A 57,671-nucleotide genomic window follows, 5' to 3' on the forward strand; every position below is an offset into this window, starting at 1 on the left:
TGTTCTTTTACTTTTTTCGCTGTGCCGTAGAGATTCTTTTTAAATAGACTGTGTGCCATCATTGGAACAATTGTAATGGCGACAAGCAGTGAAGCAAGTAACGCAAACACAATCGTTAGGGCAAATGGGATGAATAGTTCACCAATCATTCCACCTACTAATGCTAACGGTAAGAATACTGCAATAGTCACAATGGTCGAAGACATAATCGGGATAAACATTTCTTTTGTGGCTTCTCTGACGAGTGCCTTGCCTTTTAATGGTTCATCCTTTAATGCCATTCGTCGATAGATGTTTTCTATGACCACTATCGAGTCATCGACAACACGCCCAATGGCGACGGTCATGGCACCAAGTGTCATGATATTTAATGTAATATCCAGCTGATTTAATAATAAAACAGCAATCAACAGAGATAACGGAATGGAAATGACCGAAATTAATGTTGATTTGATATCTCGAAGGAACAACATAATGATAATGATCGCAAAGATTGCTCCGATGATCGCCTTGTTCAGCATTGTGCTGACAGACTCTTTAATCGGTCCTGCTTGATCATATGTGGTGCTTACTTTGATGCCTTTGTTGTCTTTTTTAAATTTCTCAAGCTCTTTTGTCACTTCTTCTGCTACACTCACTGTGTTGGCATCAGAACCTTTAACAATTTGCAGACCGATACTGTCTTTTCCGTTCGTTCTAGAGATCGATTCTGCATCTTTTACGACTTTAATATCTGCTATCTCAGATAGCTTGATCGTCGGCAGCTCTACAGATTGACTGCTTGCTGCACCTGCTTGCTGCTGACTTGCACTTCCAGCCTGCTGCTCCGCACCTTGCGCACCTGGGTTTTCTGAGCCGTTAGAAGGTGCTCCAGCTCCAGCGCTTCCCGCACCGCCGCCTGCACTTGGTGTGACTGGAATACGCATGTTTTTCAAATCTTTGACGCTTAAAATATTGCCGTCCACGACAACTGATTTTTGTTTGTTGCCAAATGTGTATAGACCTAATGGTACATTCACATCAGAGCCTTTGATCATGTTTTGGACGGTATCTTCATCTAGACCGTATTCTTTCAATTTCTTTTGTTTAAACGAAAATTCTACTTCTTTGATTTGCTGTCCTGAAGTTTCGACAGAAGAGACACCGTCTAATCCTTGAAGTGAAGGAACGAGATCATTTTCTACTTTTTGTGTAAGGTCTTGTAATGATTCTTTATCACCAGAGACACTAAGAGCTAGGATTGGAATCGCATTAATACTAAAGCGTGCGATTTTAGGTTTTTCTGCATTTTCAGGGAAATCGATATTGCTAATCGCATCTTCAATTTCCTTTTTTGCTTCATCCATGTCTTTGTTGTAATCGTACTCGATTTGAATGGATGATGCATTTTCAAATGAATTAGAAGTGACCACGCTGACCCCATTGAGGTTTTGAATCGATTTTTCAATTGGATCTGTCACCTTATCTGATACTTCGTCCGGCGTTGCGCCAGGGTACGTTGTAGAAACCGTAATGACTGGCGTGTTGATATTAGGGATTGATTCTTGTTTCATATTCAATCCGGCATATAGACCAGCAACTGTTACGATAATCGTCATGAGCCATACAGCGAACTTATTCTTTAATACAAAATTGATGATCGAATTCATTATATCCTCCATTTTCCTTTATGTATTGACTGACTGGTCATTCTATATCATAATAAACGGTGATATACAATGCCGTCAACCATTTCACTTGCGTTTGACGTAACATTCTAAAGCTGAAGGGGCCTTATTTCATGAACGAAAAAAAAGAAAAAATCATTAAAGCAAGCATCCAATTGTTTGCGAAAAAGGGTTTTTCTTCTACGACCATTCAGGAAATTGCAGATGAATGCGGAATATCAAAAGGCGCATTTTATTTACATTTCAAATCAAAAGAACAGCTTTTCAACCGAGCGTTTGAATATTATATCGACACTTCGATGCAAACTATCGAAATGATTCGAAAAGAGAATCAGCATCTCGCGCCGAGAGAGATCTTTCAGAAACAAATCGCTGAACAGTTTCAGCATTTTGCTGAGAACAAGGATTTTATCATTCTGATCCTCAGCGAGAACATTATTCCGGAAAACCAGCAGATTAAAAAGTATTCAAAAACTGTGAAAAAGCAAATGAACGATGAAATTCAAATTTCCATCTTGACCACTTATGGACAGGAAATCGAACCATATATAACTGACCTGTCAGTCATGATTCAAGGAATTATCCAATCATATGTGCAGGTTCTGCTTTTACAGGATCAAATGAAATTATCATTTGATGAGCTCTCATCCTTTATACTCGAACGGTTTGATGATCTGGTTCACGGCTTGCTTCGTTCTCAGACGAAGCCGATTTTGAAGCAAAGCATTTGGGATGATGAAGCGCCGAGTGCTGCTTCCCTTCAAGAGGAGCTTCGCTTGTTAAAGCTTGAGCATCTGCTTTCAGATGATACCGTTGTATCCATTGAAGTGATTGAAGAAGAGCTGGCAAAAGCTGAACCTCGTAAGCCAGTCATCCAAGGAATGCTGACGAATTTAGAAAAGTGTGAGGAGCCTGCTGTTCTAAGAGCAGTGGAGCAATTGAAGCTGTTTCTTCAGTAACATGACGTTCTGTTTTTCGATTTAGCTCACCTTTCCCCCTTCGAATGTGCACTTTCGCTTATGCTTCATTATAAGAAAAGATTCTCTAAATTGATATACGGCGGTGGTCTGAATCTATGTTAAGACCCTGTCATTTCAAGCAAAAAAACCGCCTGTTTCATCAGGCGGTTTTTTGCGATTTAGCGTTTTTTGATTTCTTCAAGGAGAATCTTGTTCACCATCGGCGGGTTAGCTTGGCCCTTCGATGCTTTCATGATTTGTCCGACTAAGAAACCAATCGCGCGGTCTTTACCATTTTTAAAGTCTTCAATGGATTGCGGGTTGTTATCAAGTGCTTCTGTGACAAGTTTGAGCAGTGCACCTTCGTCAGAAATTTGGACAAGTCCTTTTTCTTTGACGATTGTTTCTGCATCTCCTCCATTTTCAATGAGCTCTTTGAATACCTTTTTCGCAATCTTAGAGGAAATTGTTCCTTTTTCAATAAGCTTGATCATGCCAGCAAGTCCTTGCGGCGTTAGCTTTGTATCGTCCAGCTCTTTTTGAGCAGAGTTTAAGTAAGCAGATACTTCACCCATGAGCCAGTTCGATGCTTGCTTCGCTTCTGCACCTTCTGAAATGGTCGCTTCAAAGAAATCAGACATTTCTTTCGTCAGCGTGAGTACCATTGCATCGTATGCAGGGAGTCCAAGCTCATCGATATAGCGTTTGCGGCGCTCGTCTGGAAGCTCTGGGATCGATGCTCTTACGCGTTCTTTCCACTCGTCATCAATGTACAGTTCCACCAAATCTGGTTCTGGGAAGTAGCGGTAATCATCAGATCCCTCTTTGACACGCATCAGGATCGTCTTTTTAGACGCTTCGTCATAACGGCGGGTTTCCTGTTCGATCAATCCGCCAGAAAGCAATACTTGCTCTTGACGCTTCTCTTCGAATTCAAGGCCTTTTTGTACGAAAGCGAATGAGTTCAAGTTTTTGAGCTCTGTCTTTGTACCAAACTCTTCACGGCCGATTGGGCGAAGAGAAATATTGGCATCACAGCGAAGTGAGCCTTCTTCCATCTTACAGTCAGAAACGCCTGTATATTGAATAATGGATTTTAATTTCTCTAAGTAAGCATACGCTTCTTCTGGCGTGCGAATGTCTGGCTCAGATACGATTTCAACAAGCGGTGTGCCTTGACGGTTGAAATCGACGAGTGAGTAACCGTCGCCTGTGTGCGTCAGTTTCCCAGCATCCTCTTCCAAATGGAGACGCGTAATACCGATTCGTTTTGTTTTGCCTTCTACTTCAATTTCAATCCAGCCGTTTTCACCGATCGGTTTATCAAATTGAGAAATTTGATACGCCTTTGGGTTATCAGGATAGAAGTAGTTTTTACGGTCAAATTTTGTATCTGTTGCGATTTCACAGTTCAGCGCCATGGCCGCTTTCATCGCAAAGTTCACCGCTTCTTTGTTCAGTACAGGCAGTACGCCAGGATATCCAAGGTCGATGACACTTGTTTGCGTGTTGGCAGCTGCACCAAAAGGTGTCGGCGAGCTTGAGAAAATTTTCGATTGTGTTTTTAGCTCTACGTGGACTTCAAGTCCAATTACCGTTTCAAAGTTCATTCTGATTCACCCCTTACAGTTCAGGTTTTGCTTTATGATGATCTGTTGCTTGCTCAAAAGCGTGAGCCACGCGGTACACTGTTCCTTCGTCAAAGTGCTTGCCGATGATTTGCAGTCCTAACGGAAGGCCATTTGCAAACCCACAAGGCACACTGATTCCTGGAACGCCTGCAAGGTTAACAGGGATCGTTAAAATATCGTTTGCATACATGGTTAGCGGGTCGCTTGTCTTTTCACCAATGTTAAATGCAGGAGTCGGCGTTGTTGGTCCTACAATGACATCATACTTTTCGAAAACATCTTCAAAGTCTTTTTTGATCAATGTACGGACTTTTTGCGCTTTTTTATAGTACGCATCGTAATATCCTGAGCTTAGCGCGAATGTACCAAGCATGATGCGGCGCTTCACTTCGTCTCCGAAGCCTTCAGAACGAGTATTTTTGTATAAATCAATCAGGTTGTCTGCATTATCTGTACGGTAGCCATAGCGGATGCCGTCAAAACGTGCAAGGTTTGCAGATGCTTCTGAAGAAGACAGTAAGTAGTAAGTCGCAAGCGCGTATTTAGAATGCGGAAGAGACACTTCTTCCCACGAAGCACCAAGTCCTTCTAATACTTTTAACGCTTGAAGAACAGATTCTTTTGCTTCCTCGCCAACACCTTCGCCAAGGTATTCTTTCGGCACAGCAATTTTCAAGCCTTTGATGTCGCCAGTTAATGAAGAAAGAAAATCTGGGACATCGACATTTGCGCTTGTTGCGTCCATTTGATCGACACCAGCAATTGCTTGAAGAACATATGCGTTGTCCTCTACATTACGTGTAATCGGACCAATTTGGTCTAATGATGAAGCAAATGCGATTAATCCGTATCTGGATACACGGCCATATGTCGGCTTAAGACCGACAACCCCGCAGAAAGATGCCGGCTGACGAATAGAACCGCCAGTATCTGAACCAAGTGAGAACGGTACTTCACCTGCTGCAACAGAAGCTGCTGATCCACCGCTCGATCCGCCTGGAACGGTGTTTAAATTCCATGGGTTTTTCGTCGCTTTGTAGCCTGAGTTCTCCGTAGAAGATCCCATTGCGAATTCGTCCATATTTAATTTACCGATTGTGACTGCTTCAGCCTCTCTTAGACGGTTCACAACGGTTGCATCATAAATCGGATCAAAGTTTTGCAGGATTTTACTTGAAGCTGTTGTACGCAAATCCTTTGTAACAATGTTATCTTTCACACCGATCGGCATACCGAACAATAGGCCAAGCTCGTCCTTTTCACCAACTGCCTCGTCCAATTCCTTTGCATACGCACGTGCTTTTTCTTCGTCCAGTGCAAGGAATGCTTGTACTTTCCCGTCTACTTCATTGATTCGTTTATAAGACTCGTCCACTAAATCAGAAACAGACAGTTCCTTTTTATGTAAAAGCTCTTTTAATTCAGAAATTTTGTGATCAAACAGTGACATGTCTCGGGCCTCCTTTAGTCCAAAATTGATGGCACACGAATATAACCGTCTTTATGATCAGGCGCGTTTTTGACGACTGCCTCAATGGAAAGACCTTTATTCGGAACATCTTCTCTCATGACGTTTTTCATTTTTAATACGTGTGTAGTAGGTTCAACGTTTTCCGTATCTACCTCGTTTAACTGCTCTGCAAATGAAATGATGCTATCAAGCTGTTCTGTAAACATCTCAGCTTCTTCTTCTGTAATCGCAAGCCTTGCTAAATGGGCAACGTGCTTGACTTCTTCTAATGAAATTCTTGACATGCAGGTTCACCTCCAAAAATGATGCGTACTCGTGGTCATGATCATAAGTCATATACACTTTATCATATCAAATTTTACTGTTCTAAAGCAACTTTACGAAGGTGCGGTGAAAGGTTCGTTTTCTTGAAAACGTCTTCTTATCAAACCAATAAATGAAATATTCATCAAGTGACTTTTTATTTTTCAGAAAATTTTTACTTTTGTTTATTTTTGTAACCGCTTACATACTGGTTCTTATCACCGATCTGTCCATTTTTTCTTCAAAATGAAGAGGTTTAGGCAGGTTGATCACTTGGGAATACTCTGTTAGGTTAAGTAACCATAGCAGTGAGCGGGACAGTCAAGCAAAAAAGCTGCCATCGCTCTTCTGTATATTTTGATTGAGGTGATGTCAAATTAATACGAAAAAGGTGAGAACACAAAATGAGTATTGAAGTTACAATTTCCTTATCTATTTATTTTATCGGGATGCTTGCCATTGGCTGGTATGCATTCAGGAAAACACATGATTTAAATGATTATATGCTTGGCGGACGCGGGCTTGGCCCATTCGTTACAGCCCTTTCAGCAGGTGCTGCGGACATGAGCGGATGGATGCTGATGGGTGTGCCAGGTGAGATGTATAAAACAGGTTTATCGACAGCCTGGCTTGCGATTGGTTTAATCGTTGGTGCTTACTTGAACTACCTCATTCTTGCACCTCGTTTACGTTCTTATACAGAGATTGCGGATGATGCGATTACGATTCCTGATTTCTTTGATAAACGATTCAAAGGATCATCTGCTTTATTAAAAGCTGTTTCAGCCGTCATCATTTTAATTTTCTTTACGCTGTATACATCGTCTGGGATGGTATCAGGCGGACGTTTATTTGAGTCAGCATTCGGTGCTCACTACATGTTTGGACTGATTTTGACGTCAAGTATTGTCATTTTGTATACATTGTTCGGCGGATTTTTGGCAGTGAGCTTAACGGACTTTGTCCAAGGAGCTATCATGTTTTTAGCATTAGTGCTCGTGCCGATCGTTGCCTTTACACAATTAGGCGGACCTGTTGCTACATTCCAAGATATTCAACAGATTGACCCTAAATTGCTTGATATTTTTAGAGGAACGAGCGTCATTGGCATTATTTCCTTCCTTGCTTGGGGACTAGGTTACTTTGGACAGCCGCATATTATCGTGCGCTTTATGGCCATTACGTCTGTTAAAGATTTAAAACCAGCACGCCGAATTGGAATGAGCTGGATGATTATTTCAGTGATTGGATCACTGTCTGTCGGTTTAGTGGGTGTTGCCTATGTTCATGAAACGGGTATGAATCTTGCTGATCCTGAAACCATCTTTATCGTTTTTTCTAAAGTATTGTTCCATCCATATATCACTGGATTTTTACTTTCTGCCATTTTAGCTGCGATTATGAGTTCAATTTCGTCTCAGCTGCTTGTCACAGCAAGTGCCATGACAGAGGATCTATACAGAACGTTCTTTAGAAAAACAGCATCAGACAAAGAGCTCGTCATGATTGGCCGGATGTCTGTACTCGTTGTCGCTGTGATTGCTCTCTGCCTTTCACTTAACCCAAGTGACACCATTCTTGACCTTGTCGGTTATGCGTGGGCAGGATTTGGTTCTTCATTTGGTCCAGTCATCTTGCTTTGCCTATACTGGAAACGAATGAATCATCACGGTGCCCTAGTTGGAATGATCGTTGGTGCAGTTGTGGTTCTGACATGGATTACAACAGGCCTCAACCATGCCACAGGTATTTATGAAATGATTCCAGGCTTTACCCTTAGTGGATTAGCTGCCATTATTGTGAGCTTATTGACAAGTAAGCCGTCAAAAGCATCAAAACAGCTATTTCACAAAATGGAAGATCATCTTGAAGAAGAAACAAAATAAAGAATTGAAGAGTCATCTGCCCTATGCGGATGACTCTCTTTTTAAATAAAATAAAAAGCTTTTCTTTCTTCAGAAACTGAATAAAATAAGAGTTGTGCAGCCATATGGGCTGTGAGAAGATCATATACATGTTGTGAAACGTACATGAAGTGAAAGGAGCGATACGCATGTTTTGGACAATTGAATGGGATACAGTCTTAAAATTAGCCGTGGCCACCTTAATCGGTCTGATTATCGGGCTTGAACGAGAGCTGAAGAAAAAGCCCCTCGGCTTAAAAACGTGTATTGTCATTGCTGTCAGCTCCTGCGTCCTAACCATCATCAGCATTGATGCAGCCTACAATTTCCCTCGAGTCTCTAAGCTTCAAATGGACCCACTCAGGTTACCGGCGCAAATTATATCTGGTGTTGGTTTTATTGGAGCAGGTGTGATTCTTCGAAAAAGCAATGATGTCATCTCAGGACTCACGACTTCTGCGATGATATGGGGAGCAGCAGGACTTGGGGTTGCAACAGGTGCAGGATTTTATAAAGAAGCCTTCCTCAGTCTTTTCTTTATTCTCATTAGTGTCGAATTCCTGCCATGGCTCTTCCAGCGGATCGGACCGATTCGCCTGCAGGAAAAAGAAATCCGCATCAGAATGTCTCTTTCTGACCGAAACCGCATGACCGATATTTTAAAAGAAATGAAAGCCCTCAATATCCGCATTCATTCTGTACGAATTGATGATTTAAAAGAAAAGGACTATCCGATCATGGAAGTACGCGTACGTGTGCATAAAGACCGCTATACAACCGATGTGTACTTTGATATTAAAGATCTAGAAGGCGTCGTTGGCGTGAAGTGTGATACGGTGTAGTCATAAAAAACCCCTTGCTGTTTGACACAGCAAGGGGTTTCTTTTATCGGGCCAGCTGTTGAAAGTCAAAAGGAGTAATTGGTGTTTTTTGCTCAATTTCCTTTCGAAAACATGACAGCATGGCTTTTTGGTCAGAAGTCATTGTTTGGAGATCAAATGCTTGATGTAAAAGCCCATAAATAAGCATATGACGCAGCATGAGAAAATCAGGGATTGTTGCCAGCCACGCGTCATCAAGCTCATTCTCCTGTCGATAGCCTTTTAAAAAATGACTCATAAATTCTGCCGTAAATTCAGCTTTATCATCATATGGAATCACTGGATACCAAAGAACATTGTATAGCAAAATACTAATATCATTGATAAACCAGTGATATCCAATATCATCAAAATCAAATGCGATAATCTCTCCTTGATGATAATGAAAGTTCCCGTGATGCAAATCGGCATGCACCAGCCCATACACATCCTTCGAAATTCGGAGCTGGTGAAGCTTTTGCATCAGTTCATCTTTTCTTCGCAAAACAACCGTTTGATCAGACGGAATATATTGATCAAGCTTTAATTGCTCCTCTTCATACCACTCTTGACGCTTATAAAGAGGATCTTTTACTTGATATCGTTTTGTTATTTGATGCATTCGTCCTGTATAGGACCCTAACGCTTCAAACAGCTCCCCATTCCAATCTCCTTCATTCACTTTTCTCCCCGGTGCTTTTTCATACACACGGAGTAAAAATGCGCCTCCGGCTTGATCAGGAATGGTTTCAACGTCTTTTCCTCTTGCTGATGAAATCGGCTTTGCTACGGAAATTCCATGATGAGACAGGAATCGAATCCAGTCCATTTCTCCTAAAATATATGTGGGTGAACGACGAATGGTATGGGTGATTTTTAATATATAATTCTCCCCATTCATTGCCTTATATTCATACACATAATTTTCTGCATCGGCTAGAAATGTGACTTGGTCAAGCTGAAATTTATACAAGTGAGCCGCTTTCTTTAAGACTTTCTGTTCATCGTATCGTGCTTTTACTTCTTTATGCATGCTGATTCTCCTTTATCGTCTTTTTAAATGTTCTTGACGGTAATCAGCATTATACGAGCATCAACATACCTGCCTTTCTTCTTGGTTTCTACTAATATTTTGACAAGAGTTTGGAAATCCCTCTTATTTAGTCATATATATGAACAGTCGGTTCTTTGTCTTCAGCATTTTTCGTGATCAGGGCTTCTTGTTGATCAGAAGATGTAATGTTGATTTCAATATTGGTACTCTTGTAATAATCCATGACTTCACCCGTTAAATATTGTGTGAAGGCTACAACTTCCGTTTTTCCATAGAACTGCATTGGAATTTCGATTTTCATTTTTTGCAGGTTGCCGTTTTTGTAAAAGCCTTTTCCTACAACACCAGTGTAATTCGGGAAGTAGTCTTCGACCTTTGTCTTGAAGCGGTCAAATCGCTCTGAATCATCTTTGTAGCTGCTTTTCGCATTATCTGAAGGGAAGAATACATTCTCCTCATTGAGCGTATCCCAATTTCCGATATCAGCAGAGCCTGCTTTCACATCCGTTTTGGCGATAAAGTTGCCTGGAACGATAGATGATTTTGGTGCTTGCTTATAAAGGGCAATCATGACAGGCACTTTTTGCAGTCCGTCCATTTGACGAATGCGCTTAACCACTTGTTCAGCGATTTTTTCACCCTCTGCCAAAAGTTTCTTTGAATTTTTCGATGAATCGATGGTCACCTCTTGCTGCGGGTCACCGATCTTTTCACGGTAATAATAAACAGAGTTCAGTGCAAGACCAATGACAACTCCGCCAAGCTGTAAGCTGTTTTTGTCTTTTCGAATTAAGTAATTATGCTCTAGCATCGAAGCTAAGTAGATAGGACTATTTTCATTTTTAGACTTTGTTGAACCTGAGTTTGGAAGAGCAGGATTTAAGCCTAGATTCTTAAAGTCTTTATCTTCTTTTTCTGCCTTTTTCAGATCACTGCCTGTTTTTTTGCGTGCCAGCCAGTTGAGAACGGTGTCCTCATCTAAATGCTGTCCTTCTTGGAAAAGATAGTCGTTTGTATTAAATGACTCTGTTGCGAGGCGCATGAGTCCTGTTTCAAATTCATCAATGTCCAAGCGTGTGTTGAGACGCTCCGCTGTTAAACCTCTCGCAGCTCCTTGTTTAAACGGCAGCACCATTTTGTAATAGGAGTCTGAGATATTGTACATCGGGATGATGGCTGTTTCCTTTGTTTCCTTCGTTTCATCCGTTTTTTGTGTGACCTCTTCCTCTTCCTTTCCCCCAAAAGGTGCACACGCTGACAATACCAGTGTGAGCATTGTCAGCAGCAATAACAACTTTTTCAATAGAAAACACTCCTCTTATTTCTTTAGCTCCTCGAGCATTTTAGCTTCGTCCCAAATTTCAATATTGAGTTCTTCTGCCTTTGTCAGCTTACTCCCCGCTGCTTCTCCGGCAATGACTAGATCTGTTTTTTTACTCACACTGCCTGCCAGCTTGCCGCCTAATGCTTCGATCGCTGCTTTTGCATCGTTTCTAGCCATTTCTTCTAACTTTCCTGTCAGCACAATGGTTTTTCCTGCAAAATAGGAATCACTTTCTTCTGCTTTTACCGGCTTTGGCCCTGTATAGGTCATATTGACTCCAAGCTCTTTTAGTTCGTTCAGCAGATCGAGTATTTCTTCTTTCTCAAAGTACGTGACGACGGCATCAGCCATTTTTTCACCAATTTCGTCGACTTCAAGTAATTGTTCTTTCGTTGCTTGCTTTAATTGATCGATGTTTTCGAAATGCATCGCCAAGGTCTTTGCCGCCTTTGAACCAATAAATCGAATGCCGAGTCCAAATAGTAAACGCTCAAGAGAGTTTTCTTTCGACTGCTCAATCGAACGCAGTAAATTGTCGACAGATTTTTCGCCCATTCGTTCAAGCTGAATCAGCTCTTCTTTTGTTAATCGGTAAAGGTCTGACACACGAGAAACGAGCTGTTCCTTGAAGAGCTGTGTAATGACCCGCTCGCCAAGCCCATCAATATTCATTGCATTACGGGAAACGAAGTGAATGAGACCCTCACGTATTTGGGCAGGACATTCTGGATTGATGCATCGCAAGGCCACTTCGCCTTCGATTCGCACCAGCTCACTATGACACTCTGGACATTCAGTTGGCATGTGAAACGGCTTTTCTTCGCCTGTACGCTGATCGACAAGGACACCTGCCACTTCAGGAATAATATCGCCGGCTTTTTTCACAATCACCTGATCAAACAAGCGAATATCCTTTTCTTTGATCAAATCTTCATTATGAAGCGATGCACGCTGCACTGTCGTCCCTGCTACTTTGACAGGCTCAAGAATTGCTGTTGGTGTAATCACGCCTGTACGTCCGACACTTAGTTCAATATCAAGCAGCTTCGTTACGACCTCTTCAGCCGGAAACTTGTACGCAACCGCCCAGCGCGGGCTTTTTGCTGTAAAGCCGAGTTCTTCCTGCTGAGCCAGTGAATCGACTTTAATGACAATTCCATCGATTTCATATGAAAAATCGGCACGCTTTACTTTTAATGTTTCAATAAGGTCGATGACTTCTTCGATCGTTTGGCACATCCGTCTTTCTTTGTTTGTTTTAAAGCCAAGTTCGTCGAGAAGATCAAGTCCTGCGCTTTGCGTTTCAACACCAATTTCATCAAGCTCCGCTATACTGTAGACGAATATATCAAGGTTTCGTTTCGCTGCAATTTTCGTATCAAGCTGACGAAGTGAACCTGCAGCCGCATTACGCGGGTTTGCAAACGGCTCTTCTTCGTTTTGTATTCTTTTTTCATTTAATGCTTCAAAAGAAGGTTTTGGCATAAATGCCTCGCCTCTCACTTCAATCGACAGAGGGCGTTTGATTTTAAGCGGGATGGAACGAATCGTTTTGAGGTTTTCAGTAATATCCTCCCCCGTTGTTCCATCTCCGCGTGTCGCTCCTCGGACAAACACGCCATTTTCATAACGGAGAGAAACAGCGAGTCCATCAATTTTCAGCTCGACATTGTATGCGATATCGTCACCGACTGCTTGACGAACCCGGCGGTCAAAATCAAGAAGGTCCTGTTCATTAAACGCATTCCCAAGGCTGAGCATCGGTGTGCCATGACGCACTTTTTGGAAGGCGTCTAAAACAGCGCCGCCTACTCTTTGTGAAGGAGAATCCGCTGCTTTTAAGTCAGGGTGTTCTTCCTCCAGAGAGATCAGCTCACGCATCCGCGCATCATATTCAGCGTCAGGAACACTTGGACGATCAAGTGTATGATATTCGTAGTTGTATTGATTCAAAATCTGGTGCAGTTCCTCGATCCGGCGTTTCGCTGCTTCTTTATCCATCTGCTTCTTCCTTTCAATTCATCCGTTTTGTCAGTCCGATCAGTCTATTGCTTCTCGATTGGAGCAAATGCTGCGAGAAGACGTTTAATGCCTGTCGGGCTTGGGAACGCAATATCAAGCTCTGTGCTGTCTCCGCTGCCTTTCACACTCACAACCGTACCAACGCCCCATTTTTTATGGGCCGCTTTATCGCCCACAGCCCAGCCAATACTGCCGCCGCCTGTGTTTTGAATCGTTTGAGTTTGCGGACGCGAGACTGGTCCCCGTCTTTGCGGTCTTTCTCTTGTTTGGCCAAACGGTGTTTTTGTTTCTTTTTTCTCATTTAGGTTGTCCAATAAATCGGCTGGTATTTCTCGAATGAATCTTGATTCAAGGTTCATGTTCGTCCGGCCGAAAAGTGTTCTCATTTTTGCACTTGATAAATAAAGCTCTTCTTCAGCCCGTGTGATGCCTACATAAGCGAGGCGGCGCTCTTCTTCCATCTCTGCATCTTCCATTAATGAACGGCTGTGCGGGAAGACACCTTCCTCCATTCCCATTAAGAAAACAACAGGGAATTCTAGACCTTTTGCAGCGTGAAGTGTCATTAAGATGACGGCATCCTGATCTTCTTCTTCATTCTCATCCAGTTTATCAATGTCTGCGACGAGGGCGAGATCTGTCAGGAAGGTCACAAGTGACTTGTCTTCATTTTGTTCTTCAAAGTTCTTAGTGACGGATAGAAACTCGTCAATATTTTCTAAGCGGCTTTGTGCTTCAATCGTTTTTTCAAGCTTCAGCGCTTCACGATAGCCTGTTTTCTCTAGAATTTCTTCTGTTAATTCAGTGACAGATAAATAATCCTGCATGTTCGTCATTTGATCAATGAGCTGTTTGAACTCATCAAGCGCATTGGCTGCCCGTGCACTCAGTCCAATGAAATCCACCTGACCAAGTGCTTCAAACATAGACAGGTCATTCATCTCCGCATATGCTGCAATTTTATCAACAGATGTCGCCCCGATTCCGCGCTTTGGTACGTTGACAATTCGCGCAAAACTAATATCGTCATCTGGGTTTGCCACTAGGCGTAAGTATGCCAAAATGTCTTTGATCTCTTTTCTGTCATAGAACTTCGTGCCGCCGACAATATTGTACTGAATGTTGGCTTTCATTAACGTTTCCTCTATGACACGAGACTGAGCATTTGTCCGGTAAAGGATCGCAAAATCGGATAATTTGCGCTTTCCGCTCTGATGAAGCTGACGAATCTTTCCTGCGACAAATTGTCCTTCACCAAATTCATTATCTGCACGATAATAGGCAATCTTCGCTCCTTCATCATTTTCTGTCCAAAGATTTTTCGGCTTCCGGTTTGCATTGTTTTGAATGACCGTATTTGCGGCATGCAAAATGCGTTTCGTCGATCTGTAATTTTGCTCAAGCAGAATCACTTCACTGGATGGATAATCTTTTTCAAAGGAGAGAATGTTTGTAATATCCGCTCCGCGCCAGCGATAAATAGACTGATCCGAGTCACCGACAACACATATATTTTGAAAGCGCTGCGCGAGCAGTTTCACAAGCATGTACTGTGCTCTGTTCGTATCCTGATACTCATCCACATGAATGTATTGGAATTTCCGCTGATAGTGCTCTAATACTTCAGGAATGCGCTCAAACAGACGAATTGTCATCATAATTAAATCATCAAAGTCGAGTGATTGGTTTTTGAGTAAACGCTTTTGATAATCTGTATAGACATCGCTGACCACTTGATCATAGAAATCACCAGCTGTTTTGGCGTATTCCTCTTCGTCAATCAGTTCGTTTTTTGCACTGCTGATGGAACCTAAAATGCTGCGCGGGTCAAACTTTTTAGGATCGATATTCCGTTCTTTTAAAATGTTTTTAATAACTGAAAGCTGATCAGATGTGTCTAAAATAGAGAAGTTGCGATTCACACCAATACGGTCAATATCGCGTCTTAAAATACGGACACACATGCTGTGAAACGTAGAGATCCAGATGTCATCTGCGCCAGGCCCTAAAATTGCCTGGACACGTTCACGCATTTCACGTGCTGCTTTATTTGTAAATGTAATCGCTAAAATGTTCCACGGCGCCACATGCTTTTCTGCCATTAAGTAGGCAATTCGATGTGTGAGCACCCGTGTCTTCCCGCTTCCTGCTCCTGCCATCAACAATAGAGGACCGTCTGTTGCTTTGACTGCTTCTTTCTGCGCGTCATTCAGCCCTTCTAATAGATGATTCGATATTTCATTCATTCCATTCACCGCCAATTCGAACTTATGTTCTATTTTAACCCGTTTCGTCTTATTTGACTATGATGACTTTTTGACTGCTTCGACTGTCTTTAATGCTTCTTTGAAATTGTCATAAATGACGTTTCCTACAACCACAACGTCTGCATGCTGGGAGAAGTCTTTTGCCTGCTTAGCGTTCTCGATGCCGCCGCCATAAAAAAGAACTGTTTCATCAAGCACTGCTTTTGTTTCTTTGACAAGCTCTATGTCTCCAAGCGTTCCACTGTATTCCAGATAAAAAACGGGCAGCTTCATCAAATGCTCTGCCACTCTTGCATATGCCCTGACGTCATCAATATCCAGCGCTGTATTTGCCTCTGTAAGCTTGGCCGCTTTACAATCTTCATTTAAGATGACATAACCTTCAGGCACAATCTCTTCCATTGACATCAAATCACCGAATTCCTTCATTGCGTCCTTGTGCAGCCCAACAATCCAGTCAGGGTGAGAGCTGTTTAAAACGGTCGGGATGAAATACAGATCAAAGCCAGGCACAATCATCTCATGTGTGGAGATTTCGAGCACACATGGCACTAGAAACCGGCGGACCTTTGACATCAATTGAAGCACGTTGTCCTCTGTCACATGATCACTTCCGCCAATCAATATGGCATCCGTCCCAGATTCGCAAATTGCTTCTAGCTGTTCATCGGAAATTTCTTTATTTGGATCGAGTTTAAAGACATGCTTCCACTCGGTAACATCATACATGAAAAACGTTCCTCCATTCGTTTCATTCCATTTAAATATTATAACAAAATCAAAGGCCGCAAAAAATGGGTAACCTCCTTTAGCTAAAAGTTTCATTCTTTTGAAAATGGGTGATTGTGACTTTAGAAAAAATTGCTGGAGAATAGTTAAAAAATTCACTCAAAGAGGAGCTGAAAGAGGTTGTTATTTTGGCACTTTGTCACATGCTATTATACAATAAAGGGATATTTTACTATAGATTTAAAAACCATCTATTAAGCAGAGGTGACTCAGTTGAAAAGAACGATTACATATGAACAAAATATAGACATCGGATACATCTATATCACCCCGCAAGCGAAGCATATGAAAATCAAAAAAACCATTGAATTAGATGTCAATGAATGTGTCAATGTAGATATCGACCAAGAGGGCCGAGTGGCTGGCTTGGAGTTATTTTCAGAAGAATCCAAAGTGCTGCGGAACACACCGGTTTATGAGGATGAGCTTTCTTTACGTTTGACGGATCAGGAAATTCTCTCAACCTATCAACTGTCAGGCGTTGAATTCCAATTCTCAACACCTGATCACAATGAGCTGATCGGTTTTACTATTTTCGATCCTCTTCGCTATAACATCACAAGAAAAAAACCGTTTTGATCTTTCAAAACGGTTTTTTCAAATTATTGTCTCACTTCATTAAAATAATGGACGGATGTCATGGCCCCTTCGTCGACCATCTTGTTGTCTTGGATATCTAATGGATCTGGGTGGCCGGCTTTTTCAGGAACCTTTTCATCTGACCGGAACATGCTTGCCCATTTTTTCAGATGCTGTTTATTTTTTACCGCTAATAACACAGCACCTCCAACCCCTAATCCTGCAAGTACATACGCATTTGGACGCTTATTCATGTATGTTCCCTCCCCTTATGATCTTATTTGTAAGTTACCCCGCCTTTTCATTTCTAAACGTCACAATATGCTGGTGTGGTTTCTCTTTCATTAAAAAGTGGAATAACAACAGCAATGAAAGAGAAAAGAGGGGATCTTCGTGACAACAACTTTAATTGTCATCAGCGCATTGCTAGTCATTTGTTTGATCATCCCAATCATTCTATTGATCTGGATTTGGATGAGGGATGAAAAACAAGAAGAACATTCAGTTCTGCGAAATTATCCGGTCATTGGAAAGCTGCGGTTTATCTTTGAAAAAATAGGACCTGAGCTTCGCCAATATCTGTTTCTGAATGACCGAGAGGAACTGCCCTTCTCAAGAAGAGAATACGAGCAGGCGGTCATGTCAGGGAAGTACAAAAGCCGGACGATGGGCTTTGGATCAAAACGTGATTTTGACAAGCCAGGCTATTACATTCGAAACGTTTTGTTTCCAAAGCAGCGAAATGAACTTCGCATCGATCAATCTGAAAAAATCAAAACGAAAGTGTATCAGATTGATCAAGACAATTTACTGAGAAGAAGTGAACATGTCAAAGAAGTCGAAGCAAATCCTTACTTTCTTCATCAAGAGGATGTACAAGTCATTGGCGAACATACATGTCAAAAGCCTTTCCATGTGAAAGGACTGATCGGTCAATCTGCCATGAGCTACGGCTCCTTAGGCGACAGGGCGATTACAGCTCTATCTTCAGGATTAAAAATGGCCGGCGGGACGTGGATGAACACAGGTGAAGGCGGGCTTTCTCCTTATCACCTCAAAGGCGGCGCAGATATCATTTGCCAGATTGGGCCTGGTTTATTTGGCGTTAGAACAGAGGATGGCGCATTTTCCTTTGAAGAATTCAAGAAAAAAAGCGAACACGAGGAAGTCAAAGCCTTTGAACTCAAGCTGGCACAAGGAGCAAAAACACGCGGCGGTCATATTGACGGCGAAAAGGTGACGGAAGAAATAGCGAATATCCGTAAATTACCGCCTCACCAATCCATTGACAGCCCAAACCGCTTTGAGATGTTCCACTCCATTCCTGACATGTTTGATTTCATTGAACAGCTGCGGAGCATAGGCGGAAAGCCAGTTGGAATCAAACTTGTTGTCGGACATAAAGAAAATATTGAAGAGCTCGCCAGCTATATGAAAAAAAGCGGGAAACACCCTGATTTCATTACAGTGGATGGCGGAGAAGGCGGTACAGGGGCGTCCTTTCATGAATTGGCGGATTCCGCAGGGCTGCCGATTTTCACGGCGCTCCCAATGGTTCATCAAATATTGAAAGAATACGGTGTCAGACATCAGGTGAAACTCTTTGCTTCTGGCAAGCTTCTCTCGCCTGATAAAATTGCGATCGCCCTTTCAATGGGAGCTGACTTTGTGAATATTGCCAGAGGTCTCATGTTTTCAGTCGGATGCATTCGCGCCCAAGTCTGCCACACGAATAAATGCCCGGTCGGGGTCGCCACGACTGATCCAAAGCTGCAAAAGGGTTTATCGATTGAAGAAAAAAAATACCGAGTGTGCAATTATATCCTGTCTCTTAGAGAAGGTTTGTTTAATTTATCCGCAGCTGCGGGTATAGAATCGCCTATTCATTTTAATGAAAAACATATTATTTTTAGACAAGAGAATGGCGAGACAAGCGAAGTGCCGATGTTCTCAGGCACACAGCCATCTGTCTAGCTCGAAAAGGTGCGGAAACGCGCCTTTTTTGTTAATATTTTTGATCAATCGCGTACTAAGTTTGCAAACAGTAGAGTTTAAGGAAATCATCTCAAGCGAAGACGGCATCTCCTATGAAGGAGAAAGATGGTTGATGGGCGAGCTAAAGTAAAAAAACAGGGACACTTTATCAGCCCCTGCCCGCCTTTTCATAAAAAAACTGCAAACAAGTCCATTTTTCGTGAAAAGGATTGTTTACAGTGAAAGCTGCTTTATTTTGTTTCGTTATTTTCCTGCTGTTCTGCTACGCGGTCAAGTGCCATTGTATAGGCATCGTTGCCATAGTTCAAGCAGCGTTTGACACGTGAGATGGTTGCAGTGCTTGCACCTGTTTCCGTCTCAATTTTATGATACGTGTTTCCCTCACGAAGCATACGCGCTACTTCAAGACGCTGTGATAAAGATTGGATTTCATTGATGGTACATAAATCATCAAAGAATCGATAACATTCTTCCAGGTCTTTAAGGGATAAGATGGAGTTGAATAACTGATCTAAGCTTTTGCCCCTTAATTTATCAATTTGCATCTTAATACATCTTCTCCTTTACTATTGCCACACCGCTTCGCACGATCTTCTTCTAAGAAAGCGGTATCTTTCCTGACTAATTTTTTTAAAACCTCAGCAATGAGCTTTGAACAGATCATGACAGGTTTGGTTCTACGCTGAAAATGCCGTCAGGTTCTTTCGTAAGCCGAAGCTTCTTTATCGTAAACAAATTCGACAAGTTCTGTCATTTTCCTTGTATGACAATCTGACAAACTTGTTTGCTTCCGGTATAAAGATGACTTCTGCTTGGTTAGGTCTTCTGCCCTCATATACAGGCTTTACGGAAAGCTCGGCGAGACCACAAATATGCGCCCCGCCTTGCTCGGGTTATTCAAAATATGTTGGCCGGTCAGCGTAACCGGCAAATTCATTTTACAATTAGAGTACTTCATTCGTCATGTCAAAGCCCTCTGCTTTGTCAACAGCTCCACATAAGATCATGATCACTTACATGGCAGTGAAGAGAACCATGGCTCACTTCTGCCCTATAACAGCAGTCAGAAATGCGGCAAAGATGATACAGCTCCACTCTGTTATATTTTAACGCATTATAGACGGAAAGAGTACAGTTTTTTTCATGACATCAAATATTCCTCTTGGTGTCACTCGAATATACGGCAAATGTGTACTTTGGAAAAAGACAAGTGTATCAATTGGGCAGTCAAATGGATAGCCACGCTCAATGAGCAGCTCGCGTAATGTTTGTTCCTGCTGAAGAACAGTCTCAAATGGTTCAGCCGATGCACAGCCGGATAATTGCAGCGGGATTTCGTGCAAAATTTTCCCGTTCTCTGTGAGTACGATTCCCCCGCCAATTTCTTTCATCCGCTTATGTGCCAGCATCATATCTTCTTTATTCTTCCCGATCACTAAAATATCACCCGTGAGCGAAAATGAGCTGACAAAGCCCTGCACTTTATTTGCGAACCCTTTTAGCATCGTATTCACACGCCACTCACCTTTTCGGTCAATCAGGCTAAAGAAGCTTTGATCATGGTCACATGACAGCTGGTTGATTGAGTTATCAATTTCCACTGTATAAGGCTCCATGATGACAGCATTTCTCATCTTCACACCTAGCGGCATAGAGAATTGCAAATCACTCATCGTGAGGTCGTAGCTTAAATCTAATGGAGCAAGCCCGCCATTTTCCCATTTTGTTTCTTGGAATTGATGCTGGTTCTCGCCATCTAATTTGAGAATAACCCCTTTAGATATCACCGTTTCAGGATTTGGGTTCATTGGATCATCTAAAATATTCAAAGAAGCCAGTCGGCCTGGGCCAACAACGCCTAGTAAATCATCAATTTGATAGTATTTTGCAATGTTAAATGTCGCCATATTATACGCATCAATGATCGGCACGCCTTCTTCAAGGGCAATCGAAATCAAACGGTTAATCATGCCTTCCTCATAAAAGTGAGGGGCAGCACCATCTGTTGTATAGAAAAAGTGATCATAGTGTCTAAAGTCACGCTCATGCAGTTCTCTTAAAATGTTCACTAAATCTGGGCGGATGGAAGAATGCCGCAATGAAACATGATAGCCAAGGGACAAGCGTTTTAACACATCGTCGGCATTCATCGCTTCATGATCACTGTCCGCGCCAAACAGCTTCATTTTTGTTAGCGTTTTCTCAGAAGCTCCTGGGAAATGCCCTTCAATTCGTTTTCTCTGCTTCTTTGTTTCTTGCATGCAATATAAAATGAGATCGTCACCGTCCATCAATCTTGGCCAGCTTGTTAATTCGCCGCCTTGGAGGACGTCAGGATGATCAATCCATTCCTTCCGGTAGTTGACTGGCAGCATCTCATCTTCATATCTGACTTCCGTTTGAAGATCGTATCTGGACCACCAGAAATACTGAAATGGCTGCTTTTTTAATTCACATAAGGTGGAAAGCGCTTTCTTTTCATTGCTTTGCAAAAGAAGAAATAAGTTATCGCTGACCATCGTTGTTGTGCCAAATTGAGACACATATTCTGCAAGTGATTGGGGATTATAAATATGGAACGGATGCGCGTGAGGCTCTATATACCCAGGCACAATGTATTTCCCTTCACAATCAATCACACGTTTAGCTGATTTATTTTGAGGAAGCTCTGCTCCGACATAAACAATTCGATCATCATGTATCCAAATATTTGCCTTCACCCATTGCTTCAAAAACGGGTTAAGCACGAGTCCATTCGTTAAAAGGAGTGTTGGAACTATTTTTGAGTCGACTACATCGATTTGTGTGCGGATGTCATTGTTTCTCCAATTAAAAGTACGTTCGGACATTCACATACTCTCCTTCATTTGTATTAGCCCTATCGTAACATAACGAACTACGTTACGCATTAATGAAACGTTACAATTTCTTGAAATCACACTTAAAATAATTTAAAAAAGGAGATTCACCTTCAATGAAACCTAATCTCGGCTTAATGGAAGCGCTCATTAGAATTGCCTGCGGAATGACAATATGTACTGTGGCTGGATCCTTATATGCTAGAAAACCATGGAGTAAAATGCTGCTTTTGGGCATCATGTTTGGCGGTATGAAACTGGGATCTGGCATTCTTCGTTTTTGTCCAGTGACATATATGTGTGAGCAGCAGGACACACATAAAGAGAAGGCTGAGTAAGGCAGCCTTCTTTTTTTGTGATCATTTTCATCTCATTCCGCTGCTTCACACCATTCGACCATTGTCCCTGCAATAATTTCAGCTGCTTCAATCACATGCTCAATGTCAATGGATTCATTCGGAAAATGGGCAAGCTCCGTTGTTCCCGGTCCAAACACGATGATCGGAATACCTGCTGCCTGTGACAGTAATCCGCCGTCAGTTCCCCAAGGGGCGGCTTCGATTTTCGGCGGCTGCTTCATGACCGCTTCATATTGTTCCTTCAATAAACCTAAAAGCGGATGATCTGTATCGATTGAACCCGGAAGCCATCTTGCACCAAACCATTCGACCTCAACAGGATGCTCTTGGAACCATTCATCTTTTTCTCCGAGTCCTGCCATCCAATTTTCTAATTCCTTCTCTGCCTGTTCTACCGTTTCACCGGGCATCACCCCGAGCCTGCCTTCCATTGTGACAAGGTCTGCTACAGAGGATGGCCAATCACCGCCTTGAATTTTCCCGATATTGATTGGGATCGGGATTGGGATATGCTGAAACAGCGGCTCGGTGATTCGCTGATTTCTTTCTTCTTCAAGTGCCGCTATACGTGAAAGGACAATCGTGCTCTTTTCAATAGCAGAAACGCCGTGATATCTTGTTCCGCCATGAGCAGCCCTTCCTTTAATATGCAGTCTGAACCATTTAGATCCCTGCTGAATCGGAAAGATTTTCATATGACTTGGCTCTGGAATGATGGCTGCATCTGCGGTATATCCTCTTAGTATGGCTGCAAGGGTGCCTGCACCGCCGCTCTCTTCTTCGACAACACTATGAAACACAACATCTCCCTTCAGCGGAATCTGAAGCGCATGCAGTGCCTCAAGTGCAAAGAGTAAAGAAACGTTTCCACCTTTCATATCTGTTGCCCCGCGTCCATAAAGTCTCCCGTTTATGATATGCCCGCTGTAGGGCGGATATGTCCATTGTTTGTGATCACCTGCTGGGACAACATCCACATGCCCATTTAATAAAATAGATTTGCCTCCGCCTTTTCCTTTCAATCGTCCGGCGACATTGGGACTTCCTTTAAAGGAACGCCTCGGGGAATAAAAATACGGATGGTTCAGCAAGTCATCCCCGCCAATGTCCCATACGTCAACATCAAAGCCAATGGCAGAAAGTTTATTTGCTACGATTTGCTGTACTTCTTGCTCATTTCCTTGTGTGCTGTCACATTGCACCATTTGCTGAAGAAGCGTCACGGCTTCCTCCTTATGCTCTTTCATCCAGTTTCTGATACGTGTGGTTGGCTGCAAGTCGGTCATCCTTTCTACACAACAGATTTGACATCAGGCGCTAAAATGAGCGGCGCCTCTGTCGCCCTCATGACATCTTCCGGCTGAAACGGCGGCATGACTTCACGCAAAATGAGCAGCTGTGATTTGACCTCAATGACTGCCATATCCGTAATAATCAGGTCCACACAAGACTTAGCAGTTAAGGGCAGCGTGCAGGCTGCTTTTATCTTAGATTGTCCGTGTTTATCAAGGTGGCTCATCACGACCACCACCTTTTTCGCTTTTTGCGCAAGTTCAATGGCTCCACCCATACCCGGCACTCGTTTCCCTGGCACAATCCAATTGGCAAGATCCCCATGACTGCTGACTTCAAGTGCACCTAAAATGGTCATATCCAGCATCCCTTTGCGAATGATGCCAAAAGCGGTTGTGCTGTCCATATATGAGCCGCCTTTTGTTAACGTAATGGGAAAACCGCCGGCATTGCACAAATTCGGATCTTCTTCCCCTTGTACTGGTGAACCGCCTGCTCCCATAATGCCGTTTTCTGCATGCAGCCACACCTCGTAATGTGCTGGGATGTACTCAGCTGCAAGGGTCGGGATGCCGATCCCAAGATTCACAATCATGCCATCTTCAATTTCCTGTGCCGCGCGTTTGGCTATGCGGTGTCTTAAATCGATGTCTCCCATGCCCATGTCCAGTTCACTCCTTTTGATTGCACGATCTGGTTCACAAATACGCCTGGTGTGACGATTTCCTCTGGATGAAGCCCGCCCACAGGCACAATCTCTTCTACTTCCGCAATGGTCCAATCTCCTGCCATCGCCACAATCGGGTTTGTATTCCGTGCACTTTTATCAAAAATCAGATTGCCTGCTTCATCTGCTTTGAGGGCATTCACAATCGCGATATCTGCAGTCAGTGCAGGCTCAAGAATATACTTCTTTCCATCCAGCTGAACCAATTGTTTCTCATCAAGATTGAGGCTATCCATGCCGACATCTGTCACAATGCCCGCTAAACCCATCCCGCCTGCCCTGATCTTTTCTGCCAGGATGCCCTGCGGGTAAAAAAGAACGTCTAGTGTACCTGCCTGCATTTTCTGCCCGGCAATTGGATTTGAGCCAATATGAGAGGCAATGATTTTCTTCACTCTTCCTTCTGTGATCAGCCTGCCAACACCGATTTGCGGGAAGCCTGCATCGTTTCCGATCAATGTCAGGTCTTTGATATTGGCTTCTAAAATGGCATCGATCAATGATGGCGGGGACCCCACACCGCCAAAGCCGCCAAACATGATGGTCATTCCGTCTCTAAAATGCGTGATGACTTGATCAAAGTTCGCTGTTTTGTTCATCATCTTTCCTCCCTACATGGCAGATGGGAAAAACCCTCGATTGATGACTTCTTGCTCGACCTGCGTCATTGTCTGCCCGAATAAATGAATCAGTTCATCCATCTCCTGCTGCGTAATGGAAAGCGGCGGTGCGATCATGACCGCTGCACCTCCCACACCATCCTCTCCAGCGCTTGCTGGGTAAACAAGCAAACCATTTTGCTTGGCCGTCTCCACAACTAAATGCGTCATTTGAGCATGGGCAGGAAATGGTGTTTTCGATAATCGGTCTGCGACAAACTCAATGCCAATGAGCAGTCCCTTTCCTCTCACATCCCCTATGATGGAATGTTTTGTTTGCAAATCCTTTAAAGCATTCATTAAATATCGGCCAGACAGATCAGCCCGTTCTGAAAGCTGGTGTTTTTTCATGTATCGAATGACAGCCAGTGAGACGGCTGCTGAAAGCGGGTTGCCGCTATAAGTGTGGCCTGCCATCACAGAGCCCGAACCGCTGAGAATCGGTGCAATCACATGATCCGCTGAGACAGCTGCTGCAATTGGTGAATAGCCGGCGCTCATGCCTTTTCCGAGTACCATAATATCTGGTACGACGCCCCAATGTTCCATGGCAAACATTTTCCCAGTTCGTCCAAAGCCTGTCATGACTTCATCTGCAATCATTAAAATATCGTTTTCCTCACAAACTCGCTTCATCGCCGCAAAATATCCATCTGGCGGAACAAGCGCCGCGCCCGCTGCTCCAACAATCGGCTCTGCAATAAAAGCCGCAATCCTCTCTTTTCCTATACGCTGGATGACAGTTTTAAATTCCTGTACATACCATTCGACCTGCTTGCTTTCTTCCTTTGGCAGCCACGAACGGTAGCTGTATGGCGGAGACAGCACCGGGTGTTTTTCGAGCAGTGGTTCAAAGCGCTCTCTCCTTGCAATATGCCCTGACATCGACAGCGCACCGAGTGTGATGCCATGATAACTCATCCATCTTGAAATGATGTGATTCTTCTCAGCCTTCCCCTGCTCCTGCCAATGCTGAATGGCAATTTTCATGGCGGTCTCTGTTGCCTCTGATCCGCTTCCGACAAAAAAAGACCAGTTCAGGTTCCCTGGGCAGAGCGTACTCAATTCATAGGCAAGTTCTTCTGCTGGTTCATTTGTGAATTGTGATCTGTACGTAAAGCTCACCTTTTCCGCTTGCTCTGTCATGGCATCAATGATGTCTCGTATGCCATGTCCAATACTTGCCGTGACAGCACCCGATGAGCCGTCTAAATATTTTTTCCCGTCCCGATCATATAAATAAATCCCCTCTCCTTTCACAGCCACAGGATAATGCTGATTCAACATCGGTTTGATTAAGTAATCCCGGGTCTCCACTTTGTCATTCCTCCCTCTCTCGTCAGCAGCTGCATCTTTCTTTTTTCATGAATCGCAAGAAAATTTTGTATACTTGTTATAAGATTAGCTTAATCAAGAGGGCAGTCATCCTCCATTCGCCACATGCCCGAATTTCACACGTATTTTTTATACATCGTGTATAAGAGTGTTCAAAAGGAGGTCATGAGTCTATGGCGATTCTCGTCAAAGATGCACTCTCGCTCGATATCATGAAGGAAACAAAGCTGCTTGCTGGGGAAAATGGACTGGACCGTCTCATTCAGTGGGTGACCATCGTGGAAATTATCGAAGATACTTCAAGGCTTTCAGAAGGAGAGCTGCTCGTCACAACCGGCTTTGGGCTTGCAGACAATCAGGAAAGGCGCACCCGGCTTGAGGAGCTGATTCAATCTCATCGTCTATCAGCCATTGCGATTTATAAAGGCGTATACTTAACAGAAATTCCGGCATCACTGATCGAAGCTGCCAAAAACAGCGGCATTCCACTCATCGAGATTCCTTCACATGTCAACTTCTCAGACATTACAAAAGCCGTCCTAGAGCAAATCGTCAGCAGCCAGCTCCATCAGCTTAAATATTCTTCAGCCATTCACCAAAGACTGACCCATTTAAATGTCAGCAATAAAAATGTCACACAAATTACAGATGAGCTGGCACACCTCACTTCGGCGAACATCGTTGTGCTTGATGTTTTTTTACATCAAACAGCAGCTCATCTCATAAAAGATGAAGTGACGTACGCTCCTGCTTTTGGCTTTCTGACAGATCATGAACCAATCGAAACGACGCCTCTTCTCAAGCAGGCTGAGGAGAAAGGAAGGCTCGTTTATGACACGTGCGGTGCGTTTGTCCTCGCTGCATGTCCAGTGATTGCGATGGGCGATATTTTCGGATTTATTGTATCTTTAAAGAAAAAGGATGCGTGGCATCATCTCGACGCGATTGCCATCGAGCATGCCGGGGCGGTGTATGCGATTGAATGGCTGAAGCAAAAAGCCATTCAAGATACAGAAAACCAAATGCAAGGTCATTTGTTAGATGATATTTTGCAGCAGCAGTACACAGAAGAAAGCTATGTGGTCGAACAAGCAACAAAGCTGCAATACGATATGAGCGATGAGCAGGTGGTCATCTACTTTCAATTTCAGCATCAGCATACACAGCTCGATCACCAAATGATGCAGCGCCTGTCTCAATTGCTCACGTCGATATTTGAACGCAGACATATTCCTTTTTTACTTAAAACAAGGCTCGATTCCATTTTTGTTCTTACGCCAGCAGGAAAAAAAGCATTTCAAGAAGCGGAGTGGTATCGTGCAGCAGAGGAGTGCCGGAGCACTTGGTCTTATTTTTTTCCCGTCCATCCGATTGTGATTGGCATCGGGAGAGCCTATGACCAGATCGGTCTCTTTTCAAAAAGCGCGAAGGAAGCACAGTATGCAGCAAGGCTTCTTCCACTTTTAAAGACAGACGAATGCATCATTCATTATCAGAAGCTCGGTTTATACGGGATGCTGCTTGAAATGAATGAAGCGGGTATGAATTTGCATGACTTTTACGTGGAGCTGTTAAGTCCCTTGCTTTATACGAAAAAACAGGGGGCTGACCTGATCCATACACTCGAAGTGTATTTGACACACAATGAAAATATTCAAAAATCTGCGGGGGAATTGTTTATTCACAGGCATACATTAAGCTATCGCTTAAAACAAATTGAAACGAGAACAGGCTGCAGCCTCAAATCCACGGATGACCGGATGAAGCTGCAGCTCAGTATCATGGCGTACCGCCTATCTGGTCTGCTTGATCAGATGAGAACCATTTCATGATTCATTCGGCGTTTTCACCCATAGATTCATATCTTCAATTTTGTCAAAAATATAGCAGTTGTTTTGGAAACGCCCGGTATACGTATAGCCGAGCTGATAAAACACTTGGTTCATTCCATAGGACAGTGCACGTGCGAGAGAATAAAAGACATAGATGTGCATGGATTGAAGTTCTTTTTCGAGTGCTAGAATCAAATGATGCATGAATCCTAGTTTTCTGTATGATGGAAGGGTCGCACAATCTGTTAATTCCGCATGACCATACGGCGCATTGATTTCAGCGGATGCCGCACTCACAATGTGCCCGTCATGTTCAACGGCATAAAAGACGGTCCCTTCCTCCATCACCTTTTGGATGTAATCTGGCTCATTCATTGGCGTAGGATACGTTTCAAAAACGGTATCATAGAGCTTTGCCAGCTTGTGAATATCCTGCGTATCCGCTTTCCTCATCACATACTCATCCTGCCAAGTGCCTTGGTCTTTTTTGAGAGGCTTTTTCTGAATAGACGCAACAATTTCATCTTCCTTCAGCCAATACGGGCTGTTCATCCGATCCTCCGTCAGAAAGAGCGACATGCCGTACGCATCACTTCCAAGGAAATAATGAGAAAACACGCCTTCAAGCCGAAAGCCTTTTTCTAAAAAAAGAGGCATATGCTCACGCCTGACTTTCACAATGACCTTAGAAGCCTTGCAGTCTGCCGCTTCCTTTAGAACCGACTGAATCACATCCCGCACCCTGCCGCTGTAGTCATCCAAACGGATGCGCTCATTAAATGAATCAATACAGATCGAGGCAGAAAAACGCTCGTTTGCAAGTTCCTTCAATTGCACCATATACTCATCCTCTCTTATAAATCAGCTAATAAATAAAATCCAAATGGAAAATGAAACAATGACGATACCAGAAAAAATCGACATGATCATATACCTAATGGCTGAGCCTTTTTTGGCTTTGTTTTGCTTTCTCGCTTCATACATGATGAGATTGGAAAACAGTATAAATAAAATAAGTAACACAATTGCAAATAGAATGATTCCTTGAATGACCATGCTGCCTCCTCATAAACTCGTCATCCCATACTACTTCTTCATATTCAATCATCATCCCTTCTCATGAACAAAAAACACCTTTCCATCTCGTCAGATAGAAAGGTGTTTTGATTAAACGTTTTTCCCTGCAGCCTTCAGCGCACGGGCACCGATGTCACGGCGATAAAATAGACCTGGCTGTATGATTTCTTCAACCGCTTCATACACTCTTGATCTTGCCGCTTCAAATGTGTCGTCAAATGCGGTTACATTCGCTACACGGCCGCCATTTGTGACGAATTGATCGTTTTCTTTTTTTGTTCCTGCGTGGAAGGTCACAACATCAGAGACAGTCGTTTGCAAGGCACCGATCGGCGTCCCTTTTGCATAGTCCTCAGGGTACCCTTCTGATGCTAGAACCACACTGACAACTGCAGTGTCTTTCCACTGTAAGTCCACATCTTTTCCATCAAGAATATCGAGGAAGACTTGGACTAGATCTGATTCAAGACGAGGGAGAACCACCTGCGTTTCAGGGTCGCCAAAGCGTGCATTGAATTCAATCACCTTTGAGCCTTCTGGTGTCAGCATTAAGCCCGCATATAAAATGCCTGTAAATGGACGCCCTTCCTGCACCATCGCGCGAGCTGCCGGTTTGACGACATCTTCCACCGCTTTTTGGACCACTTCATCTGAAATTTGCGGAACTGGTGAATAAGCGCCCATCCCGCCGGTATTCGGCCCTTTGTCATCTTCAAAGGCCCGTTTGTGATCCTGCGCAATCACCATCGGGTACACCTTTTCTCCGTTGACAAAAGCCATGAGTGAAAATTCTTCGCCTGTTAAAAATTCTTCGATGACAACAGATGCACTTGCATCGCCAAACTTTTCATCCTCTAAGAAATCATGCAGACAATCGACCGCCTCTTCCAGCGTCATGGCCACTGTGACGCCTTTTCCTGCGGCAAGCCCGTCTGCTTTAATGACAATCGGCGCACCCTTTTCTTCCACATATGCTTTTGCTTCTTCAAACGATGTAAAGGCAGCGTAAGCAGCCGTCGGGATATCGTAATTCTTCATTAAATCTTTTGCAAATTCCTTTGAGCCTTCAATGACCGCGGCTTTTGCATTCGGTCCAAATACTTTTAGACCTGCTTCTTCAAATGCATCAACGACACCTGCGATTAAAGGAACCTCTGGACCGACAATGGTTAAGCCGATCTCGTTTTCTTTTGCAAAACGAATTAATGCCTCATGATCGCCTTCGTCGATTGGTACAAGCTTCGCAGCATCTGTCATTCCATCATTTCCGGGTGCGACAAATACTTGGCTGACAAGTTCACTTTGCTTCACTTTCCATGCGATGGTATGCTCTCTTCCGCCTCTGCCGATAATTAGTACGTTCACACTGTCATCCCCTTAATGTTTGAAATGTCTAACGCCAGTGAAGACCATGGCGATGCCGTATTCATCTGCTTTTTGAATCGATTCTTCATCACGAATAGATCCGCCTGGCTGAATGATCGCTGTGACGCCTGCCTTTGCAGCAGCTTCCACTGTATCGCCCATTGGGAAGAATGCATCAGAGCCTAGTGCGCTTCCTTTTGCCTTTTCACCTGCTTGCTCAATGGCAATGTTAGCTGAGCCCACACGGTTCATTTGACCAGCACCGATCCCTGCTGTCATTTGATCTTTCGCAAGGACAATCGCATTTGATTTCACATGCTTGACGACTTTCCAAGCTAGCTTTAAGTCTTTCCATTCGTCTTCTGTTGGTTCTCTTTTCGTTGGAATAGAGATGGTTGCTTCCTCTAATCCGTACGTGTCAATATCCTGAACAAGCAGTCCGCCATGGACACTTGTCAGCTGCTTTTCTTTTTTCCCGAGATCCGCTTCTACATCTAATGTTAATAGACGAAGGTTCTTTTTCGCCGTTAACACGTCAAGGGCTTCTGGGCTGAACGATGGGGCGATGACAATTTCTAAGAAAATCGTATGCAGCACGTCAGCTGTTTGTTTGTCTACTTCACGGTTAAGTGCCACAATGCCGCCAAAAATAGAAGTTTCATCTGCCTTGAATGCTCGGTCAAATGCTTCTGCAATCGTTTCTCCTGTACCAACGCCGCACGGGTTCATATGCTTCACAGCGACAGCTGCCGGCTCTGTGAATTCACGTACAATTTGGAGAGCTGCATCTGCATCTTTGATATTGTTGTAGGAAAGTTCTTTTCCATGTAATTGCTTTGCAGTAGCCAAAGAACCTTTGGCTGGAAGAGCATTTTCATAGAAAGTCGCCGCTTGGTGCGGGTTTTCTCCATAACGAAGGGATTGTTTTTTCTCAAACGTGACAGTGAACTGTTCTGGCTCTGTTTCGCCCACAAAGTTTGTTAAGTAATCCGCAATCAGAGCATCGTATGCAGCCGTATGACGGAATACCTTGGCAGCGAGCTCACGTTTTTTCTCGAGTGACACGCCGCCTTCTTTGATTTGCTGGATGACTGTATCATAGTCACGAGGATCGACAATCACTGTGACGTCTTGGTGGTTTTTTGATGCCGCACGAAGCATTCCCGGTCCGCCAATATCAATGTTTTCAATTGCTTCTTCATATGTCACATCGTCTTTTGAAATCGTCTCTTTGAATGGATAGAGATTCACGACAACAAGATCAATCGGCTGAATGCCATGCTTTTCAATCTGTGCCATATGCTCATCGTTTTCTCTCACTGCTAAAAGCCCGCCATGAATGTTCGGGTGAAGTGTTTTGAGTCGTCCATCCATGATTTCAGGGAATCCAGTGACTTCAGAAATCCCAATGACATTGATGCCGTTCTCTTGAAGAAGCTTGTGTGTACCTCCAGTTGAAATCACTTCAACGCCAAGTTCTGTTAATTCTTTCACAAAAGGTACAAGATTCGTTTTATCGGAAACACTGATTAATGCGCGTTTGATCGTCATGCCTTCGTCACCTCATTAAGATAATTCTAAAAGTGATTTGATCACTTTTGGATATAGTGTGTGTTCTAGTTCATGCATTCTTTTTTCAATCGATTCAAGCTCTTCCCCTTGTTCGATATAAATCGCGGCTTGGTCAATAATCGGGCCGGTATCCATACCTTCGTCGACAAAATGGACAGTGATTCCTGCCACTTTGACGCCTGCTTGATAGGCTTGTCCAATGGCATCCAGTCCTGGGAAGGCTGGCAGCAAGGACGGGTGGATATTGACAATTTTCCCTCTGAATGCTTCAAGTAATGTCGGACCAATCAGTCTCATATACCCAGCAAGGAAAATCCATTCCACTTCATGCAGCCTAAGCTGTTCAATGATCGTTTGTTCAAAAGCGGCTTTATTCGGAAAAGCCTTCGGGGTAAAGGCAAAGGAGGGAATGCCCTCTTTCTCAGCACGCTCCAGCACCTTTGCACCCGGTTTATCACAAATCACAATGGCGGCCTCTGCCTGCCACTGTTCTTTTTTTAATGTATCCATAATGGCTTGAAAATTCGTCCCGCTTCCAGAGGCGAAGATCGCAAACTTCTTCATGAGAGGCTTCCACCGCCGAATGTGACACCTTCTCCTTTTTGAACACGGCCGATGAGAAATGCTTTCTCTCCGTCTTCTTCAAGTCCTCTGATCACTTCGACAAGGTCATCTTCTTTTACCGCTAAAACAAAACCAATGCCCATATTAAACACGTTGAACATTTCTTCAGCCTTTAACTGTCCTTTTTCTTGAATAAAGGAGAAAATTGGCGGTACTGGCCATGAGCCGTTATCAATCTCAACGCCAAGCCCTTCAGGCAGCATACGCGGTAAATTTTCAATAAAGCCGCCGCCTGTCACATGTGCCATGCCGTCAATCTTGCCGGCTTTCACTTGTTTGAGAACAGGCTTCACATAAATTTTGGTCGGTTCAAGCAGCTCTTCTCCAAGCGGTCTTGTAAAAGGTTCATACGTTTGATGCAGATCCAGACCAGCGTCTTCCAGCAATACTTTACGAACGAGGGAGTACCCATTGCTATGAATTCCGCTTGAGCTGAGTCCAATAAGCAAGTGCCCCTCTTTAATGCTCTCTCCTGTCACGATTTCATCCTTTTCAACGACGCCTACTGAAAAACCAGCAATATCATATTCATCTTCTGTGTAAAGACCCGGCATTTCTGCTGTTTCTCCGCCGACAAGCGCTGAACCAGACTGCTCACAGCCGTCAGCCACACCTTTGACGATTGATTCAATTTTTATCGGATCTGCTTTACCAACTGCTAAGTAATCTAAGAAAAAGAGCGGCTCTGCCCCTTGTGCCAGCACATCGTTGACACACATTGCCACGGCATCAACACCGATCGTATCGTGTTGATCCATTAAAAAGGCAAGCTTTAATTTTGTTCCGACACCATCTGTTCCTGAGACAAGAACGGGCTTTTTGTATGGCAGCTCAGATAAATCAAACATACCGCCAAATCCGCCTAGAGCACCCATGACGCCTGCTCTTTTTGTACGTTCTACGTGTGTTTTCATTCGTTTGACGGCTTCGTATCCTGCTTCGATGTCGACACCGGCGTTTTTATATGCTTCTGACATCCCATTCACTCCTTTTAGCTGCTTCTCTTCCATTTATTTTCAGCAGAATGAAAGAGCAGCATATCAAATCATCTTGACTGCTGCTCCTTTATTCGATTATTTCGTCAGTGCTGTTTCCTTCACATGCGGAAGAACAGTATCTTCATAAATTTCAGTCGGATATTTCCCAGTAAAGCATGCTAAACATTGACCGCGCTGCGGATCATCATACTTCCTGCCAATCCCGTCCATTAAACCGTCTACAGATAAAAATGCAATGGAGTCTGCACCGATTTCCTGTCTAATTTCTTCCACTGAATGAGAAGAAGCAATCAGCTCTTCATGTGTGGACGTATCAATTCCATAAAAACATGGATGTGCGATTGGCGGTGAACTAATGCGCACATGGACTTCCGTCGCACCCGCTTCTCTTAGCATCGTCACAATGCGGCGGCTCGTAGTTCCGCGTACGATGGAATCATCCACCATCACGACACGTTTTCCTTCGACGACCCCGCGCACAGCTGACAGCTTCATGCGCACGCCCTGCTCACGCAATGCTTGAGACGGCTGAATAAACGTCCGGCCGACATAACGGTTTTTAATCAAACCGAGCTCATATGGAATACCTGTTGCTTCGGCATATCCAATTGCTGCAGAAATACTCGAATCTGGTACACCTGTCACGACATCTGCTTCGACATGCGCTTCCTCGGCAAGCTTTTTGCCAAGGTTCTTTCTCGCACTATGCACGTTGATGCCGTTGATATTGCTGTCAGGTCTTGAGAAATAAATGTATTCCATGCTGCACATGCTGCGGTTAATGTTCATGGAGAAGCGTTCAGATTTCAGGCCTTCATCATTAATGATCAGCATTTCGCCAGGCTCCACATCTCGTAAATACGTGGCACCGACAACATCAAATGCACATGTTTCAGAAGCAACAACATACGCGTCCCCAAGCATACCAAGTGAAAGCGGACGTAAGCCGTTCGGATCAAGTGCCACAATCATTTCTGTTTCCGTCATAATTAAGAAAGCATATGCGCCTTTAAGCATGGACAGGGCATTTTTGATCTGCTCTTTCAATTCAACATAGCCGCTGCGCTTAATTAAATGAGCGAGCACTTCAGTGTCAGAAGATGTTTGGAATATACTCCCCTGGTTCTCTAGCTGCTGCTTTAATTGCGTTGCATTCACTAAGTTCCCATTATGAGCAAGCGCAAGACTGCCGTTGTTTTGCGAGCGGAAGAAGAGGGGCTGCACATTTTCAAAGCCGCCTCCGCCTGCTGTCGCATACCGAACGTGTCCGATCGCTCCTTTGCCTTTCAGATCCTTTAGCTCACCGTTTTGAAAGACTTCCGTAATCAGTCCAAGGCCTTTATGTGCCGTCAGGTTTTCACCATCTGTTGCAATGATTCCCGCACCCTCTTGTCCGCGGTGCTGAAGACTATGCAATCCGTAATATGTGATTTGCGGGGCTTCTTCGTGTCCCCAAACCCCAAAGACGCCACACTCTTCGTTTAAGCCTCTGATTTCAGCAAGCATGGGATCGCTCCTTTCCATGCGCGTTCAAGCTCGTTGACCGCTGCATGAATCCATTGTTGTCCTTCTTGATTTTTGACAGTGAATACACCATCATTTGTGACCGTTCCAACTTCTTTCGCATCTTTGACAGCCGCAGCAAATGCTTCGCGGTGCTCTGGTTTCACTGTAACGACAAAACGTGACTGAGTTTCACTGAATAATGAAGCTTCGCTGTTTAAATCAATTTGGATATGAGCGCCAAGACCATCTGTTCCAAATGTACTTTCAGCAAGTGCAACACCAAGACCGCCTTCAGACACATCGTGTGCTGATTGAACAAGTCCGTTTTGAATCGCAGCAAGAAGGGCTTCCTGACGCGTGAGCTCTACATCCAAATCAATTTCCGGTGCTTTTCCGTAAATACGGCCTTCTGTCATCTTTTGAAGCTCACTGCCTGCAAATTCTTCCTTCGTCTCACCTATGATGAAAATCACATCGCCAGCCTGCTGGAACGACTGCGTCGTAATATGAGCTGTGTCTTCAACCAAACCAACCATTCCAATGACTGGTGTTGGGTAAATCGCTGTTCCATTTGATTCGTTATATAAAGAGACGTTACCACCGATAACTGGTGTGCTTAGCTTGCGGCACGCTTCGCTAATACCGTCAGCAGATTTTTCAATTTGCCAGAAAATTTCTGGTTTTTCTGGATTACCGAAGTTCAGGTTATCTGTTACTGCAAGCGGACGAGCGCCTGAGCACACAATGTTACGTGCTGCTTCTGCCACTGCGATTTTCCCGCCGACTTCTGGATCAAGGTAAAGATAACGTGCGTTACAATCGGTTGTCATCGCAAGGGCTTTTTTCGTTCCGCGGATTCTTAAAACGCCCGCATCAGAGCCTGGTGCAACGACTGTATTTGTCCGAACCATGTAGTCATATTGATCATAAACCCATTCTTTACTTGCAATTGTTGGCTGCTGAAGGAGCTGCTTTAACGTGTCGGCTGCATCTGCGATAGCAGGTGCTTCAACTTTTGTTTCTAAAAACTCACGATAGTATGCAGGCTCACTTGACGGCTTGTGATAAACCGGCGCTTCTTCTGCAAGTGCATCAACAGGAAGCTCACATACCACTTCACCTTGATGAAGTAAACGAAGCATTTTATCGTCTGTCACATGACCGACTGATACCGCTTCAAGATCGTATTTTTCAAAAATATCAATGATTTCTTGTTCACGGCCTTTTTCAATGACCAAAAGCATTCTTTCTTGAGATTCAGACAGCATCATTTCGTATGCGGACATGCCTGTTTCACGCTGCGGTATGAGATCTAGATTCATCTCGATACCAGAACCTGCTTTACTCGCCATTTCAGCACTTGAGCTTGTTAAGCCAGCCGCTCCCATATCCTGAATTCCAACGAGTGCATCGTTTTTGATGACTTCAAGGCACGCTTCAAGCAGCAGTTTTTCCATGAACGGATCACCGACTTGAACAGCTGAGCGTTTTTCTTCTGATTCATCAGAAAATTCCTCAGATGCAAATGTTGCACCGTGAATCCCGTCACGTCCCGTTTTGGCACCAACGTACATGACCGTGTTGCCGACACCTTTTGCCTGCCCTTTTTTGATGTCCTCATGGTTGATTAATCCAACACACATCGCATTTACGAGCGGGTTGCCTTCATAGCTTTGATCGAAATGAACCTCTCCGCCGACTGTTGGAATTCCGATACAGTTTCCATAGCCTGCGATCCCTGCCACTACTTCTTCAAACAAGTACTTCACGCGCGGTGAAGTCAGTTCACCAAAACGAAGAGAGTTTAATACAGCAATTGGACGCGCACCCATGGAGAATACATCACGGATAATTCCGCCGACACCTGTCGCCGCTCCTTGATACGGTTCAATTGCAGATGGATGGTTATGTGATTCGATTTTAAATACAACCGCTTGGTTGTCTCCAATATCAACGATTCCAGCGCCTTCCCCAGGACCTTGAAGGACGTGCTCTCCTTTTGTCGGGAATTTGCTTAAAACAGGCTTTGAGTTTTTATAACTGCAATGCTCTGACCACATGACAGAAAAAATGCCCGTTTCTGTGTAGTTTGGCAGCCTGCCAATAATGGATTCGATTAAAGCGAATTCTTCATCACTCAATCCCATTTGCTGATACAATTTCTCTTCTTTAATTTGCTTGTGACTTGGTTCAAGCAGTAGTGACATGAGTGTCCCTCCAATTTTTCACGATAGATTGAAACAATTTAAGTCCGTCTGCGCTGCCTAGTAATGAATCAACCGCGCGCTCAGGGTGCGGCATCATGCCGAGTACATTGCCCTCTTCATTCGTTACACCTGCAATACGATTCACACTGCCGTTAATATCGTCTCCATAAGTGAAAGCGATTTGGCCGCGTTCAATGAGCTTCGCTAGAGTGTCTTCATCACAGTAGAAATTGCCTTCACCGTGCGCTACAGGAATCTTAATGGATTCGCCTTTTTGATAACCGCTTGTAAATGGCGTTTCGTTGTTTTCTACAATGAGTTCAACTGGACGACAGATAAATTTCAAGTCTTTATTTCGTCTCATCGCACCCGGAAGAATGCCAAGCTCCTGAAGAATTTGGAACCCGTTACAAACACCAAGAACAGGTTTCCCTTCCTCAGCTGCTTTTTTCACCGCCGGCATGATGTTTGAGAAGCGGGCGATCGCACCACATCTTAAGTAATCCCCATAAGAGAAACCGCCTGGTACGAGTACACCGTCAAATCCGTCAAGACTCGTTTCGTCGTGCCATACATATTCAACTTGTTCACCTAGCTCATCTTGAATCGCATGGTACATATCGATATCACAGTTAGAGCCAGGCAAGACGATCACTGCAAACTTCACTGTGCGACAACCTCCTCCACCTCATAGCGGTAATCTTCAATCACCGTGTTGGCAAGTAATTTTTCGCACATTTCTTTGACGACTGTGTCTAAATCACGATCTGATTTTTCAATGACAAGCTCCATGTATTTCCCGATACGGACATCCTTTACTTCCTGATAAGACATGCTGTGCAAAGCGTGCTGCACGGCACTTCCTTGTGGATCAAGAACGCTCTCTTTTAAGCTGACAAAAATTTTCACTTTATACATGTTTATGGCCTCCAAGTCTTTTGAAAATTTCTTCGTATGCATTCGTTAAGCCGCCCAGGTTTCGTCTGAACACGTCTTTATCAAGCTTTTCGTTTGTATCTTTGTCCCAAAGCCTGCACGTATCAGGTGAAATCTCATCAGCTAGCAAAACACGATTCTCGTGATCTATTCCGAATTCAAGCTTGAAATCAATTAAATTCACATGGCAGTCTGAGAAGATTTGCTTTAACTCTTCATTCACTTGTCTTGTGATTGTTTTCATTTCCTCGACCTGCTCTGGTGTCGCTGCATCTAAAATGCGAATATGATCTTCTGTAATGAGCGGATCGCCGAGTGCATCATCTTTGTAGTAGAACTCAATCAAAGGTGTGTCCAGTTTTGTTCCCTCTGGAATGCCGAGGCGTTTTGACATACTGCCTGCCACTACATTACGTACAACCACTTCAAGCGGAACAATCTGCACCTTTTGAATGAGCTGCTCTGTTTCAGAAAGACGTTTCACAAAGTGATTGTTGATCCCTTTCTCATGAAGCATTTGAAAGATTAAGCTCGAAATTTCGTTGTTCAGTCTGCCTTTACCTTCGATTTCGGCTTTCTTTTCGCCGTTAAATGCTGTAGCTGAGTCTTTATATTCGACATATAAAATATGCTCGTCATCGGTCTGATAGATTTTTTTCGCTTTGCCTTCGTAGAGAAGTTCTTGTTTCACAGTCATTCAGGTTGGCCTCCTAATTTGAATGTTGGCAATTTTCAGGATTGGGCGCCTGGCAAGCAGGCGGCCCATTTCTTACGCAAGACCTAGACGTTCGAAAATCATATCGACATTTTTCAAATGATAGTTGTAATCGAAGCAGTCAGCGATTTGTTCAGGTGTTAAGCGTGACGTGATTTTTTCTTCTGCTTCTACTAATGAACGGAACGGCACTTGTTTCTCCCACGCTTCCATCGCCTTTGGCTGAACCGTGTCATATGCCTCTTCACGTGCCATGCCTGTATCGATTAATGCAAGAAGAACGCGCTGTGAGTAAATTAAGCCAAGTGTGCGGTCCATGTTGCGCTTCATATTTTCAGGGAAAACCGTTAAGTTTTTCACGATGTTTGAGAAACGGTTGAGCATATAGTTCAGTGCAATCGTTGCATCTGGTAAAATGATGCGCTCAGCAGATGAATGAGAAATATCACGCTCATGCCAAAGCGGTACATTTTCATAAGCAGTCAGCATATATCCACGGATCACGCGGGCAATTCCTGTCATATTTTCAGAGCCGATTGGGTTACGCTTATGCGGCATCGCTGATGATCCTTTTTGTCCTTTTGCAAAGAACTCTTCTACTTCACGTGTTTCACTCTTTTGAAGACCACGAATTTCAACAGCAAATTTCTCAATGCTCGTTGCGACTAAAGCTAGAGTAGCCATGTAATCTGCATGGCGGTCACGCTGCAAGGTTTGGGTTGAAATTGGTGCAGCTTTGATGCCAAGTTTCTCACATACATATTGCTCAACAAACGGGTCGATGTTCGCATATGTGCCAACAGCTCCAGAGATTTTGCCGTATTCAATACCAGCTTTTGCTTGTTTAAAACGTTCTAGGTTACGCTTCATTTCCTCGTACCAAAGAGCAAGCTTCAGGCCAAATGTTGTCGGTTCAGCGTGTACACCGTGTGTACGGCCCATCATGACGGTATATTTGTGCTCTTTTGCTTTTTCTTTTAGTATGTCAACAAATCTCTCAATGTCCTTGAGCAGGATATCGTTCGCCTGTTTTAATAGATATGAAAGCGCCGTATCCACTACGTCTGTCGATGTTAACCCGTAATGAACCCACTTTCTTTCTTCTCCTAGAGATTCAGATACAGCACGCGTAAAGGCAACCACGTCGTGGCGCGTGTCCTGTTCAATCTCTAAAATACGTCCAATATCAAAGCTTGCATTCTTGCGCATGGTCACAACGTCTTCTTTCGGAATGACGCCAAGCTCTGCCCAAGCTTCACAAGCGAGAATTTCTACTTCAAGCCATGCATTAAATTTGTTTTCCTCTGTCCAGATTGCTGACATTTCTGGTCGTGCGTAACGTTCGATCATTTCCCGTTTCCTCCATCTCTTTCAGTCCATATCTTTGTGATGTTTGTCATCCACTCATCATCGAGCTGTTTCATAAACGTCATATGCCCCATCTTGCGGCCGGCTTTTACTTCATGCTTTCCATATAGATAAAGCTTCGCTTCTTTGAGAAGCTCAGGATGCTCTTTTGGAATGTCCACTTCATCGCCTAATAAATTCACCATCATTCCCTCTGACAAAAGGGCTGTACCGCCAAGCGGCAAACCACATATAGCGCGGACATGCTGTTCAAACTGACTTGTCTCACATAAATCGAGCGTGTAATGACCAGAATTATGCGGGCGCGGTGCCAGTTCATTGACGAGCAGCTTTCCGTCATTTGTCAGGAACAGTTCTACAGCAAGAGTACCAACCAGCCCCAGCTTTTCAGCCAGTGTTGTTGCCAGTTCTTTCGCCTTCTCCTGAATGCGGTTCTCTACCCTTGCAGGCACAATGCTTTGGAACAAAATATTATGCTTATGAATGTTCTCAGCGACTGGGAATACTGCAATCTCTCCATGAACAGAACGAGTAACGATCACTGATAGCTCCATTTGGAATGGAACCCAGCTTTCTAAAATACAAGTTCCATGTGTAAGCAGTGCAGCTGCTTCCTGAAGCTGTCCTTTTTCTTTCATGACGTACTGTCCTTTTCCGTCGTAGCCGCCTCTGCATGTTTTCAGCACGGCTGGCAAACCGAGCACGTCCACTGCGTCTTCCAGCTCTTTTTCATCATGAATGATGCGGTAAGGCGCTACTTCACAGCCTGCGTCTACAATTCCTTTTTTCTCGGTCTCACGATTTTGAGTTAGAAGAAGAAGGTCGCTTCCTTGTGGTAAATAGGCTTCTTCCTTCAGCTGATTGAGTGCATCATAATCAATATTTTCAAACTCATAAGTCACCACATCGCTGATTTCTGCCAGCTTTCGAATCGCTTCAAGATCACTATATGCGGCTGTGATTTCTTTATCGGCAACCTGTCCGCAAGGAGATTGTGCGACTGGATCTAGAACTGCTGCCCGGAACCCCATTTGCTTTGCGCTGACAGCCATGTATCTGCCAAGCTGTCCGCCGCCAATGATCCCGATGGTTGCGTTTGGAAAAATGGTCTGCTTAGCCAAGCTGATCACTGCTTTCTAGTACAGTCTGTTTTGTCTGCTCTCTTCTTTCTTCAAGACGAGCTGCGACCTTTTCATCAAATGCTGAAATCATTTGTGCGGCAAGAAGGCCTGCATTTGTTGCACCGGCTTTGCCAATTGCTACTGTAGCAACTGGTACACCGCCTGGCATTTGAACGATGGATAATAAGGAATCCAGCCCGTTTAGTGCTTTTGATTGTACAGGCACACCAATGACCGGCAGTGTCGTTTTTGCTGCGACCATCCCCGGTAAATGTGCTGCGCCTCCAGCACCGGCAATGATGACCTTTAGTCCTTTACCTCTTGCTTCAGTCGCATATTCAAACATCAAGTCAGGTGTCCGGTGTGCGGATACCACCTGTTTTTCATACGGAATGTTTAATTCCTCTAAGATGTCGCACGCATTTTTCATTGTTTCCCAATCAGATGTACTTCCCATGATGACACCTACAAGCGGCTTCATTTTGTCCCCACCTTTAAGCTGTTATTCGATTTTGTATCGTTTGACACGCTTCCCAAACCTAAGCAGCTTGTCAAACGCCGAACAAAAAGACCCGGTCTGTATTGCAATGTTAGGAAGCAACACAAACCGGGCCATGGTAAGCGCTGTTCGCTTTTGAAACGCCATGTCAGTTTTGTTCACTATCCTGCATAGTCCAGTCATTTACGGTAACTGGGTAGAAACTTATGGGCCATATTCCCAAGATTATATGAGGCTCGTGTTTTGATTTCATGTTTATCTTAACAACGGATGTTCATGATGTCAACGGATTTATCGAACAATCTATGAAGTCGTCGTTTTAATGTTCGGATTTAGACTATTTTTCCTTCAAATACGATTTTTTTCCCAATCGGAATGATCTGAATCGACCCATTTTCCTTCTTTTCTTGAAAAATCGGTTCCTCCATTCGACGGACAGGCGAGTAGCCTTCCGCTGCCATCTGGGACAACACTTGATCAATCGTCATGTTGTCTTCCACATAGAATTTTTTCTTCTTTGGTTTTGCGGTCATTCTTTAATTCTCCTTTTCTTCACAGCCTTCACCCAGAAGCCGCCGTGAATCGATTTGGGCTCATATGAAATGATAAACGCCTTTGAATCCAGCGTCTTAATCGTTTCATATAATTGCAGTTCATATTTCCTCGGTGTTAAAATTTGCAATGCTGTCCGGTCTCCTTCAAGACCGCCTGCTACCCAGCTGGTGACACCATATCCTTTTTCTCTCAATTGTCTTGGGAGATCGACATCCAATTCTTTTGTGATCACGTTAACAGTTGTGTAGCCAAGTGCCAGCTTCTCTTCAATTTTCATCCCGACAATGATCCCCATTCCATAACCTAGCGCATACGCAATGACATTTTGTATTTGATCTAAGTTATCTAGAACGATACTTAACCCAATGACATAAATGAGCATTTCGATCGTACCCGCAAAAGCAGCTGCGTACCGTCTGCCTTTCATTGTTAAAATTAAACGCATGGTGGAAAAAGAAACATAAACAATATTAATCACTAAAATGATTAAAACCATGGTGAACGCATTGGATAAAAGTTGTTGAAGCACGATTCGAACCCCCTGCACTAAAAAATCAAATAAAGCACCCCATATTCTACTAGAGAACATACCTTGATACAATCAAATTTACGCGATCAAAACACATATATCTTTCGACAACAAGGATGGTGTTTGTTACCAAGAGTTTACCCGTTTTTTTCTCTTCTCAACATGAAAACCCCCTTTTTCAAAAAAGGAGGTTTTCAGTGTGTTTTATCCAAATCGAACAGGAACAAGTGATGGAATCAAATACTCCCCGACTATGCCCCAGAGCAGCGCAATAATGACAAGCTCAACCAATAAAAAGACCCAGCCCGCATACATCAAATCTCCTCGTTTGGCATCATGCTCCGACTGAATCGAGCGAAAGAGCACGACCGCAATCAACTGAAGGCCGACAAACATCATCACGGATAATATGACGGTCACATATGGAATATTCAGCATGGCAAATACAAGCCAAAGGATGGATAAAACCAAAACCGGAACAAGCGCAGCACCAAACTTCATGATCACTTCTTTCAGTGATATGTTTCCTTTTAGCATGTACTTTCCGAGCAGCCAGACGGTAAGCATCATTAATGTCAACAAAATAAGTGTAAAGACCGCTACCTTCAAAAAGGCGTCGCCAAAAGAATAATGAATGCCAAAGCCTAATAAACGGGTCTTTGACGCCTTTAATTGAACATAGTTGCCTAAAGCAAAAAACACGCTGAATAACACAATCGAGATCCAGGCGTACTTCATACGCAATGTTTCCGCTTGATTGATGGCCCGGCTCGGTGATTTTAACATCGCCAGTCCATATGAACCGTAACGCTTAAACGCGCCTCCTGCACCTTGCAGTATACGCTGGATAGCTGAACGCCCATCATCCGCTGACTTTGAGGTTCTTCCACGTTTTGCAGCGCTTCGGCTGAGGCGGGATTGCCTTGTTTCTTGATCTATTGATGACTCTTCATTTTTCTTTTCAGATGTCCCCTGATCTTGATCTTTCTCTAACATCTCATATCAACTCCTATCCAATCCTTACAGGCTCAAGTAAATGATCTGTTCGGATGACTCCTCTTAAAGTAGCGGAGTCTCTCTATTCAGTCAAGATTCCTCGACGTTCATACGAATAGACGGATAAAAGGCAGCAGAGGTTTTAAAACGGAGAGAAAATAAGACAAAACAAAAAAGCTGACAGCCTCCATCAGCTTTTTATCACGTTGAAATCCGTCATGAACGATAGTGGCTCCGCTTTCCTTGCTGGACCCGGAGATTCTCCTGATGAGCGGGGAACCGAGTCTTTTTGGTCGTATCGACCTGTGTAATATGTCCATTATGAATGGTGATGACCACTGATCCATAGTCGATCCCTTTTAAAGCAGATAAAATGTAATTCAGCTTTTGTTCATCCATCGCTCATCCCCCTATTTTTGTTTTCGCTCTTTTAAATAGAGAACCTCATTTTCCAGCTCATGAATCGTATAATGCATGAGCGCTTCCTGTTTTTCTTCATGCCCCCATAAAAGGAGCTTTTGAATCAGCACCTGCTTTTTTCGTTCAATCACCTGTCTAAGCCAGCGTGACAAAAGACATCTCCTCCCCTTTTAAATGTCTACAAGAAAAAAAGGCACCCTGAAACCTTCTATTAAAAAGGAAATCAAAGCGCCTTTGGTGATCCAATCAGCGAATTATGTCTTTTTATCATAAACACATAATTCCTATAAGTCAACTATGTTTTGATTTTTTTAACAAAAAAAACAGCAGCTTCTATGAGCTGCTGTTTCGGATGTTCAATTAATGATTTAAGAAAGCAAAATATAGAATAAAGATGACAAACAACCCGTACATAATTGGATGCACTTCTTTCGCTTTCCCTTTAAAGATCATGGTGATTGGGTAGAAAATAAAGCCAACCGCAATCCCTGTTGCAATACTGTATGTCAGTGGCATCATAATCATCGTTAAGAACGCTGGTACCGCAATTTCAAAACGATCCCATGCAATCTTCGCCAGCGGAGCGACCATCAGTGCACCGACAATGATCAAAGCAGGTGCTGTCACATTCGATGTAACGATGGATAAAAGCGGTGAGAAGAACATTGCAAGCAAGAAGAAAATGCCTGTGACGACCGCTGCAAAACCAGAACGCGCACCAGCAGCTACACCTGAGCTAGATTCAACATAAGATGTTGTTGTAGATGTACCAAGAACAGAACCTACAACAATAGAAGAAGAATCCGCCAGCAGTGCTCTTCCTGCACGAGGCAGCTCATTATTTTTCATTAAACCAGCCTGCGTTGCCACAGCCACAAGTGTACCAGCTGTATCAAAGAACCCAACGAATAGGAACGTTAAAATCACGACAAGCATTTGAATCGAGAAAATTTCTGGCAAGTGAATCAAGGCTTGACCAAAGGTTGGGGACAAGCTTGGAATACTTCCCACAATTTGAGATGGTACTGGCACAAGACCAAAGATCATCCCAGCAATAGCTGTCACGAGCATTCCAATGAAGACACCTGCATTCACTCGAAGAACCATTAAAATAACCGTCACAACGATACCAAACACCGTTAACAGAACAGGACCACTATGAATGTTCCCAATCGAAACGAGCGTATTATCATTATTGGCGATAATGCCAGAGCCTTGCAGACCGACAAACGTAATGAACAAACCAATACCTGCACCAACTGCCAGCTTCAGCTCAGCCGGAATGGCATTAATGATTTTTTCACGGAAACCTGTTAAAGAAAGAGCAACGAAAATCAATCCTGAAACAAACACACCTGAAAGTGCTGCTTCCCATTTGATGCCCATACCAAGCACAACCGAAAAGGCGAAGAACGCATTCAGACCCATACCGGGTGCTATCGCAATCGGATACCTGGCGATCAATCCCATCAGAATACACCCTGCAGCAGAAGCTAACGCCGTCGCTGTAAAGACTGCTCCCTGATCAATACGTAATTTATCTGGAAAATCCGGTACCGACACTAATGCAAGTGTGATCGGATTGACAAACAGAATATAAGCCATCGACAAAAATGTGGTTAAACCACCGATGATCTCTCTGCGGTAATTCGTACCTAATTCATCAAACTGAAAAAACTGTTTCAAGCCAACTGACTCCCTTCATGTCCTTTTGCTTTAGCCTGCCCCATTCACTAGTCAAATAAAAAACGCCCCAACAATTTTGGGACGCTTGACTACATATGTGAATTCAGACTGTGACATAAAACAAGAACAATGCATGATTTATATCAAACGAGTGTGAATTGACGTAGTCAAGCCATTTACGGTAGCTTGGTAGAAACTTGCGGGCCATATCCCCGCGATTATACGACTTCTATCTATTTGATTTCTGTGTCTATTGTACCAACTTCATTTTTAAAACACAATACGAAAAGCGAACATTTTTCAAAGAAATGTCCGCTTCATTCGTCTTATTACACGAATTTGGAAAATCACATCTAGTTCTTTATACACCCTTCCCCAAATCCTTCTCTTTTGCAAAAACCGCTTCGGCTACACGGAAAAACTCTTTCACTGCCGGAGAAGCTTGAGAGAGAGACGGACAGGCGAGCGCAACCTCACGATGATGAGAGACATTCAGCTGGCGAATATGCACAAGCTGCTGCGTTTTTAAAAATAACTCCGGACCTATCGTGACGCCAAGTCCTTCTCCGACCATACGGGCAATGGTCGTACAATCATGAACTTCAAATAAAACAGCTGGCTTCATTTGCGCCTCCGAAAAAATATCCTCTACATGTGATTGATACATGCCAGTCGGCATAATAAATGGTTCACCCGCCAAATCTGTTATATCTACAATGGGCTGCTGTTCATATCGATGATTTGGGTGATAGGCGACCACCATCTCATCTTTCATAAGTGGCAGTAAATCAAAAGCTTCATCCGCATGGCCTTTTACAACAAATCCAACATCAATGATGCCAGAATCCAGCCACTCCAATATTTCTTCATACGTTCCCTCATAGAATTTAAATTCGATTTTTGGATGTTTTTTCTGATAGCTTACAAGCAGCTTAGGCAATAAACAAGCAGAGGCACTGGCAAATGTGCCGATACGAATCATACCTGTTTCAATATTTTTCGTTAACGCAATTTCTTGCTGGATTTTCTCGACTCTATTTAACACTTCTCTAATATGCGGGAGAAGGGTCTGACCAATATCCGTCAGCATAATGCCCTTTTTTCGGTCGCGAATGAATAAAGACACACCCCACTCTGACTCTACATTCGCCACTGCATGACTGACAGCTGACTGTGTCATATTTAATGCTTCAGCTGCTGCTGTAAAACTGCCAAGCTCCACTACTTTTGCAATAATATCAAAACGAACAAAACTCATGAGTATTTACTCATCTCCTTCATGAAAAACATCAATTTTACTTATGTTAGCACGGAATTTAAACTAAAGACAACGCATCAACATGAAGGAAGGGTTCAAAATGAAAAACACATCTCATCAGCTATTGATTATTCTTTTAGCTGTCGGTTCATTTGTCACAGGCACGTCAGAATTCGTCGTGTCTGGCATTCTAGATATCATTGCTGTTGATTTACACATTTCTATTCCTGCTGCCGGACAGCTCATCACCGTCTATTCTCTTTTTTATGCAGTAGGCGCTCTCTTTTTAGTCATGGCAACGTCGAAACTAAACCGAAAAAAGGTTTTGTTATCAGCTATTTTTGTGTTTATTTTAGGCAATATGCTCGCCTTTTTCAGCCATCATTTTGTGCTGCTCCTGCTATCTCGCGTCATCATGGCCATGAGCGGCGGCTTATATATTGTCGTTGCCACGAATTATGCAGCGCAGATCGCCCCGCCAGAAAAAAAGGGAAGTGCAATGGCGACCGTCATCACTGGATTCACCGTTTCACTCGTACTCGGTGTGCCGATCGGAACATTTCTATCAGGTCATGTGGATTGGCACTATATTTTTCTCATTATTGCACTAGGTACTGCTTGTCTCTTCATGCTTCTTTATCAATTGCTGCCACGCATAGAAGGACATTCTCATCTGCCATTGAAGCAGCAATTACACATCCTTCAAGACCCCAGGGTGATCAGCGGCTTAGCCACAACCGTCTTTTGGATCTTAGGCTACACGATGGTCTTTGCTTATATCTCTCCTTTATTGCGACAGACCGCCGGCTTTTCACTTGAAATGACAAGCATGGCCTTGCTCTTCTTAGGCATTTCTGCTTTTATTGGCTCACGCTTTGGCGGCTTTGCCGTCGATCAATGGGGACCAAACCGAACCATCACGATCAGCATCATGATCCAGATGTTCGCTCTCTTTGCCTTATTCTTTACGCAATTCTCTACAATTAGCGTCTTGATCACACTCGCCATTTGGGGCATCGCCACATGGACAACAACACCAGCGAAGCAATTTTATCTGATCTCCCTTAAACCCCAAGCATCAGAAACCGTGCTGAGCTTTAATACAGCGATTATGAACATCGGCATGATGCTCGGATCGTCAATGGGCGGCGTGATTATACAGTATACAAATGTAACAAATTTAAGTTGGATTGGTGGATTAGCTAGTTTTGTGGCGTTGATGTTGATCGGGTATTCCTTTTATTTACACGAACGTGCCCAACGAAAGACACCGGAAAACCAATAGAAAACATTTCAATTTTTGGTATGATGGAAGAAACTGAGTTAAAAAGAGTTTTCCACTTTGTTTCTATTCGAAGAACCCACGTGTGCTAGCTGTCAGAAGAAGATAGAAGGAAACGAAGAAGTTTACGTCAAGCTGATCTACCCAAAGAGACGAGGGATGACAGAGGTGAAGGCTTGGCTGAGGAATGAAGGGGTTTTTTATTGTAAGGCATGTTATGGAAAAGCTACATAAAAACAAGCATTTCAATTGAAATGCTTGTTTTTACTTTCTACTTTTTTTATTTCCGCTTACTACGAAGTTCAATGAGCGCTAGTTTATTGTCATTGAAAAAGAACTCCAGAATGAGACCGTTTGATTGATCTTGATATTGTATACCTCTGCTATACCCTTCGACAAACCAGAGCTTTTTGAATTGATCTCCATATGTTTGTATCACAGATGAATAATCGTCTCCAATAGTGATTCCCTTAGATGTTTTGAGTTTTTTCTGTTTTGACTGATTGTAAATAGATGTAACTCGATGATGTTGATCAACTGATACTACAAAATCTTGATTTTCTTTTTCCATATAGACCCTCTGTTTAGGATGGGAGAATTGAGTATTCTCCACAAAAGTATGATCTCTCTCAAATTTCTCACCGATCTTAAAATGACCTAGCGATTCATTTGTTAAAGATACAGAGTGAAAATTAAAAAACATAGCCACCCAAACAAATAGTGCGGTTCCTCCTAAAATAGACCCTACAATCACTAACACTTTAGAATGGATGATTCCCTTTTTAAACAAATAGATCGCTAAAGATACGATGATCATTACGATGACGATCATCATTAGAAAAATGCCCATTTCAATTATCCTCTTTTGCTTTTAATCGAATTCTGTTTGTGAATTATTCCCACAATCATATTCTCATATTATACCAAAGCATTACACAAAATCGACCAGTACAGGTATAATTTAAATAAAATTGCACGAGGAGAAAAATATGACTAGACGTAAACTGATATTCCCGCAATCATTCCCAACCATACATACCGAAAGACTAATCTTAAAACAAGCAACGATCGAAGACGCTGAGGATATGCACATCTATTTATCCAATGAAACTGTGTGCCGCTACATGGGAATTGATGCTCATGAATCCATCAAAGACACAAAAGGAGAAATCAAGTGGTATGACAATATCTTCAAAGAACAAACAGGCATTCGGTGGGGCATTTCTTTAAAAAACAACCCCACCATCATCGGCAGCTGCGGCTTTCTCAATCTAGAAAAACAGCACTACCGTACCGAAATTGGCTATGAATTACATCACGATCATTGGAGAAAAGGCATCATGAGCGAAGCGATTGCTGCTGTGTTACGATATGGATTTCAGGAAATGAATCTGAACCGGATTGAAGCGATTATTGATCCAGCAAATACGTCCTCTGTTCAATTATTGGAGAACTTTGATTTTGTAAGAGAGGGTTTATTGCGGGAGTATGATCTTGGTCAGAATGGGTTTGATGATGTGTTTATGTATTCGATTTTGAAGAGGGATTATGAATAAAATTCTATGAGAAAGAGGAGAAACAAGCGACATGTGGGTAGAAGACTGGTTTAAAAAGTTTGAAGCACAAACATTCATTAATATCCTGAAAACCATCATAGTATATCAAAATGAAAGAGGTATCTTCATGTTAGAAATTTTTAAAATCGTAGTACCTCCTCTAGTATCTATTGGTATATGTTGGATAACTCTTTATTTTACAAATAAAATAAATATAAGGTCACTGGAACATCAGCATAAACTTCATATAGAAAGTTTGAAAAAAGACGAGGAAAAATACCAGGAACAATTGGCGAATAATAAAGAAGCTGATCGTTTGAATCATTTACCATATCTATCTCTCATCCCCAAATATCAGATACATAGATTTGAAGGTGAAATGAAAAGAGAAAACAATGATAACATCTTTATTCCTTTCAAAATAATAAATCAAGGTGCTGGTATTGCTTTTTCTGTTCATGTGAAAATTTTAGAGGAAGATAGTAAACCTAATAATATACACATTGGTACAGTTACAGCCTTTCAACGAAAGCATAAAGATGATTATGACATTTTAGGAGTCAGTGAACCTATTGATACAGATGTTTTACGTGTTGATAATCACAGTGAATTTTGTTTATATTTGACTGCTATAGATAAAAATAAAATGGAAATAAAACCTTCAGAATCATTAAAATGGGAATTTGATATTTCTTTTTACGATATTCAAGGAAAACATTATACACAGAGATATTCATTTTACACATCAACAAAAAATAATAAAATACATAGAGTTAATTCATATATGCCTAAGTTAGTTAAATAGTCAGTTTTTTTAAACTTTTATTAGCTGCCTTTTAAAAAAGAGCCTATAATCTATTTAAGTAAGAATTATAGGCTTTCTATTTTTTATTACCACTCCCGCAGTTAATATGCTTCCAATTCATTCACGATACGAGGGAAAACCTTCACAAACACGCCCCAATGAATTCTTTCACACCATCAATAAATGTAACAGGATGATACCAATCTTGTAGTCTTATGTCCATGATTCACCCATGACATCTACTCTACGGATGACTGGGAGAATCGTGAAGTATTACCAGATGTCGCGTTCAAGGCCGAAGTTGGCAATTTAAATCTTATTCACGTACGATTTCTAGTTTTTCCTCTGAAATTTCACCTAGTACACGGAAACCTAGTTCTGAACCTGAAACAAGAATACCCATTCTACTATTACAACACAGCACAAAAAGTCAAGTTTCCTACAAAGCATTTCCGCTATACTAAACTCGTAAGGCAAGGAGGTGCTCGGTTGTCCTATCAAGAACATGAGAAAACGATTCAAGAAACATTAAATTATATTGAACAGCATCTGAAAGATGATTTACCGCTTCAAACTCTAGCGAAACACGCTGGTTATTCTAGGTTTCACTTTCACCGTATATTCAAAAAAGTGATTAAGAAGTCAGTTGTTGATTATATACGGGAACGTCGAATGACCCAAGCGGCGAAGGATTTAATTCATACGAACCAAAGGGCGATCGATATCGCATTGCAGTATCGATTTAGTTCACAGGAATCCTTCACTAGAGCCTTTAAGAAGATATATGATATGTCACCCGCACGTTATCGGAGATTACTAAGGAATGTCATTGATAAGGAGGAAACAAATATGGCTGAAAATAAGAACACACCTACTGGCTGGATTATGACGGGAGAAACACCATCTGATTATGAAACAGGTCTGGATGACAGAATTGTACACAGTGGTACTACCTCAGCTTACCTGAAATCCAAGGATGAAAAAGCACGAGGATTCGCGACCTTGATGCAGCAAATTAAGTCTGATCGTTACCGTGGAGAACGCCTTCAATTTTCTGCTTTTGTCAAAAGCGAAGATGTGAAAGGTTCAGCTGGTTTATGGATGAGGATTGACCATTCTTCAGGTGAAGTTCTTGCGTTTGACAACATGATGAACCGCCCCATTACAGGAACAAACGGCTGGAATCATTTTAGTGTAGTATTGGATGTTCCAGTCAAAAGTGAAGTCATTGCGTTTGGCATATTACTACATGGTCAAGGTCACATTTGGATGGACGAACTTAGTTTTAAAATTGTAGATGAAAGCGTGCCAGTGACAGAACAAAATACTGTGGATCATCTAGAGGATGAACCAGTGAATTTAAATTTTGAAGGCTAGCAGACTGAATTTAAGAGGAGGTTCATTGCCATGAAAAAAATTGGTGCGATTTTATTGTTCGCTATGAATTCACTCACCTTTATTTGTGGCCTTGGAATTTTATTTGGTGAAGAGGATTAAAGATAAGCACCCATAGAACAAAAAAAATCAATTAAAAAAGATATCCCTATCACTATCTCTTTTTTATAGACTTGGTATAATAGAAAAAATCAGAAAAATGAGAATGCGATGATAAGGAATAGTACTTGCCGAAATGTTTTCAGAAAGTTGCTGGTTGATGAGAAGCAATAACAAAAAGGCAGGGAACTCACCTTAGAGTAGCCTTAGTGAAATGAAAAGTATCAATGTAGTTAAGGACGGCCCCCCCACCGTTATATGGGAAGGATATCAGATCAAACAATCTGTATCCGAATAAGGGCATGATAATGTTTGTTTATCATGAAACAGGGGTGGTACCGCGTAAGAAGAAGTCTTTCGTCTCCAAGTTAAATCTTGGAGATGATAGGCTTTTTTTATATTCCAATTACAGGAGGAATCGATGATGTTTAACCACGAAAAATACGAAAAGAAATACTTTTTGCCACCGAACCTTACTTATGATTGGGTGAAGAAAGAAACATTAGAAAGTGCTCCGATATGGTGCAGTGTGGACTTGCGGGATGGAAATCAAGCATTACCTATTCCTATGAACTTAGAAGAAAAATTGGAAATGTTTCAGTTACTAGTAGAGATAGGTTTTAAAGAAATTGAAATCGCATTTCCAGCTGCTTCTGATACGGAGTTTAGGCTATTACGGACACTGATTGATCATCATATGATTCCAGACGATGTCACGATTATGGTGATCACACAAGCAAGAGAGCATATTATCCGCCGAACCTTCGAAGCCATTAAGGGGGTACCGAAAGCGATTGTTCATTTATATAATTCGACTTCAGAAGCGCAGCGCAGACAAGTATTTAAGAAAACAAAAGATGAAATTAAACAAATTGCAATGGATGGAGCTATTTTAGTAAAAGAACTTGCCGAAAAAACAAATAGTAATATTTATTTTCAATATAGTCCTGAAAGCTTTCCAGGAACAGAAGTTGATTATGCGTTAGATATTTGTAATAGTGTTTTAGATATTTGGAAACCGACACCAACTCATAAAGCGATCATCAATATTCCGACAACAGTTGAATATTCAATGCCTCATATCTTTGCAAGTCAGATTGAGTATATACACAAAAATCTGTCTTACCGAGACAGTGTGACATTATCTGTTCATCCTCATAATGACCGCGGCTCTGGGGTGAGTGATGCAGAATTTGGTGTTCTAGCTGGCGCAGAAAGAGTCGAAGGTACATTATTTGGTATCGGTGAACGTACAGGGAACGTAGACTTGATTACCTTGGCGATGAATATGTATTCACAAGGTTATGATCCAAAATTGAATTTCAATAACCTAGAAGCGATTCGTAAAAAATATGAAAAACTAACAAAAATCACTGTTCATGAGCGGCAGCCCTATTCTGGGGAGATGGTTTTCACCGCATTCTCTGGTTCACATCAAGATGCGATATCTAAGGGTATGAAATATAGAAAGGAAAATCATGTTGATAAATGGGACGTTCCGTACATCCCAGTAGATCCCGCTGACTTGGGGAGGAATTATCAAACGGCTGTGATTCGAATCAACAGCCAGTCTGGAAAAGGCGGCATAGGCTATATACTAGAAACAAATTATGGCATTCAACTTCCTTATCAAATGAATGAAGCCATGGGATATGCAGCGAAGAAAGTATCTGATCAGACAAATAGGGAATTGTCTATCGAAGAAATATATCATGTTTTTAAAGAACAGTATGTTGATTTTCACCCTCATTTCCAGCTGCTTGATTATCAATTTCATAAAGGAGAGAAGCAGGAAGTTACCTTAACTTTGCTGAGAGATCATCAACAAATTGAAATACAAGGAACTGGCACTGGAAGTTTAGATGCAATCAGTAATGCGTTAAAAGCATATTTTCATCTCGAATATGTTTTAGAAGTCTATGAACAGAATTCTTTAGGCAAGGATTCCCAAGCACAAGCCTGTGCACAGATTGGAATTTCATATCAAGGAAAAATGCATTGGGGTGCTGGAATTGATAAAGATATTATAGAAGCAACAGTGAAAGCCCTGATGGTTGCAGTAAATAAACTAGAGGTTTGGATGTAGATGGAAAAAGATAAACTTGAAAAACATGAAGTGATGCAATATTTAAGAGAATATAACGAGCAAGAAATCTTTTATCTACAATACCAACAGAAAAAGCAGGACTATCAATCATTGCAATTATTTTTGAAGGATTATGATAAACACAATTTAATGTATAAACAAATATATATAGAAGAATTTTTGCAAAAAGGGCAGAACGAATTTGAAAGGGAAGATACCATGTGGTTAGGTCAGGAGAAAGATATCGAAGTGAGAAAGTATAGCCGTTTTATGCCTCAATTGTCGGCTATCCATGATTTCTTTGAAATGATCTATGTTCTGGAAAATGAGATGTGTTTAGAAGTGGAAGACAAAAAAATGACTTTAAAATCAGGAGATATTGCCTTTATTCCACCTGACACCATACACAAGCCAATTGTAATGGAGAATACAATCGCCATGCAAATCATGATCCGTAAGAGTACTTTTCAAAAAGTGTTTTTTAAAATGTTAAAAGGAAATAATGTCATTTCAGAGTTCTTTTTGAATGCATTGTATATAAAAGAGAATAAAAATATTCTTATTTTCCATAGTCACTTGGATAAAAATTTGCTAGACTGCTCTCTTCAACTATTTACAGAAAATTATAATCGGTTTCCTAGTTATCAGTTGATTATGAATAATTTGTTTGAGATATTATTATGTCTTTTATTAAGATTCAAACCAAGTCATATGAACGTAAATCAGGTCAAACAATATCGTGATATACGTATTATTCAAATGCTCCAATATATTCAGCAATGTTGTGAGCATATAACAATCCAGGAGATGGCAGAGGAATTTAACCTTTCACAGTCTTACCTGTCAAAATATATAGCTCGTAAGCTTGGCAAATCATTTCGTGAGATTCGACAAGAAATAAGATTGGAAAAAGCCTGCGAAATGCTCACTGGCAGCAATTCACAAGTAGATCATATTGCGGCAGCCGTTGGTTATCAAAATGTAGAGCATTTCATTCGTTTATTTAAGAGGAAGTATCACCTAACACCACATCAATATCGTTTAAATAATAGATAATGATCATAATGACTCTATTGTATTAATACTTGGAGAGACTGTCCTTTAAAAGTACAATTTTAAAAACGAGAAAATGTCAAATCAATACAAATAAAAAGGAGAAATCAGAATGTCGATCAAGAAAGTAAAAGATTATTTTAAACAATATGATATGGATACTCGAATTCAAGAATTTTCAGTATCTAGTGCCACCGTAGACTTGGCTGCTTCTGCATTGGGCTGCGAACCTGAAAGAATCGCAAAAACACTATCCTTTCTAGTAAATGGACAAGCTATTTTAATTGTGACCTCTGGCGATGCAAAAGTTGATAACAAAAAATTCAAGGAATATTTTAAAACAAAAGCTAAAATGCTTTCTCCTCATGAGGTCGTTGACTTGGTCGGTCATGAAATTGGCGGAGTATGTCCTTTTGCTATAAAAAATGGCGTTTCTGTTTATTTAGATATTTCACTCAAACGTTTTGAGACAGTCTATCCAGCCTGCGGGAGCAGTAACAGTGCGATTGAACTCACAATAAAACAATTAGAAAAATACTCCGGTTATTCACAATGGATTGATGTGTGTAAGGGATGGAATGATTCATTAACACATGAAAACGGAAGGGAAAAGTGCAGTTAAAAATAAAAAAGAGCTAAAAACCCTTGATACACAAAGGTTTCTAGCTCTATTACAACTACTCCCATTCGATGGTAGCAGGCGGCTTACTCGTAATATCATACACTACGCGGTTAATATGCTTCACTTCATTCACGATACGAGTTGAGATCTTTTCTAGCACGTCCCAAGGGATTCTTGCCCAGTCACTCGTCATACCATCAATAGAAGTAACAGCACGGATACCGATTGTGTAGTCGTATGTTCTTGCGTCACCCATAACACCTACGCTGCGGATGTCTGGGAGAACGGTGAAGTATTGCCAGATGTCGCGCTCAAGGCCGAAGTTGGCAATTTCTTCGCGTAGAATCGCATCCGATTCACGGACGATTTCTAGTTTTTCTTCAGAAATTTCACCTAGTACACGGATACCTAGTCCTGGACCTGGGAATGGCTGTCTCCAGACAATGTCATCAGGAATGCCAAGCTCTGAACCTAGGGCACGGACTTCATCCTTGAATAGCGTATTGAGTGGCTCAATCAATTCGAACTGCATGTCTTCTGGAAGACCGCCTACGTTGTGGTGAGATTTGATTGTTTGTGCCGTTGCTGTTCCGCTCTCAATGATGTCTGTGTAAAGTGTTCCTTGTGCTAAGTAGTCGATTCCTTTTAGCTTGTCCGCTTCGTCATCGAATACATAAATGAATTCGTTACCGATGATTTTACGTTTTTGCTCAGGATCAGACACACCTTTTAGCTTGTTTAAGAAACGATCTTTCGCATCTACTTTAATCACGTTCATGTTGAAACCTTCGCTAAATGTTTTCATAACCCCTTCTGCTTCGCCTTTGCGAAGAAGACCGTGGTCAACGAAAATACATGTCAGCTGATCGCCGATGGCTTTGTGGATCAATACTGCCACAACAGATGAATCCACACCACCGCTTAGTGCGCACAATACTTGCTTGTCGCCTACTGTTTCACGGATTTTCTGCATTTCGATTTCAATAAAGTTCTCCATTGACCATTTGCCATCACAATCACACACGCCGAAGACAAAGTTTTTCAATAGGTCATTTCCGTACTCAGAGTGACGAACCTCTGGGTGGAATTGAACGCCATAGAAATTCTTCTCAGCTAAGCTCATGGCTGAGTTTGGACAATGTGCACTTGTTGCATCGACTGTAAAGCCTTCTGGTACTTCAACAACGAGGTCACCATGGCTCATCCAAACGACTTGATCAGTTGGAAGGTCTTTGAATAAAGCAGGTGTTCCGTTAATATGGATATCTGCTTTTCCATATTCACGCTGGCTGGCCGCTTCTACTTTCCCGCCTAAATAGTGAGTCATGAGCTGCATGCCGTAGCAAATGCCTAGAACCGGAATGTCTAGATCAAAGATCTTTTCATCACAGCGGAAAGATCCTTCATCATAAACACTGTTTGGTCCACCAGAAAGGATGATTCCTTTAGGTGC

At 42.6% G+C, this 57,671-nt stretch carries 54 protein-coding genes, 1 pseudogene, 2 riboswitches and 1 other annotated feature (2 of these 58 cut by a window edge); of the genes and pseudogenes, 15 read left to right on the plus strand and 40 right to left on the minus strand.

The features are described 5' to 3' along the window. Positions 1-1,649 carry the 5' portion of an efflux RND transporter permease subunit gene (locus BA81_RS13450; RefSeq protein WP_034282804.1) on the minus strand. The gene continues 1,552 nt to the left of window position 1, outside the view, so the window shows 1,649 of its 3,201 coding nt (coding positions 1-1,649); the start codon lies at positions 1,647-1,649; its stop codon lies beyond the left edge, outside the window. A gap of 131 nt (positions 1,650-1,780) precedes the next feature. On the opposite strand from BA81_RS13450, the gene BA81_RS13455 reads away from it, so the two are divergent. Beyond that, the gene (locus BA81_RS13455) at positions 1,781-2,626 is read left to right on the plus strand and encodes a TetR/AcrR family transcriptional regulator (RefSeq protein ID WP_034282806.1); all 846 of its coding nucleotides are present in this window, start codon (positions 1,781-1,783) and stop codon (positions 2,624-2,626) included. 179 nt (positions 2,627-2,805) lie between these two features. On the opposite strand, the gene gatB is transcribed toward BA81_RS13455, so the two are convergent. The 3 genes from gatB to gatC are packed head-to-tail and all read right to left on the minus strand — an operon-like array spanning position 2,806 to position 6,012. Next, on the minus strand, positions 2,806-4,236 hold the full coding sequence (gene gatB, locus BA81_RS13460; protein WP_024424551.1) for an Asp-tRNA(Asn)/Glu-tRNA(Gln) amidotransferase subunit GatB: 1,431 nt from the start codon (positions 4,234-4,236) through the stop codon (positions 2,806-2,808). Between the two features lie 13 nt (positions 4,237-4,249). Continuing rightward, positions 4,250-5,707 carry an Asp-tRNA(Asn)/Glu-tRNA(Gln) amidotransferase subunit GatA gene (gene gatA, locus BA81_RS13465; protein ID WP_034282808.1) on the minus strand — a complete coding sequence of 486 codons (1,458 nt, stop codon included), beginning with the start codon at positions 5,705-5,707 and terminating at the stop codon, positions 4,250-4,252. A 14-nt stretch (positions 5,708-5,721) separates the two neighbouring features. Next, positions 5,722-6,012, minus strand: coding sequence for an Asp-tRNA(Asn)/Glu-tRNA(Gln) amidotransferase subunit GatC (gatC, locus tag BA81_RS13470; RefSeq protein ID WP_034282810.1), 291 nt, complete (start codon positions 6,010-6,012; stop codon positions 5,722-5,724). 423 nt (positions 6,013-6,435) lie between these two features. Here gatC and putP point away from each other — a divergent pair, with 423 nt between their 5' ends. Further along, the gene (gene putP / locus BA81_RS13475; RefSeq protein ID WP_034282812.1) at positions 6,436-7,917 is read left to right on the plus strand and encodes a sodium/proline symporter PutP; all 1,482 of its coding nucleotides are present in this window, start codon (positions 6,436-6,438) and stop codon (positions 7,915-7,917) included. 167 nt (positions 7,918-8,084) lie between these two features. Then, positions 8,085-8,777, plus strand: coding sequence for an MgtC/SapB family protein (locus tag BA81_RS13480; protein WP_024424547.1), 693 nt, complete (start codon positions 8,085-8,087; stop codon positions 8,775-8,777). Positions 8,778-8,820: 43 nt separating this feature from the next. On the opposite strand, the gene BA81_RS13485 is transcribed toward BA81_RS13480, so the two are convergent. The 5 genes from BA81_RS13485 to pcrB form a co-directional block, all read right to left on the minus strand. Continuing rightward, a complete protein-coding gene (locus tag BA81_RS13485; RefSeq protein WP_034282815.1) occupies positions 8,821-9,828 on the minus strand; it encodes a phosphotransferase enzyme family protein in 1,008 nt (335 codons plus the stop codon). Positions 9,829-9,955: 127 nt separating this feature from the next. Then, positions 9,956-11,152 carry a CamS family sex pheromone protein gene (locus tag BA81_RS13490; protein ID WP_034282817.1) on the minus strand — a complete coding sequence of 399 codons (1,197 nt, stop codon included), beginning with the start codon at positions 11,150-11,152 and terminating at the stop codon, positions 9,956-9,958. Between the two features lie 15 nt (positions 11,153-11,167). Further along, the gene (gene ligA / locus BA81_RS13495) at positions 11,168-13,174 is read right to left on the minus strand and encodes an NAD-dependent DNA ligase LigA (protein ID WP_024426682.1); all 2,007 of its coding nucleotides are present in this window, start codon (positions 13,172-13,174) and stop codon (positions 11,168-11,170) included. 44 nt (positions 13,175-13,218) lie between these two features. Further along, positions 13,219-15,441 carry a DNA helicase PcrA gene (pcrA, locus tag BA81_RS13500; RefSeq protein WP_034282820.1) on the minus strand — a complete coding sequence of 741 codons (2,223 nt, stop codon included), beginning with the start codon at positions 15,439-15,441 and terminating at the stop codon, positions 13,219-13,221. 57 nt (positions 15,442-15,498) lie between these two features. After that, positions 15,499-16,191: a heptaprenylglyceryl phosphate synthase gene (gene pcrB / locus BA81_RS13505; protein ID WP_034282821.1), complete on the minus strand. Its 693-nt coding sequence runs from the start codon at positions 16,189-16,191 to the stop codon at positions 15,499-15,501. Between the two features lie 273 nt (positions 16,192-16,464). Between pcrB and BA81_RS13510 the strand changes: the two genes are divergently transcribed. Beyond that, entirely contained in the window at positions 16,465-16,830 is a 366-nt protein-coding gene (locus tag BA81_RS13510; protein ID WP_034282823.1) for a DUF2283 domain-containing protein, read from the plus strand. Between the two features lie 23 nt (positions 16,831-16,853). Here BA81_RS13510 and BA81_RS13515 read toward each other — a convergent pair whose 3' ends face one another. Further along, complete coding sequence (locus BA81_RS13515; protein WP_017366762.1) at positions 16,854-17,084, minus strand: hypothetical protein; 231 nt, start codon at positions 17,082-17,084, stop codon at positions 16,854-16,856. A 139-nt stretch (positions 17,085-17,223) separates the two neighbouring features. On the opposite strand from BA81_RS13515, the gene BA81_RS13520 reads away from it, so the two are divergent. Further along, positions 17,224-18,804, plus strand: coding sequence for an FMN-binding glutamate synthase family protein (locus tag BA81_RS13520; RefSeq protein WP_034282825.1), 1,581 nt, complete (start codon positions 17,224-17,226; stop codon positions 18,802-18,804). Between the two features lie 251 nt (positions 18,805-19,055). Here the strand turns inward: BA81_RS13520 and BA81_RS13525 are convergent, their stop codons facing one another. Next, positions 19,056-19,370, minus strand: coding sequence for a YerC/YecD family TrpR-related protein (locus tag BA81_RS13525; RefSeq protein WP_024424524.1), 315 nt, complete (start codon positions 19,368-19,370; stop codon positions 19,056-19,058). Between the two features lie 561 nt (positions 19,371-19,931). Beyond that, a complete protein-coding gene (locus tag BA81_RS13530; RefSeq protein ID WP_024426688.1) occupies positions 19,932-21,674 on the minus strand; it encodes an adenine deaminase C-terminal domain-containing protein in 1,743 nt (580 codons plus the stop codon). A 125-nt stretch (positions 21,675-21,799) separates the two neighbouring features. Here BA81_RS13530 and BA81_RS13535 point away from each other — a divergent pair, with 125 nt between their 5' ends. Continuing rightward, complete coding sequence (locus tag BA81_RS13535) at positions 21,800-22,021, plus strand: YgaP family membrane protein (protein WP_024424522.1); 222 nt, start codon at positions 21,800-21,802, stop codon at positions 22,019-22,021. Between the two features lie 32 nt (positions 22,022-22,053). Here BA81_RS13535 and BA81_RS13540 read toward each other — a convergent pair whose 3' ends face one another. From BA81_RS13540 to BA81_RS13555, 4 genes are read right to left on the minus strand one after another with little or no spacing between them, the layout of a single operon-like run. Further along, a complete protein-coding gene (locus tag BA81_RS13540; RefSeq protein ID WP_034282826.1) occupies positions 22,054-23,319 on the minus strand; it encodes a peptidase in 1,266 nt (421 codons plus the stop codon). Positions 23,320-23,333: 14 nt separating this feature from the next. Then, positions 23,334-23,999 (minus strand): 3-oxoacid CoA-transferase subunit B, encoded by a 666-nt coding sequence (locus BA81_RS13545; protein ID WP_034282827.1) that lies wholly within the window; start codon positions 23,997-23,999, stop codon positions 23,334-23,336. Further along, positions 23,975-24,661: a CoA transferase subunit A gene (locus BA81_RS13550; protein ID WP_034282829.1), complete on the minus strand. Its 687-nt coding sequence runs from the start codon at positions 24,659-24,661 to the stop codon at positions 23,975-23,977. Before BA81_RS13550 ends, BA81_RS13545 begins: the two co-directional genes overlap by 25 nt. Positions 24,662-24,673: 12 nt before the next feature. Next, positions 24,674-26,038: an aspartate aminotransferase family protein gene (locus BA81_RS13555; protein ID WP_024426693.1), complete on the minus strand. Its 1,365-nt coding sequence runs from the start codon at positions 26,036-26,038 to the stop codon at positions 24,674-24,676. 191 nt (positions 26,039-26,229) lie between these two features. Between BA81_RS13555 and BA81_RS13560 the strand changes: the two genes are divergently transcribed. Beyond that, a complete protein-coding gene (locus BA81_RS13560; protein ID WP_034282831.1) occupies positions 26,230-27,888 on the plus strand; it encodes a PucR family transcriptional regulator in 1,659 nt (552 codons plus the stop codon). Here the strand turns inward: BA81_RS13560 and ablB are convergent. From ablB to BA81_RS13660, 21 genes are all read right to left on the minus strand, one after another. Further along, the gene (ablB, locus tag BA81_RS13565; protein ID WP_034282832.1) at positions 27,883-28,728 is read right to left on the minus strand and encodes a putative beta-lysine N-acetyltransferase; all 846 of its coding nucleotides are present in this window, start codon (positions 28,726-28,728) and stop codon (positions 27,883-27,885) included. The genes BA81_RS13560 and ablB overlap by 6 nt on opposite strands. Positions 28,729-28,749: 21 nt before the next feature. Continuing rightward, positions 28,750-28,944 carry a hypothetical protein gene (locus BA81_RS13570; protein WP_034282834.1) on the minus strand — a complete coding sequence of 65 codons (195 nt, stop codon included), beginning with the start codon at positions 28,942-28,944 and terminating at the stop codon, positions 28,750-28,752. A 111-nt stretch (positions 28,945-29,055) separates the two neighbouring features. Then, positions 29,056-30,330 (minus strand): phosphoribosylamine--glycine ligase, encoded by a 1,275-nt coding sequence (gene purD, locus BA81_RS13575; RefSeq protein ID WP_034282836.1) that lies wholly within the window; start codon positions 30,328-30,330, stop codon positions 29,056-29,058. 12 nt (positions 30,331-30,342) lie between these two features. Next, positions 30,343-31,881: a bifunctional phosphoribosylaminoimidazolecarboxamide formyltransferase/IMP cyclohydrolase gene (gene purH, locus BA81_RS13580; protein WP_034282837.1), complete on the minus strand. Its 1,539-nt coding sequence runs from the start codon at positions 31,879-31,881 to the stop codon at positions 30,343-30,345. Between the two features lie 15 nt (positions 31,882-31,896). Continuing rightward, positions 31,897-32,466, minus strand: coding sequence for a phosphoribosylglycinamide formyltransferase (purN, locus tag BA81_RS13585; RefSeq protein ID WP_024424512.1), 570 nt, complete (start codon positions 32,464-32,466; stop codon positions 31,897-31,899). Further along, positions 32,463-33,503: a phosphoribosylformylglycinamidine cyclo-ligase gene (gene purM, locus BA81_RS13590; RefSeq protein ID WP_024424511.1), complete on the minus strand. Its 1,041-nt coding sequence runs from the start codon at positions 33,501-33,503 to the stop codon at positions 32,463-32,465. The genes purN and purM overlap by 4 nt, the downstream gene beginning before the upstream one ends. 96 nt (positions 33,504-33,599) lie before the next feature. Beyond that, complete coding sequence (purF, locus tag BA81_RS13595; protein WP_024424615.1) at positions 33,600-35,030, minus strand: amidophosphoribosyltransferase; 1,431 nt, start codon at positions 35,028-35,030, stop codon at positions 33,600-33,602. Next, positions 35,006-37,237: a phosphoribosylformylglycinamidine synthase subunit PurL gene (gene purL / locus BA81_RS13600; RefSeq protein ID WP_034282838.1), complete on the minus strand. Its 2,232-nt coding sequence runs from the start codon at positions 37,235-37,237 to the stop codon at positions 35,006-35,008. Before purL ends, purF begins: the two co-directional genes overlap by 25 nt. Continuing rightward, positions 37,221-37,904: a phosphoribosylformylglycinamidine synthase subunit PurQ gene (purQ, locus tag BA81_RS13605; protein ID WP_034282840.1), complete on the minus strand. Its 684-nt coding sequence runs from the start codon at positions 37,902-37,904 to the stop codon at positions 37,221-37,223. Before purQ ends, purL begins: the two co-directional genes overlap by 17 nt. Further along, the gene (gene purS, locus BA81_RS13610; RefSeq protein WP_003214349.1) at positions 37,901-38,155 is read right to left on the minus strand and encodes a phosphoribosylformylglycinamidine synthase subunit PurS; all 255 of its coding nucleotides are present in this window, start codon (positions 38,153-38,155) and stop codon (positions 37,901-37,903) included. Before purS ends, purQ begins: the two co-directional genes overlap by 4 nt. Then, complete coding sequence (purC, locus tag BA81_RS13615; RefSeq protein ID WP_034282841.1) at positions 38,148-38,870, minus strand: phosphoribosylaminoimidazolesuccinocarboxamide synthase; 723 nt, start codon at positions 38,868-38,870, stop codon at positions 38,148-38,150. Before purC ends, purS begins: the two co-directional genes overlap by 8 nt. A 72-nt stretch (positions 38,871-38,942) precedes the next feature. Then, a complete protein-coding gene (gene purB / locus BA81_RS13620) occupies positions 38,943-40,238 on the minus strand; it encodes an adenylosuccinate lyase (protein ID WP_008355754.1) in 1,296 nt (431 codons plus the stop codon). Continuing rightward, complete coding sequence (purK, locus tag BA81_RS13625; protein ID WP_034282842.1) at positions 40,235-41,377, minus strand: 5-(carboxyamino)imidazole ribonucleotide synthase; 1,143 nt, start codon at positions 41,375-41,377, stop codon at positions 40,235-40,237. The genes purB and purK overlap by 4 nt, the downstream gene beginning before the upstream one ends. Further along, positions 41,370-41,858: a 5-(carboxyamino)imidazole ribonucleotide mutase gene (purE, locus tag BA81_RS13630; RefSeq protein ID WP_024424506.1), complete on the minus strand. Its 489-nt coding sequence runs from the start codon at positions 41,856-41,858 to the stop codon at positions 41,370-41,372. The genes purK and purE overlap by 8 nt, the downstream gene beginning before the upstream one ends. A gap of 169 nt (positions 41,859-42,027) precedes the next feature. Beyond that, positions 42,028-42,129, minus strand: a riboswitch (purine riboswitch). 79 nt (positions 42,130-42,208) lie between these two features. Beyond that, positions 42,209-42,409 (minus strand): NETI motif-containing protein, encoded by a 201-nt coding sequence (locus BA81_RS13635; protein WP_012009137.1) that lies wholly within the window; start codon positions 42,407-42,409, stop codon positions 42,209-42,211. Continuing rightward, the gene (locus BA81_RS13640) at positions 42,406-42,960 is read right to left on the minus strand and encodes a DUF2179 domain-containing protein (RefSeq protein ID WP_024424505.1); all 555 of its coding nucleotides are present in this window, start codon (positions 42,958-42,960) and stop codon (positions 42,406-42,408) included. Before BA81_RS13640 ends, BA81_RS13635 begins: the two co-directional genes overlap by 4 nt. Positions 42,961-43,164: 204 nt before the next feature. Further along, entirely contained in the window at positions 43,165-43,956 is a 792-nt protein-coding gene (locus BA81_RS13645; protein ID WP_034282844.1) for a hypothetical protein, read from the minus strand. A gap of 216 nt (positions 43,957-44,172) precedes the next feature. Then, the gene (locus BA81_RS13650) at positions 44,173-44,355 is read right to left on the minus strand and encodes a YezD family protein (protein ID WP_034282845.1); all 183 of its coding nucleotides are present in this window, start codon (positions 44,353-44,355) and stop codon (positions 44,173-44,175) included. 11 nt (positions 44,356-44,366) lie between these two features. Continuing rightward, positions 44,367-44,528 carry a hypothetical protein gene (locus BA81_RS19785; protein WP_166644707.1) on the minus strand — a complete coding sequence of 54 codons (162 nt, stop codon included), beginning with the start codon at positions 44,526-44,528 and terminating at the stop codon, positions 44,367-44,369. A 208-nt stretch (positions 44,529-44,736) separates the two neighbouring features. Continuing rightward, positions 44,737-46,062 carry an NCS2 family permease gene (locus BA81_RS13655; RefSeq protein ID WP_034282847.1) on the minus strand — a complete coding sequence of 442 codons (1,326 nt, stop codon included), beginning with the start codon at positions 46,060-46,062 and terminating at the stop codon, positions 44,737-44,739. A 144-nt stretch (positions 46,063-46,206) separates the two neighbouring features. After that, positions 46,207-46,308, minus strand: a riboswitch (purine riboswitch). A 115-nt stretch (positions 46,309-46,423) separates the two neighbouring features. Beyond that, entirely contained in the window at positions 46,424-47,320 is an 897-nt protein-coding gene (locus BA81_RS13660) for a LysR family transcriptional regulator (RefSeq protein ID WP_034282849.1), read from the minus strand. Between the two features lie 100 nt (positions 47,321-47,420). On the opposite strand from BA81_RS13660, the gene BA81_RS13665 reads away from it, so the two are divergent. Then, entirely contained in the window at positions 47,421-48,605 is a 1,185-nt protein-coding gene (locus BA81_RS13665; RefSeq protein WP_034282851.1) for an MFS transporter, read from the plus strand. Between the two features lie 57 nt (positions 48,606-48,662). Further along, positions 48,663-48,836 carry a hypothetical protein gene (locus tag BA81_RS19945; protein WP_034282854.1) on the plus strand — a complete coding sequence of 58 codons (174 nt, stop codon included), beginning with the start codon at positions 48,663-48,665 and terminating at the stop codon, positions 48,834-48,836. 46 nt (positions 48,837-48,882) lie between these two features. On the opposite strand, the gene BA81_RS13675 is transcribed toward BA81_RS19945, so the two are convergent. Beyond that, a complete protein-coding gene (locus BA81_RS13675; RefSeq protein WP_034282857.1) occupies positions 48,883-49,452 on the minus strand; it encodes a hypothetical protein in 570 nt (189 codons plus the stop codon). A 139-nt stretch (positions 49,453-49,591) separates the two neighbouring features. On the opposite strand from BA81_RS13675, the gene BA81_RS13680 reads away from it, so the two are divergent. Continuing rightward, positions 49,592-50,158, plus strand: coding sequence for a GNAT family N-acetyltransferase (locus BA81_RS13680; protein WP_034282859.1), 567 nt, complete (start codon positions 49,592-49,594; stop codon positions 50,156-50,158). A gap of 31 nt (positions 50,159-50,189) precedes the next feature. Further along, positions 50,190-50,963 carry a hypothetical protein gene (locus tag BA81_RS13685; protein ID WP_223250514.1) on the plus strand — a complete coding sequence of 258 codons (774 nt, stop codon included), beginning with the start codon at positions 50,190-50,192 and terminating at the stop codon, positions 50,961-50,963. Between the two features lie 101 nt (positions 50,964-51,064). Here the strand turns inward: BA81_RS13685 and BA81_RS20105 are convergent. Beyond that, positions 51,065-51,348 (minus strand): annotated as a pseudogene (locus BA81_RS20105) (GMP synthase (glutamine-hydrolyzing)); the annotation flags it as partial. Between the two features lie 104 nt (positions 51,349-51,452). Here BA81_RS20105 and BA81_RS13690 point away from each other — a divergent pair. The 4 genes from BA81_RS13690 (at position 51,453) to BA81_RS13705 (ending at position 56,218) form a co-directional block, all read left to right on the plus strand. Beyond that, complete coding sequence (locus tag BA81_RS13690) at positions 51,453-52,340, plus strand: helix-turn-helix domain-containing protein (protein ID WP_034282862.1); 888 nt, start codon at positions 51,453-51,455, stop codon at positions 52,338-52,340. A gap of 219 nt (positions 52,341-52,559) precedes the next feature. Then, positions 52,560-52,825: a binding site (T-box leader), on the plus strand. Between the two features lie 56 nt (positions 52,826-52,881). Further along, positions 52,882-54,543: a 2-isopropylmalate synthase gene (locus BA81_RS13695; protein WP_034282865.1), complete on the plus strand. Its 1,662-nt coding sequence runs from the start codon at positions 52,882-52,884 to the stop codon at positions 54,541-54,543. After that, the gene (locus BA81_RS13700) at positions 54,544-55,599 is read left to right on the plus strand and encodes a helix-turn-helix domain-containing protein (RefSeq protein ID WP_034282868.1); all 1,056 of its coding nucleotides are present in this window, start codon (positions 54,544-54,546) and stop codon (positions 55,597-55,599) included. It abuts the gene before it with no gap. Positions 55,600-55,708: 109 nt separating this feature from the next. Beyond that, positions 55,709-56,218, plus strand: a complete 510-nt coding sequence (locus BA81_RS13705) for a YbaK/EbsC family protein (protein WP_034282871.1) — start codon at positions 55,709-55,711, stop codon at positions 56,216-56,218. Positions 56,219-56,273: 55 nt separating this feature from the next. Here BA81_RS13705 and guaA read toward each other — a convergent pair whose 3' ends face one another. After that, on the minus strand, positions 56,274-57,671 hold the 3' portion of the coding sequence (guaA, locus tag BA81_RS13710) for a glutamine-hydrolyzing GMP synthase (RefSeq protein ID WP_024424487.1). The gene runs 144 nt beyond the window's last position; 1,398 of the gene's 1,542 nt are visible here — the last part of the coding sequence; its start codon lies beyond the right edge, outside the window; it ends in the stop codon at positions 56,274-56,276.

Origin of the sequence: Bacillus safensis FO-36b, assembly GCF_000691165.1 — a bacterium.
GTDB lineage: Bacteria > Bacillota > Bacilli > Bacillales > Bacillaceae > Bacillus > Bacillus safensis.

Bases quoted from the DNA above. Each gene is read 5' to 3' on its own strand.
- gatC (WP_034282810.1), bottom strand. From the start codon at position 6,012: ATGTCAAGAATTTCATTAGAAGAAGTCAAGCACGTTGCCCATTTAGCA.
- BA81_RS13635 (WP_012009137.1), bottom strand. From the start codon at position 42,409: ATGACCGCAAAACCAAAGAAGAAAAAATTCTATGTGGAAGACAACATG.
- pcrA (WP_034282820.1), bottom strand. From the start codon at position 15,441: ATGAATGAAATATCGAATCATCTATTAGAAGGGCTGAATGACGCGCAG.
- BA81_RS13665 (WP_034282851.1), top strand. From the start codon at position 47,421: ATGAAAAACACATCTCATCAGCTATTGATTATTCTTTTAGCTGTCGGT.
- gatB (WP_024424551.1), bottom strand. From the start codon at position 4,236: ATGAACTTTGAAACGGTAATTGGACTTGAAGTCCACGTAGAGCTAAAA.
- purF (WP_024424615.1), bottom strand. From the start codon at position 35,030: ATGCTTGCTGAAATCAGAGGCTTAAACGAAGAGTGTGGCGTCTTTGGG.
- putP (WP_034282812.1), top strand. From the start codon at position 6,436: ATGAGTATTGAAGTTACAATTTCCTTATCTATTTATTTTATCGGGATG.
- BA81_RS13515 (WP_017366762.1), bottom strand. From the start codon at position 17,084: ATGAATAAGCGTCCAAATGCGTATGTACTTGCAGGATTAGGGGTTGGA.
- BA81_RS13660 (WP_034282849.1), bottom strand. From the start codon at position 47,320: ATGAGTTTTGTTCGTTTTGATATTATTGCAAAAGTAGTGGAGCTTGGC.
- BA81_RS13550 (WP_034282829.1), bottom strand. From the start codon at position 24,661: ATGAACAAAACAGCGAACTTTGATCAAGTCATCACGCATTTTAGAGAC.
- purE (WP_024424506.1), bottom strand. From the start codon at position 41,858: ATGAAGCCGCTTGTAGGTGTCATCATGGGAAGTACATCTGATTGGGAA.
- purN (WP_024424512.1), bottom strand. From the start codon at position 32,466: ATGAAGAAGTTTGCGATCTTCGCCTCTGGAAGCGGGACGAATTTTCAA.
- BA81_RS13485 (WP_034282815.1), bottom strand. From the start codon at position 9,828: ATGCATAAAGAAGTAAAAGCACGATACGATGAACAGAAAGTCTTAAAG.
- BA81_RS13650 (WP_034282845.1), bottom strand. From the start codon at position 44,355: ATGGATGAACAAAAGCTGAATTACATTTTATCTGCTTTAAAAGGGATC.
- BA81_RS13535 (WP_024424522.1), top strand. From the start codon at position 21,800: ATGAAACCTAATCTCGGCTTAATGGAAGCGCTCATTAGAATTGCCTGC.
- BA81_RS13680 (WP_034282859.1), top strand. From the start codon at position 49,592: ATGACTAGACGTAAACTGATATTCCCGCAATCATTCCCAACCATACAT.
- BA81_RS13560 (WP_034282831.1), top strand. From the start codon at position 26,230: ATGGCGATTCTCGTCAAAGATGCACTCTCGCTCGATATCATGAAGGAA.
- pcrB (WP_034282821.1), bottom strand. From the start codon at position 16,191: ATGTATGATGTTACCGAGTGGAAGCATGTCTTTAAACTCGATCCAAAT.
- BA81_RS13685 (WP_223250514.1), top strand. From the start codon at position 50,190: ATGTGGGTAGAAGACTGGTTTAAAAAGTTTGAAGCACAAACATTCATT.
- gatA (WP_034282808.1), bottom strand. From the start codon at position 5,707: ATGTCACTGTTTGATCACAAAATTTCTGAATTAAAAGAGCTTTTACAT.
- BA81_RS13530 (WP_024426688.1), bottom strand. From the start codon at position 21,674: ATGTCCGAACGTACTTTTAATTGGAGAAACAATGACATCCGCACACAA.
- purL (WP_034282838.1), bottom strand. From the start codon at position 37,237: ATGTCACTACTGCTTGAACCAAGTCACAAGCAAATTAAAGAAGAGAAA.
- BA81_RS13705 (WP_034282871.1), top strand. From the start codon at position 55,709: ATGTCGATCAAGAAAGTAAAAGATTATTTTAAACAATATGATATGGAT.
- BA81_RS13700 (WP_034282868.1), top strand. From the start codon at position 54,544: ATGGAAAAAGATAAACTTGAAAAACATGAAGTGATGCAATATTTAAGA.
- BA81_RS13675 (WP_034282857.1), bottom strand. From the start codon at position 49,452: ATGGGCATTTTTCTAATGATGATCGTCATCGTAATGATCATCGTATCT.
- ligA (WP_024426682.1), bottom strand. From the start codon at position 13,174: ATGGATAAAGAAGCAGCGAAACGCCGGATCGAGGAACTGCACCAGATT.
- purC (WP_034282841.1), bottom strand. From the start codon at position 38,870: ATGACTGTGAAACAAGAACTTCTCTACGAAGGCAAAGCGAAAAAAATC.
- purB (WP_008355754.1), bottom strand. From the start codon at position 40,238: ATGATCGAACGTTACGCACGACCAGAAATGTCAGCAATCTGGACAGAG.
- BA81_RS13695 (WP_034282865.1), top strand. From the start codon at position 52,882: ATGTTTAACCACGAAAAATACGAAAAGAAATACTTTTTGCCACCGAAC.
- BA81_RS13545 (WP_034282827.1), bottom strand. From the start codon at position 23,999: ATGGGCATGGGAGACATCGATTTAAGACACCGCATAGCCAAACGCGCG.
- BA81_RS13525 (WP_024424524.1), bottom strand. From the start codon at position 19,370: ATGCAAATTGATAAATTAAGGGGCAAAAGCTTAGATCAGTTATTCAAC.
- ablB (WP_034282832.1), bottom strand. From the start codon at position 28,728: ATGGTGCAATTGAAGGAACTTGCAAACGAGCGTTTTTCTGCCTCGATC.
- purS (WP_003214349.1), bottom strand. From the start codon at position 38,155: ATGTATAAAGTGAAAATTTTTGTCAGCTTAAAAGAGAGCGTTCTTGAT.
- BA81_RS13480 (WP_024424547.1), top strand. From the start codon at position 8,085: ATGTTTTGGACAATTGAATGGGATACAGTCTTAAAATTAGCCGTGGCC.
- BA81_RS13570 (WP_034282834.1), bottom strand. From the start codon at position 28,944: ATGGTCATTCAAGGAATCATTCTATTTGCAATTGTGTTACTTATTTTA.
- BA81_RS13455 (WP_034282806.1), top strand. From the start codon at position 1,781: ATGAACGAAAAAAAAGAAAAAATCATTAAAGCAAGCATCCAATTGTTT.
- purH (WP_034282837.1), bottom strand. From the start codon at position 31,881: ATGACGATCAAACGCGCATTAATCAGTGTTTCCGATAAAACGAATCTT.
- BA81_RS13645 (WP_034282844.1), bottom strand. From the start codon at position 43,956: ATGTTAGAGAAAGATCAAGATCAGGGGACATCTGAAAAGAAAAATGAA.
- purM (WP_024424511.1), bottom strand. From the start codon at position 33,503: ATGTCAGAAGCATATAAAAACGCCGGTGTCGACATCGAAGCAGGATAC.